Origin of the sequence: Flavobacterium sp. MR2016-29 (assembly GCF_015350695.1) — a bacterium.
Lineage (GTDB): Bacteria > Bacteroidota > Bacteroidia > Flavobacteriales > Flavobacteriaceae > Flavobacterium.
Window position 1 is genome coordinate 230,686 of the sequence record NZ_JADKPU010000006.1, and the last position, 57,671, is coordinate 288,356.

The window sequence follows — 57,671 nt, forward strand, 5'->3', positions numbered from 1 at the left end:
AAATGCGTGTATTGCAATTGATGCGAGCTGTTTTCGACATTTTGAGATCCAACCGACAGCAAATTTTTTCCTTTATTAATTAAATAAGAATACGTTACAGAATGTTTTTGTTTGCCTCGGTTATAGTAAAAACTATTTCTAAAACTCGAATTCAATCCCAAAACATTTTCTTCTGAAGACGCAAACGGATTCAGTTCTAACCTTTCGCCCTCACTTTTTACTTTTCTATCCATAATAAAGGAAGTCTGATTGTAAAAATAAGAAGCGAATTTTTTAAAGCCTTTTTCATTTTGCCATTGCAATGGATTTAGAGCAACAGACTGAGAAAATTTATTTTGATTGGTTTTAATGTAAATCTGATTCGGTAAAAAGATTCGGATATAGCGTGCCTGATCAGAAAATTGCGCGATTTCAAATTCTTGTAATTCTTCAATTCCGTTGCCGTTATAATCGTTCCAAGTATACACTCCTTGTCCAGTCGGAACTTCGATATATGTAAATTCCTGTTGTGCAATAGTTCCTGAACTTGTTTCATAAGCTGTTCCAACTTGCATAAATTGATTAAAGAAACGATCGTTATATAGAATTCTAGAATTTAACGAAGGCTCATTTTTTCTTGATGTATCTGTAAAATCTAAATTTCGGTAACTCATATAAACTGCCAAATCTGTTTTTTTAGTCTGAATCAGTTTCGATCTTAAATAATAAGTTTGGGAATTGTTTACATGCTGTAATAATCCGTTTTGCAAACTGTCATTGCGACGGCGCAGAAAACCAATTTCCGTAAACACTTTTGTGCTGTCTCCTCTTCCAATAAAAGCACCATATTCTGTGAATCTTTGGCTTAAAGCCGAAAATTGATTCGTGGTTTTATCTTTTTCCTGATTGTCTTCGATCTGCAGGCTGGCGCCAATCCAGTTTTTGCCAAAATGATATTTAGTTCGCGCGTGATCCCGAATAAATTTTGAAGCAAAAGCAGTAGCGTCGCTATCCAAAAAACTTCCTTGATTTTCAATCGTCCATTTTTTAATTTTAAAAAAGGCGGTTGTAGTGTGGCGCGATCCCGAATAACTTTCTGTAAAATCTAATTTTTCAAATTGATAGGTTAATAAACCAATATTTGAGGTTTTCTTTTTGGCAAATAAATTAAAGTTTAAACCGGTTACCAATAAACTTTGATTTCCAAAAAGAGTAGTGTTTAAATTCCAATCTCGATTAAATTCAATATTATATAAACGTTCAACCGATTTGAAATTTTCCTGAACAAACTGATAATTTACAAATCCGTCTAAAGTCCAGCTTCTGGTAAAAAGGCGTTTTTTAATATTTGTTTTTAAAGCAATTCCTTCATTGTTGGCATCATCAATACCCGAAAATAAATTTTTGTCATTGTTGCTTACGGCGACTTCAAAATCGACCAGCGTTTTTTCATTCGGATTATATTTTCCCAAAAAAGTTGCGACTTGCAGTTTTATAGGAGGAACCAACTGCACAATCGGCTCGTAATTTCCCTGTGGAATTCCGTTTACAGGAGCAACATATTCATAAATTCTTTCGACAGAATTGTTGTTCTGAACAATGTAATTTCCAAGATTATTGCCCACTAAACTGAACTTTACATTATATAAAACATCGCTCGAATTGTTCGAATATTCATAAACTTCAACTGAGTTTGCAATTGTTTTTTTATACAAAATTTTATTTTCTGCGTATGAATCTTCATAAGCAGATGGCGCTTTCATAAGATCTGTGTTGTCGCCGGCCTGGCTTAAAACCTGAACCTGAGCTGTAGATAGATTTTGCTGCAACGGCTGATTTTTCATATCATTTTCAGAATAAACATAACCGCCAAAACTCCAATTTTTGTTTTCGTGTGTCGCGCCTGCATAAGTAACAAGCCGGTTGTAATTTCGCTCAGAATATTGATATTCTATATTAATACGCATTTCTGAAGTAATCGTAAAAAGCGATGTAAAAACAATCTCACCCGCATTATAGTCGATCACATAATCGTTGTTTTCACCGCGTTTCAGCAAAACACCATTTACATAAACGCGCTCAGAACCAGAAATAACCAAAACATACAATTCGCCGTTTTGTCCTTTTAACTTATACGGACCTTGATTGCCTTCTTGTCCTGTAAAAGTACTTTTAGCATATTGTCCTTTTACAAAAGCAACTGAGGCAAAAACATTGGTTTTGCTTTTATCGGTGTCAAAATTAAAACTCGTCGAAAGTCCCTGAACTTTTTTATTAAAACTCAAAAATTGCGTTTTCCTGTTTTCTAAAAAAACATCGCCTGCGCGGATGTTCCAGTCATCGCTGAAAAGTTCCATGAAAATGTTATCAAACTGATCGAGTTTTTGCGAATAACCGCCATCTTGCAACGGAATATTGCTGTCTTGAAGTGAAGCCCGCAAACTGACTTTATCCGAAATTTTACCAGTAATCTGAAGATCTAGATTAGAGTTTAAAACCGTATTTTGATTGTTTCCAACTGTAACGCCTCGCGTAATGCTTCCAGAAGTATTCAATCCGTCAAACGGAATAACTTTTTTGGCATTGGTATTTTCTATTTTGTATAATTTCTCAGTGCCAACATCATTCGTAACCACTTGATTTGCTTTGTAGAGGCTGTATTCTTTGGTTATAAAATCAGGATATTTAAGATAATTGACAATTAAAGTGTCTGAGGTTGAATTTAGTTTTTCATTAAAAAGCAAAATTCCTTTTTGAAAATCTATTCTGTAAAAAGTTGAATCGAGCGGTTCGTTTTTAGTATTTAATATTTGAAAAAAACTCGAGTTGATACTGAATTCTTCTAAATGAATGGTATCTCGTGTTGCAATTACTTTTTTGGTTTTGTACGATGATTCCGTTTCCTGAGCCTGAAGTCCAGAAAACCAGATAAAAACCGTCAAAAACAGTAATTTTTTCAACATAAATACTTTAACTCTAAAAAGTCAAAAGTAGTATTAAAAACGCAAAATTATAGGGAGTTAACATCTTTATAAAAACAAAAAAGACTTCAAGTAAAGAAGTCTTTTTGTTGAATTGATATAATTAACTCTTTCTCTGAAGAATTATTCGATCTCTTTCGTTACAATCTGCATCGTTTCGCGGCTAACTTGCTTTAGTAAAACCACTTTGTTTTCTTCTACGGTCTGTGCGGCATTTTCTGTAAAATGGCGAATCGTGTATAAAGTCACATTTTCATTATAATCTACTTTGAATTTTTTCGAAAGTATCGCATTCAATTCATTAAAATTCTCAAACTTATCTTCAACACAAACAGAAAAACTAATAGCAGAGTTCTGAATCAAGTTCACTTTTATTTTGAATTGGTGAAACAAAGCAAAAATCTCACTGATATTTTCTTCCATAATAAAAGAGAAATCTATCGAGGAAAGTGAAATCAAAAGCTGGTTTCGTTTTACAATAAAACAAGGATATTGTGGCTCTAAATCAACACCTTTAGAAACACAAGTTCCTTTTAATAATGGATTTATAAATGATTTTACGTATAATGGAATTTCTTTTTTCTGTAACGGCTGTAATGTTTTTGGGTGAATAACCGTTGCGCCGTAAAAAGCCAATTCGATTGCTTCACGATACGAAATTTGGTTTAACAAACTTGCATTTTCAAAATAACGCGGATCTGCATTCATAACTCCTGGAACATCTTTCCAAATTGTTACGCTTTCTGCATTTAAACAGTAAGCAAAAATTCCTGCGGTATAATCAGAACCTTCACGGCCTAAAGTTGTAGTGAAATTATTTTCATCAGCACCTAAAAATCCTTGCGTGATGTTCAATATTTTTCTCGGTACATTTTTGCTGATCAGCTGCTGTGTTGTTTCCCAATCTACTTCTGCATCTCTGTAATTTGCATTGGTTTTAATGAAATTACGAACATCAAGCCATTGCGTCTGAATGCCCATAAAATTCATAAAATAACTTAAAATTGTAGTCGAAATTAATTCTCCAAAACTCACAATCTGATCGTAGACAAAATTGTAATTAGGAGATTTATTATGTGCTAAAAAATATTCTAATTCTGAAAACTGTGCTTTTACAGCTTCAAAAACACTGTGTTTTTCATCTTCGAATAAATCTAATAAAATTTGATTGTGATATTTTTTAATTTCTTGTACAGATGAATTCAACTCTGGTGATTTGTCAAAATAATTTTTGATCACAACCTCAAGAGCATTTGTCGTTTTCCCCATTGCCGAAACGACTAAAATCACATCTTCATAACCCACTTTTTGTAAAACGTCGTATACGTTTTTAATTCCATCGGCATCTTTTACAGATGCTCCACCAAATTTAAATACTCTCATTTTTAATTTTAGATTTTAATTTTTTTCCGCCACGAATTCACGAATTATTTTTTTTTAATCTTTAAGAATAAAAATTCGCGGCAACCTGACACAGATTATAAATCATTTTAATTCTAAAAATCTGTGACAAACTATTTTTTATAATTTTTCTAAGAACGAATTAATTCCTGCTTCATCCATTTGTACTACTTGCCAGTCTTCAAGAATTCTTGCGCCAGAACTTTTATAGAAATTAACTGCTGGAGTATTCCAGTCCAGAACATTCCATTCTATTCTGCGAACGTTATCTCTTTTTCCTTGTTTCATTATTTCAGCATAAAGTGCAGATCCTAAACCAGTACCGCGCATTTTCTCTTTGACAATTAAATCTTCAAGATGTATTGTTTTTCCTTTCCAAGTCGAATATCTGTAGTAGTATAATGCGATTCCAACAATTTCCTCTTCCACTTCTGCAACAAAAACATGAAACAACTGTTTCTCGCCAAAACCATCACGTATTAAATCTTCTTCCGTTATTACTACAGCATCAGGTTCTTTTTCGAATATTGCCAGCTCCTGTATTAATCCTAAAACTGATTTCATGTCTTCAGGATTTCCTTTTCTAATATTCATATAATGTAAAATTTGTTTTTTTAATCTTATATGTTTAGTGCCATTTTATTTTAAAGTTATTTCTTTAAAATTTTTACAGGCAATTCATATATTCTTATTATTGAGCCTTTATTAGCCAAAAATTTATGTATTTACTACATACTTTTTGCCTTTAATTAGCAAATATACAATAGTGGCAAACTAACGAAATAATTTTTAAATCATTCTCACAAAAAAAACGATATTTGTGACTTAAAATTAAAACTACAACGATATAGTAATGGAAGAACGCAATAAAACACTAGGAGAGTTTATTATTGAGAACCAAAAAGCATTTCAGTATTCGTCGGGAGAGCTTTCCCGAATTATCAACTCTATACGTTTAGCGGCAAAGGTCGTAAACTATAAAGTAAACAAAGCCGGATTAGTCGATATTATTGGCGCCGCAGGCGAACAGAATATTCAGGGAGAAGATCAGCAAAAATTAGATGTGTATGCCAACGAAGTATTTATTCAGACGTTAATAAACCGTGAGATTGTCTGTGGAATTGCTTCGGAAGAAAACGACGAATTTATTACTGTCAAGGGGAGCGACAACAGTAATAATAACAAGTACGTAATCTTAATGGATCCGCTTGACGGCTCATCTAATATTGATGTGAATGTTTCATTAGGAACTATTTTTTCTGTTTTCAGAAGAATTACCCCAATCGGAACGCCAGTAACAAGTGAAGATTTTTTACAGCCAGGCGTAAATCAAGTTGCAGCCGGTTATGTAATTTACGGAACTTCGACAATGTTGGTTTATACAACTGGTCATGGCGTAAACGGGTTTACATTAAATCCAGCAATTGGTACATTTTATCTTTCACACCCAAATATGCAATTTCCGAAAGACGGACATATTTATTCTGTTAATGAAGGGAATTATGTTCATTTTCCACAGGGCGTAAAAAACTATATTAAATATTGTCAGCGTGAAGAAGAAGACAGACCTTATACATCAAGATATATAGGAAGTTTAGTTTCTGATTTTCATCGAAATATGATCAAAGGCGGTATTTATTTATATCCAACAAGTTCAAAAGCACCAAAAGGGAAATTGCGATTATTATATGAATGTAATCCAATGGCATTTATTGCAGAACAGGCGGGAGGGAGAGCAACAGACGGTTTCGGCCGAATTATGGAAATCCAGCCAACTGAATTGCACCAAAGAGTTCCTTTTTTCTGCGGAAGCGAAAATATGGTAAAAAAAGCCGAGCAGTTTATGGCGGAAGCGCTTTAGTCTGAGTCAAAGTTTCAGTGCCAGTCACAGTTGAAGTAAAAATAGAAAACCCGACAAGTTTTACTTGTCGGGTTTTTATATATTGTAAGTTTTTGGCCTCAGCCTAAAAACTGAAAACTAAATACTATTTATGCATATGCTGCATTTCGTAAACAAAAGTATCTGCGTCAACTTTCTTATCTACTAATGACAATGCTTTTGCAATAATATAATTTACGTTGCTTGGAGTAAATCCTAAAGCAATTCCTAATTTTCTCAACATTACTTCTTGTTGATCTTCAAGATGATGATCAACATGCACCATTCTTGTTAAATCGTATAAACGCTCTAAACGCTGTACGTGTAAATAAGGTGGGTTGATTGGGTATTTTAATGGATCGTTAAGAATTTCTTCGTATTCAGTCTCTGAAATTTCTAAACGAGAAGCTAATTTATCCAAGAAACTTTTTTCTTCAGGATGTACAACACCGTCTGCTAATGCTACGCGAACAATAGCTGAAAAGTGACCTTTGTTTCTTTGTTTGAATTCGCTATCGAATAAATCTGAAAATGACATAATTATAGAGTTTTTTATCACGCAAATATAAATCTTATTTTAATTTAACAATTTTAAATTTCTCATAAAATTTAACTTATTTTTCTGAGTTGATTTAAGAGGAGACTTTACTTAATTTTCAAAATAAATCGTAAGTTTACAACCCCTAATCATTTAATATTATTGCCCCTATGTCAGAATTTTGGATTTATTTTCAGATAGGATTAAAGCACGTTTTAGATATCCACGCTTACGATCACGTTCTTTTTTTAATCGCATTAACAGTGCCTTACATGTTTAAAGATTGGAAACGCATTTTGCTTTTGGTTTCTGTTTTTACAATAGGCCATACGTTGGCTTTATTGCTTTCAGTTTTCGGAATAATCGCGATTAAAGTAAATATTGTGGAGTTTTTAATTCCGATTACGATTTTAATAACCGCACTTTTTCATCTTTTTACAGCTGGAAAAGCAACTAAAAATGACGGCATAAATCTGATCTTCTTCGTGACATTGTTTTTCGGAATTATACACGGACTTGGATTTTCAAACTATTTTAAAACCATATTAGGAGGTTCGCCAAGTTCAAAATTAATACCTTTAGGCGAATTTGCGTTAGGAATCGAAGCAGCACAGTTAGTAGTTGTGTTTGTGGTTTTGGTATTATCTTATATAGTGCAGACGGTTTTTCGTTTTTCAAAACGCGACTGGGCACTTGTAATGTCGGCTTTTATTATAGGAGTTGTGATTCCGATGATTATTGAAAGCCCAATTTGGAACAGATAAAATAAATGGAAATAAAGAAATTAAATAAATACGATAAAGCTTATTTGAGAATTGCGACAGAGTGGGGTGCACTCTCATACTGCAAACGCAAAAAAGTAGGAGCCATTATTGTAAAAGACCGGATGATTATTTCTGACGGATACAACGGTACGCCATCAGGATTTGAAAACTGCTGTGAAGACGAAGACGGCTTAACCCGTTGGGATGTTCTTCATGCTGAAGCAAATGCGATTTTAAAAGTAGCGCGTTCAACGCAGTCTTGTGAAGGTGCAACTTTATATATTACGCTTTCGCCTTGCAAAGAATGCAGTAAATTAATTCATCAGTCGGGAATAAAAAGAGTCGTATATCATAATGGATATCGTGACGATTCTGGAATTCAATTTTTAATAAAAGCAGGTGTCGAAGTCGAACATATTCCTGTTTTAGAAGAGTAAATGAAATTTAACTCAAAATATTTGCCAATTATAATCGGAGCTACTTTTGCTCTGGGTATAGTCCTCGGAAGCGTAATGAATGCTCCCGTTGATGACCAGCTTTTGGCTAAAAATTACTCCAAAACAAAACTTAATAAACTGATCGATTTTATCAATAACGAATATGTTGACAGCGTTAACACAGATTCTATTGTAAATCTTACAGTTGATAATATCTTATCTAAACTAGACCCGCATTCTGTTTATATTCCGCCAAGCGAACAAGCAGAAGTAGCGGAAAGTATGAAAGGTGATTTTGTTGGAATCGGAATTAATTTTTATATGTATAAAGATTCTGTTGCAATTATAAAGCCAATTGAAAACGGACCTTCGGCAAAAGCCGGAATAAAATCTGGAGACCGAATTTTGTTTGCTGGAAAAACCAAATTATACGGCAGAAAATTGCCTTCAGACAGTTTATTTTCGAAATTGAAAGGATTGCAAGGTTCTGAAATCGAATTGACTGTTTTTAGAAAATCAGAACAAAAGAAACTGAAATTTAAAGTAAAAAGAGATGTCATTCCGATAAAAAGTGTCGATGCCTCTTTATTGCTTGGAAACAATACTGGTTATATCAAGATCAATCGTTTTGCCGAAACGACTTTTAATGAATTTAAAACGGGATTAAGCAGGTTAAAGCAAAGCGGGATTCAATCACTTGTAATTGATCTTCGCGACAATGGCGGTGGTTATATGGAAGAGGCGGTGGCTATTGCTGATGAGTTTTTGAAAGACAAACAATTGATCGTTTTTACGAAAAACAAAAATGGCACAACCGAAAAAACCTATGCGACAAAAGCCGGAAGTTTTGAAACTGGAAAAGTGTATGTTTTAATTAATGAAAACAGCGCATCTGCGAGCGAAATATTAGCTGGAGCACTTCAGGATAATGACCGAGGTGTTATTGTAGGACGCCGTTCTTTCGGAAAAGGTTTAGTACAGCGCGAAATGGATTTTAATGATGGATCTGCAGTTCGATTGACTGTGGCGAGATATTACACGCCAACAGGAAGATCGATTCAAAAACCATATAAAAAAGGAAACGAAGAATATTTTAAAGAATCAGAATCGCGTTTGAAGTCTGGAGAACTTTATGCAAAAGACAGTATTAAAGTAGCCGATTCTTTAAAGTTTAAAACACCAAAAGGTAAAATTGTTTATGGCGGTGGCGGTATCGTTCCGGATGTTTTTGTTCCAATGGAATCAGAACACGGAAATGAAAATGTTGCTTATTTGCTTCAAACCGGAATCGTAGGTCATTTTGTTTTTGAAGAATTAGATAAAGATAGAAAAGCATTTAAAGGGCTTAGTTTTAATCAGTTTTTGGCAGAAATGAAAGACTCAGATGTTTATTTCAAAAAATTTAAGAACTACATTTTTATGACAGGTTTAGATTTGAAATTAGACAAGACAAAAGATTTGGTTAATCGCTATATTACTGCTGAATTCGCACGCCAATTGTATGGGGAATTGTATTATTATGATGTGGTTTTAAAACACGATGCCATGATCAAAGCGGTTTTAAATCCGAAGAAATAATAATAATTTTTTAAAATATAATGTAACAGATCTTTTGTTATATAAATTTACATTTGTGTTTAAAATATACAAATATGAAAAATCTAAAAAGAATAAGTTTTCTTGCATTAGTAATGACCTTTATAATTTCTTGTACAGCTATGAAAGATAGCGATAAGACAGTTTCAGGAAAAGTAGAGTCAATAGAAGCAGGAAAAGACGGTTACACTGCAAAAATTAATACGAATACAAAAGAAGTTTATTTTGCTGTAATCAGTATTGTAAATGTTGGCGGACCTCAAAATTACAAACAATTAAAAATTGGTGATAATGTTTCTTTAAAAGGAGAAATCTGGAAAACAGATGACGAAAAACATATGAAAGTAACTCAGATTGTTTCGGTGAAATAAAGAAACAGAGTATAAAGTTTTAAACCATATAAGTTATATAACTTATATGGTTTGTTTTTTTTTTTGAACTAAAACGAATTGTTTTGAGATTAATAAATACTTTTTTCCTGATTGTTATAGTTGGGACTGTTGCTTTTTTAAGTTTTTTTTGGCTAGGAAGTTATGAGCAAAAAATGGAATTAAACAGACAGCTTCCTTTTTCTTTTATATTTCGCTTTTTCGAATTATCAGGGATTGGTTTAATAGGGATTGGATTTCTTATTCTCTTTAATTATTTCATTAAGAAGTTAATTCTGAAGGAAGTGCGTGTTTCTGGATTAAAGAAATTAGCATTTGATGGTAGTGTTGCAGTTGGAGTCGTTGCTTTAATAGGAACGATAATATTCTTTTTTTAAAACTATCGAATACTATCGTGCACATGTGTCTGAACACCGTTATTCCATAAAGTAAGAATATCGGTTGCGACAGCAGCACCGCTTCCGGCAGCAATTGCAAGTTGGCTTCTCCAGCCGGCTAAAGTTCCAATTACATAAATGCCTTCGGCTACTTTATGATCTTCATTTTTAAGCTGAATGCGTTGTTTTTCTGGAAGTGCTTTTTTATGAGGTTCAATGTATTGCATCAAACCTTGAATGTCAAAGGTATTGGCAGAACCAATTCCTATGACAATAGTTTTTGTTTTGTATGAGTTTTTGTTTGTGATAACAGTAAATTCAGGAAAAAATCCCTCCACTTTAATTACTTTTTCATTAGGAATCTGAGTAATATGTGGGTAAGTGAGTGCTAAATCCTGTGTGCTTTCTGTTAGTAAATCAGCTCCAAGTTTGCCTGGTGTTATTCCATAAGCATTGTAGAAAATTGCTTCCTGTAAAGAAGAACTTTTTTGATGGGTAAAAATTCCGATTTTTTTATCGGCAACGAAAGCTTTGTTTTTAGCTGATCCTAAAACGAGGGCACAGGACATGCCTGAAACACCTCCGCCGACAATTAAAACGTCAAACATATATTATCGTCCGTTTGTTTTTTCTTCAATTCTTTTTGAGATTCTAAAAATCAAAAGAATTAAAACGGCGCAAAATGAAGCGGCGATTCCAATAAGCGCAACACCACTATCCCCTTGAAAAGGACTTGTAAAGTCAAGCTGCGTAATATTAAAAACGATTAAAGCTAATGCTAAAAGCACTAAGATTGAAGTAAAGATTTTCATAAGGCTGTTTTGTTTGTCTAAAATAATAAAGTAAAACTTCCAGATCTGAAAAATATCTTAAAGTTGAATTTTAGAAATTTTATGGGGTAAATTTATAAAAATAATTGTTAGACGAACAAACCTTTAACATTAGCGGCGAATAATTTAACAGCTATAGCTAAAAGTATGACTCCAAATGTCTTGCGAACGACACCAAGTCCGTTTTCTCCTAATAAAGTTTCTATTTTTTTGGAAGATTTTAAAACGATATAAACCAAAATAATGTTCAATAAAATAGCAATAATGATATTGATAGTATGAAATTGAGATCGGAGCGATAGTAAAGTCGTCATTGTTCCTGCTCCGGCAATCAGCGGAAAAGCTAGAGGAACAATAGAAGCCGATCCTGGCTCTTCATCGCGATAAATTCTAATTCCTAAAATCATTTCTAAAGCTAGAAAAAATAAAACAAAAGAACCTGCAACAGCAAATGAATGAACATCGATTCCTATTAGATTGAGCAGGCCTTCTCCGACAAAAAGAAAAACAATCATAATGGTTCCGGCAACAATAGAAGCTTTCTCAGAATCTATGTGTCCCACTTTTGCTCTTAAATTTACTATAATCGGAATTGAACCAACAATATCGATTACTGCAAAGAGTACCATTCCGACAGTGATAATTTCTTTAAAGTCGATTTCTAACATATTGCCTTGGTTTTAAGGGTTTAAAATTTTTGCAAAGGTAGGTAATAAAGGTAGGTGATTTTTTGATAAGATGTATTTTTGTTATAAAAATATGGTTTAATAGTTACAAAAGTGATATTTGTAACAAATATTGTCTTTTACCGCAAAGATTCGCAAAGATTTACGCAAAGTTCCCAAAGGATACAATGTGATAAAGCTTTGCGAACTTTGCGTAAATCTTTGCGTGCTTTGCGGTTAATATTTTAGAGTGTTTTATCTGCTTTCTTTGACTATCTTTGCACCTTATAAATTACAGTATTTTTATCATGTTTCAATTAGGGAAAACCATTATTTCAGAAGATATTCTTGAAAAAGAATTTGTGTGCAATTTATCAGCTTGTAAAGGAGCTTGCTGTGTGGATGGAGATGCTGGTGCTCCTTTAAGCGAAGCGGAGACAAAAATCATGGAAGAAATTTACCCTAAAGTAAAGCCTTTTTTGAGAAAAGAAGGAATTGCTGCTATTGAAGCGCAAGGAACGTGGGTAAAAGGAACCGATGGCGATCTTGAAACGCCGTTAATTGATGAAAAAGATTGTGCTTATGTTATTTTTGATGGTAAAACAGCACTTTGTGGTATTGAACAAGCTTACAATCAAGGAATAGTAGATTGGAAAAAACCGGTTTCTTGTCATTTGTATCCAATTCGAGTAAAAGACTTCACAGAATTCGCCGCAGTTAATTATGATAAATGGGATATTTGCGATGACGCCTGTTCTTTAGGAAAAGAATTAGAAGTTCCGGTTTATAAATTTGTAAAAGAAGCTTTGATTCGCCGCTTTGGTGAAGATTGGTATTTAGAGCTTGAAAAAGTCGCCCAAGAACTTAAAAATTCTTAAAATTCGAGATGCTTTAGTTACGATTTTGAGAGGATCTATTTTAACTCAAAAAATAAAGTTTTAACTCAAAAAAAAACTTTTAAAAACAATTCAAAATTTCTTGCTTTTTATTTTAAAAAGTCTATATTCTACGGGCTTTTAGAAGTAAATAACAATATTAAATGTCTCATTTACAAATATTTAATTATTGTCTGAAAAATATAGCATTTTTTCTCCGTTGTTAAAAACTACGTCGAATTGTGAATAAGTTTGGCTTTCATTTTTGGCTGTAAATGACAATCTTTGTAGTCTATTGAATTAGTAGAAATTCAGTACAAAAATTAAACAAAAATTGTCATGTCACAAGTCGAACCAATATTACAAGAAAATAAAAATCGTTTCGTTATTTTTCCAATCAAACATCATGATATTTGGGAATGGTACAAAAAGATGGAAGCTAGTTTTTGGACTGCTGAGGAAATCGATTTACACCAAGACTTGACAGACTGGAATAATAAGTTAAGTGATGACGAAAGATATTTCATCAAACATATTTTGGCATTCTTCGCTGCTTCTGACGGAATTGTAAACGAAAATCTTGCTGAAAACTTTGTAAACGAAGTTCAATATGCTGAAGCTAAGTTTTTCTATGGTTTCCAGATCATGATGGAAAATATTCATAGTGAAACGTATTCTTTATTAATTGACACTTACGTGAAAGATGAAGCAGAAAAAGCAGAATTGTTTAATGCTTTGGAAGTTTTTCCTGCAATTAAGAAAAAAGCAGACTGGGCTTTAAAATGGATCGAATCTGATTCGTTTGCTGAAAGACTAATTGCTTTTGCAGCAGTTGAAGGAATCTTTTTCTCTGGTGCTTTTTGTTCTATTTATTGGTTGAAAAAACGTGGTTTAATGCCAGGTTTAACTTTTTCTAACGAGTTGATTTCTCGTGACGAAGGCGTACATTGTGATTTTGCAGTTCACTTGCACAATCACCATTTGATTAACAAAGTTCCAAAAGACAGAATCAAAGAAATCATTGTTGATGCTTTAGATATTGAAAGAGAGTTCGTAACAGAATCTCTTCCAGTAAGCTTAATTGGAATGAATGCTGCCTTAATGACGCAATATCTAGAATTTGTTGCTGATAGATTATTAGTAGAATTAGGTTGCGAGCGTGTGTATGGATCAGCGAATCCGTTTGATTTCATGGACATGATCTCTCTTCAAGGAAAAACTAATTTCTTTGAAAAACGTGTTGCCGAGTATCAAAAATCTGGTGTGATGAACACAGACAGTGATGCTCAGAAAATTTCATTTGATGCAGATTTTTAGACAACAACAATATTTTAGTGGTTTACCCCAAATAAGCACTAATTAAGATTAAAATTTTATAACAAAACATTTTTTAGAATCTCTTTTCCCAAATCGAAGATTCTGCAATTTTCAACACATTTTCGATCTGATTTCAGATTGGAAGAGGGTAGCTATTGAGAATGCTATAATTCTCAAAAAATAATTTAAAAACACGCAATGTTTAAGTGCTGGAATTCGTTTTCTAGTGTCTTTCATTTTTTCAATAACAATAAAATAGTAAGCTTATGTATGTAATAAAAAGAGATGGCCATAAAGAGCCCGTAATGTTTGATAAGATTACAGAAAGAATCAAAAAATTGTGTTACGGCTTAAACGAGCTTGTAGATCCGGTTAAGGTAGCGATGAGAGTTATCGAAGGATTGTATGATGGGGTTTCTACTTCTGAACTTGATAATCTTGCAGCAGAAACGGCGGCATCTATGACTATTGCGCATCCAGATTATGCTCAATTGGCAGCGCGTGTGGCGATTTCAAACCTACATTCAAATACTAAAAAATCGTTCTCTGAAACGATGAAAGATATGTATAATTACGTAAATCCAAGAAACGGGCAAGAAGCTCCATTGCTTTCGGATGAAGTATTTAAAGTAATTCAGGAAAACGCTGCTTTCTTAGATTCTCATATCATTTACACAAGAGATTTTAATTACGATTACTTTGGTTTCAAAACTTTAGAGCGTTCTTATCTTCTTAAAATAAACGGAAAAATCGTCGAAAGACCACAACATATGTTAATGCGTGTTTCGGTTGGTATTCACTTAGATGATTTAAAATCAGTAATTGAAACTTACGATTTAATGTCTAAAAAGTTCTTTACGCATGCAACGCCAACGTTGTTCAATGCAGGAACGCCAAAACCACAAATGTCTTCTTGTTTCCTTTTGGCAATGCAGGATGATAGTATTGATGGTATCTATGATACATTAAAACAAACGGCTAAAATCTCGCAATCAGCGGGAGGAATTGGTCTTTCTATTCATAACGTTCGTGCAACAGGATCTTACATCCGTGGTACAAACGGAACTTCAAACGGAATTGTGCCAATGTTGAGAGTTTTCAACGATACGGCTCGTTACGTAGATCAGGGTGGTGGAAAACGTAAAGGAAGTTTTGCGATTTACATCGAAACTTGGCATGCTGATATTTTTGAATTCTTGGATTTAAAGAAAAATACAGGAAAAGAAGAAATGCGTGCGAGAGATTTATTCTTCGCAATGTGGACATCAGATTTGTTCATGAAACGTGTTCAGGAAGATACAACCTGGACTTTGATGTGTCCTAATGAATGTCCAGGATTATACGATGTTTACGGAGATGAATTCGAAGCAATGTATACAGATTATGAATTTAGAGGAAAAGGTAGAAAAACCATTCGTGCACGTGAATTATGGGAGAAAATCCTAGAATCACAAATCGAAACAGGAACGCCTTACATGTTATATAAAGATGCAGCAAACCGTAAATCGAACCACAAGAATTTAGGAACAATTCGTTCTTCGAACTTGTGTACAGAGATTATGGAGTTCACTTCTAAAGATGAAATCGCAGTTTGTAACTTAGCTTCTATTTCGTTGCCAATGTTTATTGAAAACGGAAAATTCGATCACCAGGCACTTTACAATGTTACAAAACGTGTAACTCGTAACCTGAACAAAGTAATCGACAGAAACTACTATCCTGTAAAAGAAGCTGAAAACTCAAACATGCGTCACCGTCCGGTTGGATTAGGTGTGCAAGGTTTGGCAGATGCTTTTATTATGTTACGTTTGCCGTTTACAAGCGATGAAGCGAAAACGTTAAACCAAGAAATTTTCGAAACTTTATACTTCGCAGCTGTAACCGCTTCTATGGAAATGGCGAAAGAAGAAGGACCATATTCTACATTTGAAGGATCTCCAATGTCTAAAGGAGAATTCCAATACAATATGTGGGGAATGAAAGATGAAGAATTATCTGGCCGTTGGGACTGGGCTTCATTAAGAAAAGAAGTAATGGGGCACGGAGTTCGTAACTCATTATTGGTTGCGCCAATGCCAACTGCTTCGACTTCTCAAATTCTTGGAAACAACGAAGCTTTCGAACCGTATACATCAAACATTTACACACGTCGTGTATTGTCTGGAGAATTTATCGTTGTGAACAAACACTTACTAGAAGACTTAGTAAAATTAGGTTTGTGGAACGAAACATTGAAACAAGAAATTATGCGTCATAACGGATCAGTTCAAAACATTGATGTGATTCCGCAAGACTTAAAAGAATTATACAAAACCGTTTGGGAAATGTCTATGAAAGACATTATAGATATGTCTCGTCAAAGAGGATATTTCATTGACCAATCACAATCTTTGAACTTGTTCATGCAAGATGCCAACTATTCTAAACTAACGTCGATGCATTTCTACGCTTGGCAGTCTGGTTTAAAAACAGGAATGTACTACTTGAGAACAAAATCTGCAGTAGATGCGATTAAATTCACATTAAACAACGATAAAAAAGAAGAGGTACCAACTCTAGTTGCAGAAACTGAAGAAATAAGTGTTGAAGATTATAAAGCAATGTTATTAAAAGCACAAGCAGCAGATCCTGAAGATTGCGAAATGTGTGGAAGTTAATCTTATAAGATTCTGAAATAAAAAAGGGAGTTTGTCTTCCTTTTTTTATGAGTTTTATGTAAAAATAAATTTATATTAAACTTGTAATAAAATAAAATTTAATCAATTTGCGCATTTTAAATATAAGTCGTATTTTTGGTGAAATAAAAAAGCTCAACGTTGGCGCGTTGAGCTTTATAAGGTCGTTCTTTGAAATATTTGATGCATTACAAAAAACAGTAAATTTAAAATGTTAAACAAAAGTAATTTTTTTCCGGAATATACACAAGGTGTTAAGTCCGATTTTTTGGAAGATTTTTTAGAAAAATCATATGAAGCCATTAGAAATGGAGCTTCACAAGCTTTAAAGCAAATTGTTAAATTTCCTGACGAATATGATTTCAGGAATGCAAAACCTGTTCGGATAAGTAGTCTAGTCAAGCGAGAGTTTGTTAAAATGCTTAGTCTGGATGAAGGATTACGAAAGAAAATTAGTCGATTTAAAAGTCATGGAGTCGATTATTTTCTAATTGAAGGTAAATTTTTAGTCTGTCTGAAGAAGATAGACAAAAAGGGGAGAGTAAGTAGTTTTTATTCCAAAAGGTTTAAAACTATATTAAATGGAGAGGAAAAAGTTCCTTATTCTAAAGAAATGTTAGAACAATTGGCGGAGCTAGGTATTCATAAGCCTTTGCCCATAGTTTTTATTGGTCCAACATTGGATAATACGGGTTTGGTTTGTGAGGATGTAAAGTGTGTTAATTATAAAGATGGAGTGATTAATTTTTTAATTAGTCTTAAAGATATTTTTACTCCTAATTTGTTTAACCAAGACATAGCATCTTCAGAGGGTAATAAAGTAGACGATTGGAATCCTAAGTTAAAAGGAAACAAGAGTGCTGAAAAATAATAGTATTAATTAGTAATGCATCAAATATTTCAATACGATTTTTAACCAAAAAATCTAATGATATGACTTATAATAATGAAACACTTAAACTTTATAGAGAATATAAAGGTTTAAGTCAGAAAAAATTTGCTGATTTTTTAGGTATTTCTCAAACTGTGATTTCAAAAATAGAAAAAGGTTTGAGGCCTTTAGATGAAGATATTGTCAATAATTTATCCTCATTTGTAAATAAAAAATTCTTTTTACAAAAAATTGAAAATCTAAATCTTAAAATTTACTATAGACAAAGCTCATCTACAGCTAAAAGTACAACTGATTTATTTGAATCTAGATTGACTTTAATCGCAAATCATATTTCGCATTTTTTAGAAGAAATTGAAGCTCCCGAAAATAAAATTCCAAGTATAGACTTAAATGATTTTGGTTTGAATCCTGAAGCGTTAGCTTTAGAAATTAGACAACTTTTTGGGCTAGGGATTTCTCCAATAGACGACATTGTAGAATTGCTAGAATCCAAAGGAGTTTTTGTTCATTTTTTTGATTATCCTTTTGTTACTCCAGAAAATAAAACTTTAGATGGAGTCAGTTTTTATATTAAAGGTAGTCCAGTTATTTTAATAAATAATAAAATACAGAATGCAAGAAAGGTGTTTACATTGGCTCATGAGTTGGGGCATCTAATTATGCATTTAAATTTTATTGTTGAAAGTAATCGTGATGAGGAAGCAGAAGCAAATAAATTTGCTTCGGAATTTATAGCGCCGAAAAGAGCTCTCAATGGTGAATTTAGCAGGTTAACTTTAGAAAAATTATTTATGCTGAAAGCGTATTGGAAAATGTCGGTTGGGGCGTTATTATATAAAGCAAAACAAATTGCGCTAACTCCAGATCAATATAGAAGATGGGTTACACAGCTTTCTGCATATAGAAAAAATGAGCCGCACGACATTGATTTAAGTATTCCAAGAAATTTAAAAAAATGTTTCACTTTCTTTAGAGATACGTTGCATGCAGGTGATAATGAATCTCTTTTTGATGAATTAGGAATAGATAAAAAAATATTTGATGATTTGTATTCTACTTTTACGGAAAAGAGAAAATTAAGAATTATATATTAATAAAGAAGCAACCATGTTAGGTTGCTTTTTTATTTAAAAAAATAAGGTAAAATCTTATATATTTATTGTTTGAATTAAATCATTTTTAAAAGAGCTTCATGAAAAAGAGAAAAGGAATGATAATCACATTAGATGAATTTATAGAAAAACATTACGGAAAAATTGGAACTCCAAAACGAGATAAATTTGAAGCTGGCTACCAAAAGTTTAAGAATAAGGTTTTAAAGAAGTTGTAATTTGCTTTTGATTGTTCGAGTTTCTTGTGAAGATTCCTCGTTGTTCAGAATAACAATATCCCCAAAAAATCCCCGTTCTAATATTACCAAAGCCTTTTAAACTTAACACCTCAGAATCTTAGCGACTTAGCATCTTTTAAAATTAAACCTATAAAAGAAATTTGAGTCTTATTATAATAATTTCTGAATTATGAAAAAAAGCAATCTTTGGTCCTTACGATTAGGTTTTTCAGGAAAACAAGCCTCAACAATTGAAAAACTCGGATTAGAAAAATTTCTAAAACATTCTTACGATTCAAAATTTGATACAGAATTTCCAGTGTTTCTGCAAGATCAGCCTAAAACTGCTTTAGAGCTTAAGCAAATTCGGGAATTATTGAAAACCTCAGATCCTGAAACTAAAAAGGAAATTCAGAAAAAAGAAAATCAAGCAACCGCTGCACTTAAAAAATGGTGGATTGCAAAAATGCGTAACGACGAATTTCCATTACGTGAAAACATGGTTTGTTTTTGGCACAATCATTTCGTTTCCACTTCTCAAAAAGTAAAAATCAATTACTGGATTTACCAGCACAATATGATTTTACGCGAAAATGCCTTTGGAAATTTTAAAGATTTAACCAAGCAGATTCTTAAATCAAACGCAATGGTGCGCTATCTCGACAATGGTGACAACAAAAAAGGCAAAATAAACGAAAACTTAAGCCGTGAATTTCTGGAATTATTCACTATCGGAATTGGAAATTATACCGAAGAGGATATTAAAAACGGAGCTAGAGCTTTAGCGGGTTTGAATATTGGTGATGACGGCGCTGTTTACAGAAAAAATATTGAAGATAATAGTGATAAAACCTATTTCGGAAAAACCGGAAACTGGAAAGCTGATGATCTCGTTGATATCATTTTCGAGCAGAAAAACATTCCGTATTTAATAACCAGAAAAATTCTAGAATGGTTTATATATGATAATCCGCCTGAAAATTTAGTCGTTTATTATGGAGATTACTTCAGAAAAGTAAAGTTTGAAATCGAACCTTTGCTGACTAAAATTTTTACTGAAGAATTTAAAAAAGAGAATTCGGGAAATAAGATTAAAAACCCGCTGGTTTATATTTTACAATTAATGGACGAACTGCATATTACCGATGTTGATGATGCAATGGTCTTGTTTTTTCTGAAACAGCAGGGAATGGATTTGTATAATCAGCTTAATGTGAAAGGGTGGAATGGTGGAAATTCTTGGCTGACTTCGCAGATTTATCTCCAACGCAATAATACTTCGGATTTGCTTTGCAGTGGCAGAAGTATTACGAAAAGAATTTTAAATACAATGTCTAATGCAGACGAAAAACCAAAAGCAGAATTCGAAAAAATCGAAATAAAAATTGATTTTGATTCTGACGGAAATAACAAAACCATCATCGCTGAATTGTCTAATAGATTGTTATTTACAGTAAATGACTCAATGCAGAAAGACATGGAGAATTTGATTAAATACGATTTTGACCCAAAAGATGTGAATGCCAATTTTGCTGTTATTCGATTGTTTAATTACATCACAAAATTGCCCGAATATCAATTGATCTAAAAACTTGCAATTATGAACAGAAGAGATTTTCTAACATTGACAGGAACTTTTACAGGCGGAATGCTTGTGCTTCCTGATTTTTTACACGCTTTTGGTTCGCAAAACAATTTGGTTATCGGCGAGCAATGCATTGTTTTTGTGCAGTTGAATGGCGGAAACGACGGATTGAATACTTTTATTCCGTATCAAGATCCGCTGTATTATGATTTGCGAACTAAAATCGCGTTAAATAAAGATGCAGTAATTGGAAAGAATAACGGAATGGCATTTCATCCTTCTTTAAAAGATTTTGCACAAATGCAGCAAAACGGTGATTTAACCGTGATTCAAAATGTGGGATATCCAGAACCAATTCGTTCACATTTTAGAAGTCAGGAAATCTGGCAGACTGCAACAGATTCAAATAAATATATAAACGAAGGCTGGCTGGGCAGATATTTAGATTTACAGTGCAACGGTCATCAGGCAACAGCGGGAATAAATCTGGATTCAATTGATAATTTGGCATTGAAAGGATTAGAACCAAATTCAATAACAGTTAAAGATCCGAATCGATTCAAAATAAAATCAAATAAAGACGAGAATATAAAACTATCTGATAATCCTCAATTAGATTTTGTACGTAAGATTGCTAATTCGGTTACAGAAGGATCAGATGAAATTCAGAAAGCTTTAGCGAAATCGAAATCTGAAATCAGTTATCCAAAAACAGAATTATCCAAAAACCTAGAATGGATTGGCAGATTAATAAAAGGAAATTTAAATTCGAAAGTTTATTATACTTCACTTGGCGGATTTGATACGCATGATAATCAATTGGCTATTCATGAGAAAAAATTAACCGATTTAAATGATGCTTTATTTAGTTTTTACAGTGATTTAAAACAAGCACAATTACTTCAAAATGTTACTATTGTGGTTTTTTCCGAATTTGGGCGACGAGTAAAAGACAACGGAAACGGAACCGATCATGGAACCGCAGCGCCAATGTTTGTCATCGGAGGAAATAACAAAGGAACTATTTTAGGTAATAATCCAAACTTAGCCGACTTAGATAATGGCGATTTAAAATACGAAATAGATTTTAGAAGTGTTTATGCTTCTTTATTAAAAGAAAAAATGAATTTCGATTATTCTAAAATTGGGATTTCGAATAAACCGGTTTCAGGATTGTTTGCATAATCGCAACCTTGTCATTTCGACTGAAAGGAGAAATCGCACTAGAAATTCCGTACAGTATATCATCAATCTTTGTCGATTTACGTTTGTGATTTCTCCTTTCAGTCGAAATGGGAAAAACACCGAGTAATCTGTGTAATTCAAATTAAATAGCCACAAAGATTTACGGTAATTCGTGAATTCGTGGCGAAAAAAAACTTAGAACCTTTCAAAAAGCAATTATAAATATCTCATTTTAAGCCGATATTTTTATATTATCATACAAAAGCTCCTAAATTTGTTAAGAAAACCTTTTTTGTTTCATAAAATGCATTATTTTTTTTGGTGCGGTGAAAATAATTTATACATTCGCAGAGAATTTATTGAAAAACACAAACAAAATGTCTAATAACCGTTTTTATTTTAGCAACTCTTTTTATTTCTTCTTTAGTAGAAGTAAGGATTGTGCTATGGTTATTTGAGAAATATAAAATACAAATAAAACTAATATACAATCCTGATGCAAATCAGGATTTTTTTTTGAATATATGACAACGAAAATTGCAATACAAGGTATAAAAGGTTCTTTTCATCATCAGGTTGTAAAAGAGTATTTCTCTGAAAATGTGGCTATTGATGAATGTTTATCTTTTGAAGAATTGATTGACAGTCTGCTTTCTGGAAAATCAGACCAAGCAGTTATGGCGATTGAAAATTCGATTGCAGGGCCAATTATCCCGAATTATGCTTTGATTGACAAAAATAATTTACACATTATTGGAGAACATTATCTAAGCATTCACCAAAATTTAATGGCTTTAAAAGGTCAGAAAATTGAAGATATAAAAGAAGTTCATTCGCACCCAATGGCAATTTTGCAATGCATGGATTTCTTAAAGCAATACCCAAATATCAAATTGGTTGAAGATAAAGATACAGCCGAGACAGCAAGAAGAATTCAGGAAAAGCAACTAACCGGAATTGCGGCAATTGCTAGTAAAACGGCTTCTGAAATGTATGATTTAGAAATCATTGCGCCAGAAATTCAAACGATCAAAAACAATATGACTCGTTTTGTGATTATCAAAAAGCAAAATTCATTTTTGCCGGAAAACGAAATCAACAGAGCTTCAATCAAATTTGAACTAGATCATAAAAGAGGAAGCTTAGCCGCCGTTTTAAACGTAATGAGCGACTGCAAATTGAATTTGACAAAAATCCAGTCATTACCAAAAATTGAAACACCTTGGAAATATTCATTTTTCGTAGATGTAACATTCGAGAAATACGAGGATTTCGCAAAAGCCAAATCATTATTGAATATAATGGCAGAGTATTTAAAAGTTCTGGGAGAATACAAGAATACAAAACCTTTTATAGGTTAAATGTTATTAGTTAAAAGTTAGAAGTAAAAAAGAGCCTAAAGCTTACAGCTTAAAGCCTAAAGCAGAAAAAAATGATTACAACAGCAAAAAGATTAGATACAGTTGAAGAATACTACTTCTCATCAAAATTGAGAGAAGTTCGTCAATTGCAATCTGAAGGAAAATCGATCATCAATATGGGAATTGGAAGTCCTGATTTGAGTCCGTCAAAAGCAGTAATTGAAGCAGTGGCTGCAGCAATTCAAGACGAAAACGGGCATGGTTATCAAAGCTATCAGGGATTACCAGAAATGAGGCAGGCGATGGCAGATTTTTATAAAGATCAGTTTGGTGTTGAAGTGAATCCGAATAATGAGATTTTACCTCTGATGGGTTCGAAAGAAGGAATTATGCACATTTCGTTAGCATTTTTAAATGAAGGCGATCACGTTTTGATTCCGAATCCAGGTTATCCAACTTATACTTCGGTAACTAATTTGGTTGGAGCAGTTCCAGTTTATTATGATTTGAAAGAAGAAAATGGATGGGAACCGGATTTTGAAGCTTTAGAAAAATTGGATCTTTCGAAAGTAAAAATTATGTGGCTGGGATATCCCCACATGCCGACAGGAGCGAGAGGAAGTTTATCGTTATTTGAAAAATTGGTTGCTTTTGCTAAAAAACACAATATATTATTGATCAACGACAATCCGTATAGTTTTGTTTTGAATGATAATCCGATGAGTTTGTTGCAGGTTGAAGGCGCAAAAGAGGTGGCTTTAGAATTGAATTCTTTAAGTAAAACCTTCAACATGGCAGGCTGGAGAGTCGGAATGGTTTTAGGGAATCCTGAAATTATTGATGCAGTTCTAAAAGTAAAAAGCAACATGGACAGCGGTATGTTTTACGGAATTCAGAAAGGTGCAATCGCAGCTTTGAATTGTGATAAATCGTGGTTTGAAGACCAAAACAAAATTTACAGACGCCGAAGAGAATTAACAGAGAAATTAGCAGAAAAATTAGGCTGCGAAGTTTATAAAGAAGGAGTCGGTCTTTTTGTTTGGGCAAAACTTCCGGAAGGAATAGCATCATCAGAAAAGTTCATTGACGAAATATTATATGAGAAACATATTTTCATCACGCCGGGAACTATCTTCGGAAGCAATGGTGAAGGGTATATCAGATTCTCGTTGTGTGTAAAAGAAGAAAAAGTACAAGAAGCGATAGACCGATTTTAAGTATTAAGATTTTAGAATCAAGAATCAAGATTTTTGACGCAGTTTGTCATTTCGAGGAACGAGAAATTACACGAGGAACTCGACAAAGATTGAAGAAATAGCAGGTGGAATTTCTAGTGTGATTTCTCGTTTCTCGAAATGACAAAATTAAAGCTCTTGAAAAAACGAGAAGTTCTAGCTCTGATAGAAGTGGAAATCCTTTTGCGCCGGTTCCGAGGCTTCGGGAGGCGGAAAAGATTGAAACGGATAGCAGGAAACAGCTTCAAATAAAAAGAATTATGAAAGTATACGTAATAGGAATAGGATTAATAGGCGGATCGATGGTACTGGACATCAAAGACCAACATCCTGATTCGACAATTTTTGGAATCGACAGCAACGAAAAACATTTGCAGGAAGCCATTGATTTAGGAGTTATCGACGAAGCAGGAAGTTTTGAAGATTTGGCTGAAGCCGATTTTGTAATTGTTTCCGTTCCAGTTGATGTCGCATTGACAGTTTTGCCTAAAGTTCTGGATTCGGTTGGAGATAAAACAATTGTTTTTGAAGTTGGATCGACTAAAAAGCCAATTTGTGAAGCAGTAGCCAATCATCCGAAAAGAAGAAATTTTATCGCTACACATCCAATAGCAGGAACGGAGTTTTCGGGACCTTCGGCAGCGATAAGAGGTTTGTTTAACGGAAAAACAAACATTATATGCGAAGTGGAAAAAACCACTTTTAAATTGCAGGAAAAAGCATTAAAGCTTTTTAGCGAAATCGGAATGAGAATTCGATATATGGATCCGACTTCGCACGACAAACACATTGCTTACGTTTCGCATTTGTCGCACATAAGTTCATTTATGCTCGGAAAAACGGTAATGAACAAAGAAAAAGACGAACAGGATATTTTTGATATGGCAGGAAGTGGATTTGAAAGCACCGTTCGTTTAGCAAAAAGTTCGCCCGCAATGTGGACGCCGATTTTTAAGCAGAACAAAGAACACGTTCTGGAAACATTAGAAGAATACATTTCAAATCTCAGTCGGTTTAGGGATTTGCTGAAAGATGAAAATTATAACGCCATTTTTGAAGAAATGGAAAGCACAAATAAAATAAAAGAAATACTAAACGGATTAACAACAACTAAAAAGTAAATTAGAATTAAGATGGAAAATAAGAAAGAAATGAGAAAGTGGTTAGAAGATTTCAATTTAAATCACCCACTTGTGATAGCTGGACCATGTAGTGCAGAGACTGAAGATCAGGTTTTAAAAATTGCTCACGAATTAAAAGATTCAAAAGTTAGTGTATTCAGAGCTGGAATCTGGAAACCAAGAACTCGTCCGGGAGGATTTGAAGGTGTTGGAGAAATTGGATTAAAATGGTTGCAAAAAGCTAAAGCAGAAACTGGTTTATTAATGGGAACTGAAGTTGCAACTGCAGCTCACTGTAAACTAGCTTTAGAACACGATATCGACGTTTTATGGGTTGGTGCACGTACAACTGCAAACCCTTTTGCAGTTCAAGAAATTGCTGATACTTTGAAAGGGACAGATAAAATCGTTTTAGTAAAAAACCCAGTAAACCCAGATTTAGCTTTATGGTTGGGTGGTGTTGAGCGTTTACACATGGCTGGAATCGAGAAATTAGGAGTTATCCACAGAGGTTTTTCTACTTACGAAAAAACAAAATACAGAAATATTCCAGAATGGCAGATTGCTATCGAATTGCAAAATAAATTCCCTGATTTACCATTAATTATCGATCCATCCCACATTACTGGAGATCGTAAAATGATTTTCGAAGTAACGCAAGAGGCTTTAGATTTGAACTACGACGGTATGATTATCGAAACGCACTACGATCCAGACAACGCTTGGTCTGATGCTGCGCAACAAGTTACTCCAGACGCTTTGAAACAAATCATTAAAGATTTGACTATCAGAAAAACGGACGATACTACAGATGAGTACAGTTCTAAAATGACAAAATTAAGAGCTAACATCGATGTTTTGGATGCTAACTTATTAGAGTTATTAGGAAAACGTATGAAAGTTGCTGACGAAATTGGTCAGGTGAAAAAAGATGCAAACGTAGCGATTCTTCAAAACAACCGTTGGAACGAAATTTTAGGAAAAATGATTTTGGAAGGTGAGAAAAAAGGTCTTACTGAAGAGTTTGTTTTGAGAATGTTCAAAGCGATCCACCAGGAAAGTATTGGTCATCAAGAGAAAATTTTCAACGCATAATTTTTGTTGAACCATATAAGTGATATAAGATAGTTTTAGTTTTCTAAAGTTTGTTATTTGATTTTCTTATATCATAATTTTAAAAATAGATTGTTTTTTTAAAATCTCCATCGCTTTTAAAGAAGTGCTGGAGATTTTTTTATGATTTTAAATACCGAAATCAATGGGTTTCAATTGTAAAACAGTAATTTTGTGCTTTAATATTTTTTAGTTTTCAGAGTAATCTAAAAATCTAAAAATCTAAAATCTAAAATTTGAATGACAGGACTCGTATATAAATCTACAGGAAGTTGGTACACCGTAAAATCAGAACAAGGTGATTTTATAGAATGCCGTATGAAAGGAAAGTTTAGGATGAAAGGTATCAAAAGTACTAATCCTATTGCTGTAGGTGATATTGTCGATTATGAATTAGAAGAAACTTCAGATGCGGTAACCGGAACGATTTTTAATATCCACGAAAGAAAGAATTATATCGTTCGTAAATCGGTTAATCTTTCGCATCAAATGCATATTATTGCGTCGAATATTGATCGTGTATTTTTATTGATCACCATTAATAATCCGCCAACAACCTTCAATTTTATAGACCGTTTTTTGGTTACGGCCGAGGCTTATAATATCGAAACTATTTTGGTTTTCAATAAAATAGATACTTTTGATGAGCCAACGCTCGAAGATCAATTGTATATGCAATATGTCTATCAGCAGATTGGTTATAAATGCCTTCGTGTTTCTTCAACAGAAATGAAAGGTATTGATGAATTGAAAGAAATGATGATTGGTAAAGTGAGCATGTTTTCCGGACATTCAGGTGTAGGAAAATCAACTTTGGTAAATGCCATGGAACCTTCTTTGCATCTTAAAACCAAAACTATTTCTGAAGCCAGTAAACAAGGTCAGCATACTACTACTTTTGCTGAAATGTATGATTTGTCTTTTAATGCAAAAATTATCGACACCCCGGGAATTAAAGGTTTCGGAATTGTCGATATGGAAAAAGAAGAAATCAGCGGTTACTTTCCTGAATTTTTCAAATTGAAAGATCAATGTAAGTTTAACAACTGTTTACACAAAGAAGAACCGCATTGTGCCATAAAAGCAGCACTGGAAAGAGACGAAATCGCCTGGTCGCGTTACAATAGTTACTTAAAAATTTTAGAAGGCGACGAAGAAAATTATCGCACAGACACTTATGATGAGGATCGTAAAATTAGTGATGAAACTAGAAACCAGAAATAATTGTGAATTGTAAATGGTTAATTGTGAATTATGTCTGACAATGTGATAAAAACTAAGTCATTTAATTTTGCTTTAAGAATTATTAAATTATTTCGTTTTTTAAAGGAAGAAAAAAAGGAGTTTATTTTAAGTAAACAATTGCTTAGGAGCGGTACATCTATTGGAGCATTAGTACGTGAGTCTGAACAAGCTGAAAGCAAAAAAGATTTTATTCATAAACTTGCAGTAGCACAAAAGGAAGCAAATGAAACAGATTACTGGCTAGAATTATTATTTCAGTCGGGCTATTTAAATGAGACTCAATTCAAATCTATAAAATCAGATATTTTAGAAATAAATAAAATTTTAGCTTCCATCATAATTACAACCAAACAAAAATTATCCGCAATTTAATTCACAATTAACCATTTACAATTCATAATTTCTATGAAAGTTGTTCTTCAAAGAGTTTCCCAGGCATCAGTTACTGTCGATAATCAAGTAGTTGCCAACATTCAAAAGGGATTATTAGTTTTGGTTGGAATTGAAGATTCCGATAATCAGGAAGATATTGATTGGCTGGTCGGGAAAATCATTAAAATGAGAATTTTTGGAGATGAAAGTGACATTATGAACTGCTCGGTTCAAGATATTGATGGTGAAATACTTGTTGTAAGCCAATTTACACTTCATGCTTCTACAAAAAAGGGAAATCGTCCTTCGTACATAAAAGCTTCAAAACCAGAATTCGCGATTCCGATGTATGAAAATTTTGTAAAAACTTTAGAAAAAGAATTAAATAAGAAAGTTCAAACTGGAATTTTTGGTGCTGATATGAAAGTCAGTCTGTTAAATGACGGACCGGTTACGATCATAATGGACAGCAAAAACAAGGAATAAAAAATAATTAAACGTTTGTTAAGAATTTCTAAAAATAATATATATTTGGAGAAATTCCTTACTAATGAAAAAACCTTTTTTTGCGTTATTTTTTTTCTTTTTTACCCTTATTTCTTTTGCTCAAAAGAGCGAATATTCAATCCTTACTATTGCCGATAGTCTTAAAGAAAATGCCAATGCAGTTGTTCGTTTAGACCAAACTGATATTGCTATTTTGTCGCAGCGAAGCATGAATGTCAAAAATCATCGCGTTGTGACTGTCTTTAATGAAAAAGGTTTTAACGCTACAGATGCTTACGAATTTTACGATAAATCGACTACAGTTAGAAGTATAGAAGCTACCATATATGATGCATTTGGGAAGGAAATCAAAAAAATCAGAAGAAAAGATTTTAGAGACCAAAGTGTTGTGGGCGGAAGTACACTTTTTTCAGAAAGCAGATACGTTTATTTAGATTATACTCCAGTTTCATATCCGTTTACAGTTGAATTCAATAGCGAAGTTCAAAGTTCTTCAACTGCATTTATTCCAAGATGGATGCCATTAAGAGGATTTAATTTCAGCATCGAAAAATCAATCTTAAATGTTGTTTATCCTACTGATTTAGGATTCAAAAAGAAAGAATTTCAATTCTCGAATTTCAACGTCAAGAAAAATACAGATACCAATACACAGCTTTCTTACACTGCGGCTAATATTTTAGCGCAAAAACAAGAAGATCACAGTCCGTCTTATAAAGAACTTTTCCCACAAGTAATGATGGGCTTAGAACATTTTCATCTTGAAGGCGTTGACGGGACAGCTACAAACTGGACAGACTTTGGAAAATGGTATTCTGAAAAAATACTTTCTGGCACAACCGATTTGCCCGCAGAAACAAAAGCGAAAATTAAGGCAATCGTAGGAGATGAAAAAGATCCGATAAAAAAAGCAAAACTGGTTTATGATTTTGTACAGAAAAAGTCAAGATATGTAAGTATTCAGGTCGGAATTGGCGGTTGGAAACCCATGTTGGCCACAGATGTTGATCGGTTAGGTTATGGAGACTGCAAAGCATTAACAAATTATACAAAAGCGCTTTTAGAAGCAGTCGATGTTCCTTCTTACAACACCGTTTTATATGGAGACACTTATAAAACAAACATCGAATCTGATTTTGTTTCTATGCAGGGAAATCATATGATTCTATCTATTCCAAACGGAAATCATTATACGTGGTTGGAATGCACAAGCCAAGATGATCCTTTTGGTTATCAAGGAACTTTTACAGACGACAGAGATGTTTTAGTAATCAAGCCAGAAGGCGGTGAAATTGTTCGAACTAAAGTTTACGAAGACAATGGTAATACTCAAAAAGACAAAGGGATATATTCAATAGATGAAAATGGAAATTTTTCCGGTTCGATTTCAATAGTTTCTGAAGGCTCTCAATACAGTTCAAAAGCCAGAATCGAAAATTTACAGCCTACAGAAAAAGAAGCACATTATAAAGAATATTGGGATAATATCAATAATTTGAAATTAGGGAAAATAACTTTTTCAAATGATAAAGAAAACATTCGTTTTACCGAAGATGTGCAGCTGAGCGCTATAAATTATGCTTCAATTTCGGCTAATAAAATGATTTTTGCTATTGATGCTTTCAACCAGAATACGGGAAATATCAAGAGAATCAGAAATAGAAAAAATCCGTTTCAAATTCAGCGCGGTTATTTAGATTCTGATGAAATTGAAATTAATCTGCCAGCTGGTTTTGCAATCGAATTTCTTCCTTCAAACTTCGAATTGAAAGGAAAGTTTGGTGAATATAAAACGGAAATCATCAAAAAAGAAAATAACAAACTGACTTACAAACGATCTATGTTTTTGAATAAAGGAAAATATTCAAACAAAGAATACGATGAGTATCGTCTTTTTATGGAGCAAATTTCAAGAAACGACAACGCCAAAATTATATTAACCAAGAACTAACCAAATGAAATCTATTAAATTTTTTAGTCTATTTATTGTACTGCTATTTGTTTCAAAAACAACAGCGCAAGAATTTAAATTAGGAAAAGTATCTATCGCCGAATTAGAACAAAAAGTGCATCCAAAAGATTCATCGGCCGTGGCAGCTGTCTTGTATACGAAAGGAAAAGCCAGAATCGAATACGATCCAAGCGATGGATTTGTTACTTTGACTGATGTTGAAGCTAGAATTAAAATTTACAAAAAAGAAGGTTATGATTGGGCCAATCAAAACGTTTGGTATTATAATATTACAAATCTGAGTGAAAAAGTGTCGTTTAGTGACGCGTATACTTATAATCTGATTGATGGTAAAATTGAAAAAACAAAGCTGAAAAGCGAGGGAATTTTTGATGAAACTGTAAATAAGTTTAGAGCAAGGAAAAAAATTACAATGCCGAATGTTAAAGAAGGTTCAGTAATTGAATATCGATATACGATCAAAAGCCCAAGCGACAGATTAATCAGAGAATGGGATTTTCAAAAAAGTATTCCGGTTAATTATTCAGAGTTTATGACTTACGTGCCTGAATATTATGTTTTTAATTCGAGACAAAAAGGTTATGTTTTTCCTAAAATGACAGTTGATAAAAGGCCTAGATCTATCACTTTTAATAATAAAGACAGAGTTTCAGACGGGCATGTTGTAAAAACAGAATATTCGACTGAAAAAGTAGATTATATTGAAACGCAAACAACCTACATAGCGCAAGATTTTCCTGCGATGAAAGATGAGGCTTATGTAAATAATATGGATAATTATGTTTCGAGTATTCAGCATGAATTGTCTATGACAAAATTTCCAAATTCACCAATGAAAATGTATTCAGCAGATTGGAATTCTGTTGCAAAAACCATTTATGAATACGACAGCTTTGGCCCAGAATTAAATAAATCAGGATATTATGAAGATGATTTAAAAATTGTGCTTGCAGGAAAAAATACACCTGAAGAAAAAATATGGGCAATTTTAAACCATGTAAAGTCAAATGTAAAATGGAATGGCTATCGCGGTTATGATTGTGATAATGGTGTAAAAAAAGCCTATAAAGAAAAATCAGGAAATATTGGTGATATCAATTTAATGCTTACTTCGATGTTGCGTTATGCTGGTTTAACGGCAAATCCGGTTTTGGTCAGTACACGTGAAAACGGAATTGCATTGTTCCCAAATCGAACTGCTTTTGATTATGTAATCGCAGCTGTCGAAACGCCAACCGGAAATGTATTACTGGATGCATCTGATAAATTTTCGACGCCAAACATTTTGCCTTTCAGAACACTGAATTGGTCCGGACGATTAATTAGAAAAGATGGAAGTTCTGAAGAGGTGGATTTAATGCCTAAAAAAACGTCAAGCGATATTGTTTTTCTAAGTTATAGTATAGAACCTGATGGAAAAGTAACAGGCAAAACCAGAAGGCAATGTACAGATTATAATGCCTTGATGACTAGAGATCGAATTAATGGTTTGAAAGAAGAAGAGTATCTAGAAAAGTTAGAGAATAAAAGCGGTAAAATCGAAATAAGCGATTATGTTCGTACAAACGAAAAAGAAATTCTGCTTCCCACTATAGAAACGTATTCATTTACCGGGAATAACTTTTGTGAACTTATTGGAGGAAAAATTTATGTTAGCCCAATGTTGTTTTTTGCAAATGAGAAAAATCCGTTTAAACAAGAAATAAGAGAATATCCTGTAGACTTTGGTTTTCCATTTTTAGATAAATATAATATTACGATTAAAATTCCAGAAGGATTTGCTGTTGAGACATTGCCAACTGGTACAATAATCAATATGCAGGATAACATTGGCAGTTTTAAATTTAATGTTGCAGCTGACGGAAATACATTGCAGTTAAGTATTGCGCATCAAATCAATGAAGCAATTGTAACAACAGAACAATATGAAATGCTTAAAGAATATTATAAAGGAATGATTGCAAAAGAAACGGAGAAAATTGTTTTAAAAAGAATCTAACATGAAATTCCGACACTTAGCAATAGTTGTTTTTTTATTTATTGGATTTCTAAAAATCAATGCTCAAAATTTTGAGATGGGAAAAGTAACTATTGCTGAGCTTGAGGAAAAAAAACATCCAATTGATTCTGCAGCTTCAGCAGCTATTTTATTTAGCAAAGGAACTGTGGATATAAAAAATACAGGCTCATCTGAAACTAGCGTTCAGATGCGGATAAAAATTTACAAGAAAGAAGGCTATAATTTGTCTAATGTTCAATTTGCTTTCCCTTCGGGAAAATTAAGTGCTATAAGCATAACTGACGTTTATACTTATAATTTGGTCGATGGAAAAATTGTAAAATCTAAATTAAAGCCAGAAGGTGAATTTCTCGAAAAGAGCAATAAAAATTATTGGATTAAAAAGATCACGTTTCCAGATGTGAGAGAAGGGTCTATAATAGAATATCAATTTAAAAATTACGGCGGTGCTTTGAATATTCGCGATTGGGATTTTCAAAAAAGCATTCCAGTTAATTATTCAGAGTTTAAAACGATAATTCCAGATTCATTTGTATTTAAAAGAAATACAACTGGTTTTTTTTCGCCAAAAATAAAAACTCAAGTTGCCAATACATATGGCTATTTAGCGATCGAAAATATTTATTCGCTTCAAAATCTGCCAGCCATGAAAGAAGAAGAATATGTCAATAACATCAATAATTATCGCGCTTCTATTTCTCATGAACTCGAAACTATAGCAATTCCAGGTCAGATATTTAAATCATTTTCTTCAAATTGGTCGGCAGTAGCAAAAACAATTTACGAATATGAAAATTTTGGTCTTGAATTAAATAAAACAGGTTATTTTGAAGAAGACTTAAAATTATTGTTGCAAGCAAAATTAAAATCTGAAGATAAAATGACAGCGATTTTAAATTATGTAAAATCGAACATAAAATGGAATAATCATTTCGGATATGGCTGTGATCAAGGCGTTCGAAAAGCATATAAAGAAAAGACAGGAAATTGTGCTGATATTAATTTAATGTTGACAGCAATGTTGCGTTATTCTGGTTTAGAAGCGCATCCGGTTTTGATAAGTACGCGTTCTAATGGCATTACTTTTTTTCCTAATATAGATGCTTTTAATTATGTTATTGCCGCAGTGGAAACTCCAAACGGAAATGTTTTATTAGATGCAACTGATGAATTTTCAACTTTAAATATTTTGCCATTAAGAGATTTAAATTGGGTGGGAAGATTGATTCGTAAAGACGGAACTTCTGACATTATAGATTTGATGCCAAAGAAAACCTCTAATGATCTTGTTACAATGAGTTTTGAAATTACAGAACAAGGAAAAGTAGAAGGAAAGGCTAGAAGACAATATTCTGATTACAATGCTTTGAGTTTTAGACAAAAAACAGCATCTGAAAAAGAAGAAGCTTACATTGAAGAAATTGAAAACAAAAACAGCAATATCGAGATAAGCGAATACAAAAGAGTAAATCAAAACGAATTTTTATTGCCAGTTTCAGAATCTTTTTCTTTTACAGGTTCAAATTTAGCAGAAGTAATAGGTGGAAAAATTTACTTAAATCCGATGTTGTTTTTCTTAAGTGAAAAAAATCCGTTTAAGCAGGAAAAAAGAGAGTATCCAGTCGATTTTGGTTTTCCTTTTTGCAATAAATATACCATAACAATTAAGCTTCCGGAGAATTTTACAGTCGAAAATCTACCCGAATCTACTGCCGTGGTTATGGAAGATAATCTAGGTGCTTTTAAGTTTGATATCGCATTTACAGACAACCTAATCCAGATTTCGATGATACATCAAATCAACGAGGCTATATTTCCAATCGAAAAATATGAAATGCTTAAGGAATATTATAAAACAATGCTTGCAAAACAATCAGAGAAAATAGTTTTAAAAAGAATTTAAATATGAAGTTTCAAAATCTTGCAGTTGTTTTTTTACTTTTCTGCTTTTCGAAAATAAATGCTCAAAACTATGAGTTAGGTAAAGTTACAATTACTGAATTACAAGAAAAAACAAATCCAAAAGATACAGCAGCGCCTGCCACAATTTTATTTAAAAAAGGGAGAACATTTTTTACATACAATAAAGATGTTGGGTTTTCGGCCAATCATGTTTACGAGTTTAAAATTAAAATCTATAAAAAAGAAGGACTTGACTGGGCGAATCAAAAAGTACGATTTTATATAGGTTATGAAAACCTAAACGAAGACCGATTAGAGTTTACAAATGCCATTACATATAATCTCGAAAATGGTGCAATTGTAAAAACTAAATTAGATAATCAGGGAACTTTTAAGAAGAAAGTAAATAAATTTTGGAATGAAAAAATGATAACATTGCCAAACGTAAAAGTAGGTTCTATTATCGAATACAAATACATACTAAAATCAGAGAATATAGTTAGACTGCCTGATTTTGAAATTCAATATGACATTCCTGTAAATTATTTTGAATATAAAACGGAGATTCCCGAGTTTTATATTTACAAACCTATTTTGATTGGAAAACTACCAATAGAATCAGAGGCTAAACTTGTTGATAAGAATCAAAGTTTTGATAATGATTACAATCGAACCAGTTTGCTTTCTTTTAGACAAATCAATTCTTCTTATAAAGGAAAAGATATTCCAGCTTTAGCACAAGAGCCTTATGTAAATAATATTGAGAATTACAAAGGATGTATTCAGTACGAATTAGAGAGAATTCGTTATCCAGATAAGCCAGATAAAGATTATACTATAACTTGGGAAGGTGTTGCTTCTACTATTTTTAAAGATGAAAGTTTCGGAAAAGAATTAAATGAAAAGAACTTTTTAATAGAAGATGTTAAACGATTATTGAATGGTGTAGAATCGTTGAATGAAAGAATGAATATTGTTTTTAAGTTCGTTCAGAATAAAATGAATTGGAATGAAGAAAAGAGTTATTATACGGATAAAGGAATTGTAAAAGCATACGCAGATCAAACAGGAAATGTCGCGGAAATTAATTTCATCTTAATCAATATGCTGAAATTAGGAGGGGTTGATGCTAACCCCGTTTTAGTAAGTACTATTGAAAATGGCGTACCAGTTTACCCGACAAGAACGGGTTTTAATTATGTTATTGCTGCTGCGCAAATTGATGGAAAGCAAATTTTGCTCGACGCTTCGCATAAATTTACTTCACCAAATATTTTGCCATTAGATGTTTTAAACTGGAAAGGTAGATTGATCAAAAAAGATGGAACTTCTCTAGAAATAAATTTGGATACAGATAATTTATCTAAAGAATTTTCAAGTGTAATAGCCAAAATGGATGCTTTTGGAAAAGTTGAAGGAAAGATCAGAATTCAGAGAACAGATTATGATGCTTATAATTTTAGGATTAAAAATGCCAATAGAAGCCAAGAAGATTATCTTGACAAATATGGAGGACAACTGGGAGATTTAAAAATCTCAAATTATGTTGTTGAAAATAAAAACACAAATTTGTCAAATCCTATAATTGAAACTTTTGAGTTTTCATCAGATAACCAAATTGAAATTATTGGAGGAAAAATATTCGTTAACCCGTTACTTTTTTTTACCAGATCGAAAAATCCTTTTAGTCAGGAAAAAAGACAAATGGGGATTTATTTCGGATACCCAACCCAAGAACGATTTAATGTGACTTTGGATATTCCTGAAGGATATCAAATAGAAGCAATGCCGACTCCAATTAGAATTGCATCTGAAAATAAAGAAATAATATATACCTTAAATGTTTTAAATCAAGGAAACAAAATTCAAATTAGCAGTGTAAAAGAAATTAACAATAGTATTTTTGCAGCTGAAGATTATAATGGATTAAAAGATCTTTTTCAGAAAATGATTGCCAGTCAAAACGAAAAAATTATTCTTAAAAAAATATAACTATGGATTTGAAAAATGCACAGCTTGATGTAGATACCTGGATAAAAGAACACGGTGTTCGCTATTTTAACGAATTAACCAATATGGCACAACTTACGGAAGAAGTAGGTGAAGTTGCCCGTATCATTGCACGTCGCTACGGAGAACAATCTGAAAAAGAAAGCGATAAAAATAAAGATTTAGGAGAAGAATTAGCCGATGTTGTTTTCGTGGTTTTATGTCTTGCCAATCAAACCGGAATCGACTTGCAAGCTGCATTTGATAAAAAAATGGATTTAAAATCGGTTCGAGATAAAGACCGTCACAAAAACAACGATAAATTAAAATAATTGTGAAATATCACTCATAAGTTTTGAATTATGAGTTTTGAATTTTGAATTATGAGCAGGGAGTGGTAAATTGCGGAGCTGAATTACGTTTTCTAATCATTCATAATTCAATTTACAACTTACAATTAAAAAAATGAATTTACTACTCCAGACAACTCAACATAATTTACAAGGACAAATTGCAGTAACGGGATCAAAAAGCGAAACCAATCGATTATTATTATTAAAAGCTTTGTTTCCAAATATTACTTTAGCCAATACATCTAATTCTGATGACAGCGAAGTAATGCAAAAAGCATTAATTGGTAACGAAGAAATCGTAGACATACACCACGCAGGAACAGCAATGCGTTTTTTAACTGCTTATTTTGCAGTAAATGAAGGAAGAGAAGTTGTCATGACAGGTTCAAGCAGAATGCAGGAACGTCCGATAAAAATTTTAGTTGAAGCTTTAGGACAATTGGGAGTGGAGATTTCTTATGAAAAAGAAGAAGGATATCCGCCAATTCGAATCAAAGGAAAAAAAGTTACGGCTTCAAAAGTAACATTGGCAGCAAATGTAAGCAGTCAATACATTTCGGCACTTTTATTAGTGGCTTCAAAATTACAAAATGGTTTAGAACTGAATTTAGAAGGAGAAATTACTTCAATTCCGTATATCAAAATGACTTTGGCTTTGTTAAAGGATCTGGATATTCAAACCAGTTTTGAAGGAAATGTAATTAAAGTGCATCCAAAAGCAGAAGTAGCATCAAAAGAAATGGTAGTAGAATCAGATTGGAGTTCTGCCTCTTACTTTTTCAGTTTAGTGGCTTTGGCCGATACTGCATCAATCACTTTAAGCAGTTACAAAGAAAATAGTTTACAAGGTGATTCTGAATTGATTTCATTGTATCAAAAATTAGGAGTTCAGACTACTTTTGAAGGAAATAAAATGACTTTGGTAAAGCAAGCTGATTTTAAATTTGAAGATGTAAATTTCGAATTGAACAATACGCCTGATATTGCGCAAACAATTGTCGTAACTTGTTTAGGTTTAGGGATTGGCTGTCATTTAACAGGGCTTCATACTTTAAAAATCAAAGAAACTGACCGTTTGGAAGCACTTCGAATTGAACTTACAAAATTAGGAGCCAATATCTCGGTAACCAATGATAGTCTGACTTTAGTAGCCTCAGAAAACATTAATCATAATGTAAAAATTGCAACATATAACGATCACCGTATGGCAATGGCATTTGCACCATTGGCATTAAAAGTGCCAATTATTATAGAAAATGCTGAAGTAGTTTCTAAGTCATATCCTGATTTCTGGAATGATTTAAAAGAATTAAATTTCGAAGTTTCCGAATTGTAAAAAATGTTGAACCATATAAGTGATATAAGTTCATTTAAATAAATGAGCATAATTAGAATAGCCCCTGGTTTTAACTAGGGGTTTTTTATGTTTAGATTTTTCGGCTTTAGCCAAATAAAAACACCATCAATTTTTTAAAGCATCCAAATTAGATGCACTTATATCACTTATATGATGAAAAACAGTTTTTTGATGTTGTCGAAACGCCACTAAATCAGCTACTTTTGAAAATAAACAGCAAAACACTTGACAACGCCTATCTCACAATCGTATATTTGCACACGATTTATAATTTTAGATATAAAATCTAAGATCTACACTTTAAAATCAACAATTCAAATATGAAATTATCACATTTTCAATTTAATTTACCAAAAGAACTTTTAGCGGAATTTCCAGCAGAAAACAGAGATGAGTCTCGTTTAATGGTAATTGACCGTGCAAAGCAAACTATAGAACATAAAATGTTTAAAGATGTTATCAATTATTTTGATGACGGAGACGTTTTAATTCTTAACAATACAAAAGTTTTTCCGGCGCGTTTGTACGGAAACAAAGAAAAAACAGGAGCAAGGATTGAAGTTTTCTTATTAAGAGAATTAAATTCAGAGCAACGTCTTTGGGACGTTTTAGTTGATCCGGCTAGAAAAATCCGTATCGGAAATAAACTTTATTTCGGAGATGACGATTCGTTAGTTGCTGAGGTAATCGACAACACAACTTCTCGTGGTAGAACTTTACGTTTTTTATATGACGGTTCTTACGAAGAATTCAGAAATAAATTGACAGAACTTGGAGAAACTCCAATTCCTAAATACATCAACAGAGAAGTAACTGCTGAAGATGCTGAAAGATACCAGACGATTTATGCAAAAGAAGAAGGAGCTGTTGCGGCGCCAACTGCTGGTTTACACTTTTCAAAACACCTTTTGAAAAAATTAGAAATCAAAGGAGTAAATTTTGCTGAGGTTACGCTTCACGTTGGTTTAGGAACTTTTAATCCGGTTGAGGTTGAAGATTTGTCTAAACACAAAATGGATTCTGAGGAATTGATCATCAAACAAGAAGCTTGCGATATCGTTAACGAAGCAAAAGCAAAGAAAAAACGTATATGTGCAGTAGGAACAACTTCTATGCGTGCTATTGAAAGTTCAGTTTCTTCTCAAAATACTTTAAATCCTTATGAAGGATGGACAAATAAATTCATTTTTCCTCCTCACGATTTTAGTATCGCAAACTGTATGATTACAAATTTCCACACGCCAAAATCTACATTGTTAATGATGATTTCTGCTTTCTGTGGTCATGATTTAATGAAAAGAGCTTACGATGAAGCTATCAAAGAAGAATATAAATTCTATTCTTACGGAGATGCTATGTTAATCATCTAATTCGAATTTTATATTATAAAGAAACCCGACAGTATTTTTAGAAGCTGTCGGGTTTTCTGTTTTTATAGTTTTGTTTCAAGTTTCAGGTTTCAAGTTCTTTCTGCAGATTAACCGCAAAGCGCGCAAAGATTTTTGCTCAGTTTGTGTTTGCCAAGTGCTAAAGAACGCAAAGCTTTGCGAACTTAGCGTTTGTAAACGTCAACCTTGATAAAAATCTTTGCGCGCTTTGCGGTTAAACACACAAAGCATATCAACTTGAAACCTGAAACCTGAAACAAAACAAACAAAATTTGTTATTTTAGCAGTCAAAACAAAAACACAATGACTTTTCAAAATACACGCGAATTCGCGAAACAACTCGATTCACAAGATTCGTTAAATCATTATCAAGATCAATTTATTTTCCCTAAAGTGAATGACAAACGCGTTATTTATTTTACAGGAAATTCACTTGGATTACAGCCAAAACGTACTAAAGCTTATATCGATGAAGTAATGAATGACTGGGCAGAACTTGCTGTCGAAGGTCATTTTTATGCTCAAAAACCTTGGTGGGATTATCAGGAAAGATTTGCTGAACCGTTGAGTAAAATTGTTGGAGCATTGCCATCGGAAGTTACCGTAATGAATACTTTGACTGTAAATCTTCATTTATTGATGGTTTCTTTTTATCAGCCTAAAGGCAAACGTTACAAAATTATCTGCGAAGAAAAAGCTTTTCCATCAGATCAATATATGTTTCAGAGTCAGGTTCATTTTCATGGATATAAACCCGAAGATGCAATTGTCGAAATTAAAAGACGAGAAGGCGAACATAATATTCGCTTAGAAGATGTTTTAGCAAAAATTGAAGAAGTTGGAGACGAACTGGCTTTGGTTTTAATTGGCGGCGTAAACTATTATACCGGACAAGTTTTCGATATTAAAACTATTACTCAAGCCGGACAAAAAGCCGGTGCAAAAGTAGGCTGGGATTTGGCGCACGCGGCTGGAAACATAAAATTAAATCTTCACGAGTGGAATGTAGATTTCGCTGCTTGGTGCAGTTATAAATACATGAATTCAGGACCAGGAAATGCTTCTGGAGTTTTCGTTCATGAAAGACATCACAACGATTATGATTTGCCTCGCTTTGCTGGATGGTGGGGACATAATAAAGAACGCCGTTTTAAAATGGAACCAAATTTTGATCCGGTTCACGGAGCAGGTGGATGGCAAATTAGTAATTTACCGGTACTTTCTTTAGCGCCATATTTAGCGTCGGTAGAAATGTTTGCTGAAGTTGGAATGGATGCTTTAATTGAAAAAAGAGATCATATTACTTCTTACTTAGAATTTATCCTGCATGAAATTGATAAAGAAGTTAAAGGCAATTTCGAAATCATAACTCCTTCTAATCCTGAAGAAAGAGCGTCGCAGTTATCCGTATTTTTACACGGAGAAGGCAGAAGTCTATTTGATTATTTAATGAAAAACGGAGTAATTACAGATTGGCGAGAACCTAATGTAATTCGTCTTGCACCAGTTCCGTTATATTGTTCATATGAAGATATGTATGACTTTGGACAAATTCTTAAAAAAGGAATTTTAGGAAAGTAACAAAAAAATAAATAAAATATCTTCAAATTCTATAACCTTTAATCTAAATCTTGTAACTCAAATAGAATATAACGGTTTTACTTTGTAGTGTACAATTTTTAAAACTACAATCATGAAAGCCTTATATATTTTATTCGCGGCCTTAACAATCGTTTCTTGTCAAAATCAAGGAAAAGAAGATCTTAACAGAGCAAAACAAGCCAGTATTGACTCAATGAAAGTTGAAATTGACAAACAGCGTGTTATTGATTCAATGAAGACTGAAATGGCGAATGTACAAGCAGAAAAAGAAAAAGTTGAAGCTCAAAAAGTTGTAGTAGTTCATCAACAAGCTGACGGAACGGCAACTTCGACTACCACTACAACAAAAAAGAAAGGTTGGAGTTCAACTGCTAAAGGTGCTGTAATTGGTGCTGGAGTAGGAGCTGCAACTGGTGCGATCATTAGCAAGAAAAAAGGTGAAGGTGCCATTATTGGTGGTTTAGCCGGAGCTGGAGTTGGAGCAGGAACAGGTGCTATTATTGACGGAAGCAAAAAGAAACAGTAACAACTACTCTAAATATAAAATCCCCGATTCAGTTTCTGAGTCGGGGATTTGTTTTTTTATACTAATTCCAAAGTTGGTATTTTTATGGTTTCTAATTCTGATTTATAAAAATTGAATGCTTTTTTAATTTTTTCTTCATCATTTTTAAAATAGAAAATGGATGAAAATAAAGTTTGATAATATTCAATTCCACTTAAAAGATTTGTTTTAAAAGTATTCCATTTTTTAATTTGATTCGGAGTCGCTTCGTCAGAAAGCGTTTCAATTTCATTTCTAAAATAATCAACATACATTTTTAATTCTTTTACGAATAAGTTTGGACGATCGTTTTCTTTTAAGATAGAAATGTTGCCGTAAATATGCTGTAACATCTCTTTTAAAGAAACTTCTTGGTTAAAATAAGCCATATTAGGTCCGGGACAAATTACAACGCCTTGAGCCTGTCCTTTTGTTTTAATGTTGTTTTCTAAATAAGAAGCATTTGCTAAACCAACGCACAAACATGATTTTTCAGTAATTTGTGTCTTCGTCTTTTCATAACATGATTCTGAAAGTAAATCTTTTTTGGTTTCTAATTCTTCTAATTTTAGATCTTGATATTTTTTTGAAGCGGTACAAATGCCTTGAGAGTCGTATTCTTTGCTTAAAGCAAGGAATCTTTTTGGACAAGAACTTCCTGCTTTGTTTTCTTGAATTCTTTTTTGTTTTAAAATTTCGTTTGAAGTGCCTTTTACGGTATTAAACGGAACTCCCAAAGGTGAAATATGACTTAAATACAGATCTTCTTCTTTAGCATTCATCAGTAAATTTCTAGTTTCCTGATCGACAGATGTAGCTTCAGGAACTAATAAAAAAGGTGAACCCCAGCCAACGGAATCGACGTTATAATTTTCTAGTAAAAAATCATGTTCTTCTGCAGTTCCAACACCTCCTTGAACGGTGATTCTTAAATCTAAAGGGTTTTCTGGAAAAGCATGCTTTTTTTGCTGTAAAACTTTTACCATCAATTCGTGCGCAGATTGTACCAACTCTTGTTTTTTCTGCTTAAATTCTTCTAAAATTGTTCCCAATAAAAGTCCCTCAGTTGCAAAAGCGTGTCCGCCACAGTTTAATCCTGATTCGATTCGGTATTCTGAAACCCAAAGCCCTTTTTTGGCTAAAAAATTTCCCTGAATCATAGCCGATCGAAAGTCGCTTACCTTTAGAATGATTTTCTTTTTTAGTTGATTTTTTTCATTCGGATAAAAATCATTAAAATTTTCAAAATAACTGTAAAGCCTCGGATTCATTCCTGCCGAAAGAACTACAGATGATTCTAAATTACTGTTTGCAAAACCTCTTAATGCAGCATGAGCATCATTAAATTGAATTGGCAATTGTTCGTTTTTAATGAAATTATCTTTATCTAATTTCGTCATGATATTTACATCAATTGCGCCGGGAGAAAAGTGAGATTCGACATAGTTTTGAATGTTTTCTTTAAAAGAAATCCCATCTTCTAATAAATTTTGAAAACCTTTTTTTATGTCTGAAGAATTAGGAAGGATTGCCATGAAATTTTCTAAAGCAGTTTTGCTTTCTGCAAGTTCTGTTTTAAAGCTTTCGAATTTCTGTTTTACGATTTTATCAACTAAATTTAGGTAAGATGTAATTCGTTCAGCTCGATAATCGTGAAATTTCTGAGTTATTTCTTCGTATGGAAAATTGAATTTGGTGCTGTAAAAATTGCGCATCTTCTCAATTAAATCATCATCAGCAATAGAAATAACAGATGAAATTCCGTATTGTGCTACTCGAATTGGGCTGTCAATGGTATATGCGAGCCCCATTACAGGAATATGAAAAGTGTGTAGAGATGGTTTTGTCATTTGTTTTCATTTTAAAATAAAAACAAATATTGAAAAAAGGATTTTCGTAAAAGCTGATAATTGTCAGGTTTGTAAATTGTTAGAAAGAATGTTATATCAGAATCTTCTTCAAAGATTCGGCAATGCTTCGCCATAAAAAGTTGTAAAATGATTTTTCCTGAATTCTTTCCAGTTCAACATCGGCAGTTTTTGCTTTGTCTTTCGAGTCATTTTTGACAAGTAAATTAACGATTGCTGATTTAAGTTTAGCCTCTTTTTCAGGATGTTTCTTTTTGTATAATTTGACTTTAAGATCGTCGTAATCGAGAGAAGCATTTCCTTTTGAGATATTATCGTTTCCGTAAAAATTAAATCGATATTTATTAAAGACTCCAGTAAACGAAGCGTTCATATAAGGCTTGCTGAATTGCCCCATTGCTCTAACGTCAAAATTCGAAATAACGCCCTGAATATGAAAACTGTCTTTTTTGTCCAGAACATTAAAACTCCAATCAACATTTAAAGGCGAAGTTTTCATGAAAATGCAATTCACTTTAATCTTAACATCATTGGTTTTTTTCAAACCAAAACCGCTTCGAAGATTAATGGCTCTCAAATTGAATTTATCGAAGTTCAAAACTCCTGGTCCTTTAGAAAAATCTATTTCTTCTTCGTAAACCAATTTTGATTTCAAAACTTGCAAAGTGTCAATTTGAAGCGGAAATTTAATATTTCGCAATAAATGATTGTACAAATATTTTTTGCTCAAATCGTCTTTAGGCATTTTTCCGCGGTAAATATTGGCGTTGAAATGATTTATAATAAGAGCATTTGCCTTAAAGTAAAAACGATCGCTCTTGAATCCCCAATCCATTTTTTTTACTTGTGCTGAGTCAAATTTCAGTGTATAAATATCTTTTTCCTTATCCAGTTTTTTAATAAAATCGCGTCTATTAAATTGAGGGATATGAGAGAAATTGTTGATTTTTAAAAAGTTTTTTTCAGTTGCTATTTTACCAATATTAATATGATAAAACGCACTTGGTCTGTAAAATAAACTATCAATAACTAAAGCGTAAGTTTTGTATTGAATCGGAATTTTTTCTTTCAGAGTCGCATCTGTTATTAAAATGCCTTCTAATTTTAAAATGATTTTTTTAACGCTGAAAATTGGTTTTTCGGTATCTAAAGAAACAACATCGACAGTTCCGTCATTTAAGTAAATGTTTGAAACTGCAACAATTTTGCGGAAAGGCTCGATGATTTCGCTTTTAATACTTTTGCTGTTGTTTAAAAGTTTTTCGCCTTTTTTATATAAAATGACGCGAGGTTTATTAATGATAATGCTTTCTGCCTGAATAACATCTCGAAAAGCTAAATCCCAAATATTAAAATGTTTTATGGTAATTGATTCAATTTTAGAAAAGAGTCCGTTTTTACTGTCTTTCGGCTGATTTTTTGGACTTACCAATAATGTCGTTGCGTAGATGTTTCGAGAAAGAAGCGAAACTTCAATTTTTTCATAATTGATGTTGTAAGCTGTTTTGTTTTTCTCATGAATAATAATAGGAAGCTGTTTTTTAATCCAATAATTCAAGCCAATATTAGCCAAAATCACAATTAGAAAAAGAGAAATTACGCCGATTATTATTTTTTTATAGACTGACATTTATTGTATTGATTTTAAATACATAAATTTAGACTTTAAAAAACTAAGTCACTTACAGGATTTAAGTTATAAATTACATTATTACAAATTTGATATTGTTATACTTTTTTTGAATATGAGAAAAATTAAAAAAATACTGCTGGTTTTATTGGTCTTGATTGTAGTTTTAGGAATTGGTTTATGTGCTTATATTTTTCATTTAAAACCCAAATATGAAGGAGAACTGAAATTAAAAAACCTTGTAAATGAAACCACCGTTTATTTTGATGATTTTGGTGTTCCTCATATTTATGCCCATTCAGAAAAAGATGCCATGACCACCTTAGGTTATGTACATGCGCAGGAAAGATTATGGCAAATGGAATTGCTCCGCAGAATTGCGCCCGGAAGATTATCAGAAATCTTCGGATCTGTTGCGCTTAAAAATGATAAGTTTTTCTCCGGAATTGGTATTGAAGAAGCTTCGGCGAAAGCCATAGCCAAATTAGATAAAAATAGTCCGAGTTATCAATTGACTTTGGCGTATTTAGATGGAATAAATCAATATTTAGAAGAAGGTCCTACACCAATTGAATTTACGTTGGTTGGCGTAAAAAAAGAAAAATTCACAATAAAGGATGTTTATAATATTTTTGGATATATGTCTTTCAGTTTTGCAATGGCTCAAAAAACAGATCCGTTATTGACAGAAATTAAAAATAAATACGGAGCTGAGTATCTGAAAGATTTAGGAATTGATGGCGAATTTAATACAACCAAAATTAAAAGCTCAAAAGACAATATCGACGAATATAGTGCGATCGCAAAATCGGTTGCAAGTTTGCTGGACACATCTCCGATTCCTCCATTTGTTGGCAGCAACAGCTGGGTTGCCGGACCAACGAAGACAAAGAGCGGGAAAGTAATTTTTGCGAATGATCCGCATATTGGGTTTTCGCAGCCGGCAACTTGGTATGAAGCACATTTAGTCGCACCAAATTTTGAATTGTACGGCTGTTATTTGGCCGGAACTCCATTTCCGTTATTGGCTCATAACCGCAATTATGCATATGGTTTGACCATGTTCGAAAACGATGATATCGATTTTTATCAGGAAAAAAATAAAGCTGGAGATGTAAATCAATATCAAACACCAGCGGGTTTTGCAAATTATAAAATCAGAAAAAAAACAATAAAAGTTAAGGATACTTCTGATGTTGTTTTGACTGTAAAATCAAGCCGACACGGACCCATTATGAATGATTTAATTGAACGCTTGGATAAAAAAAATCCGATAGCAATGTCTTGGATTTACACGCAGCAGCCTATTCAGATTCTTGATGCAGTTTACGGACTTTCGCATGCAAAAAGCAAAGACGAATTTAGAAAAGCCGTGCAGTTAGTTGCTGCGCCGGGGCTGAATGTTATGTATGGCGACGCCAAAGGAAATGTCGCTTGGTGGGCAACCGGAAAATTGTACAAACACAATAAAGGTGTGAATTCGTTTTTGATTTTAGATGGCACGAGCGGAAAAGATGATATTACGGAGTATTTAGATTTTTCTAAAAATCCGTCAGCCGAAAATCCGAAATGGGGTTATGTATATTCTGCTAACAATCAGCCGGAAGCTGTTGACGGTTATTTGTATCCGGGCTATTATTTGCCTGAAGATCGTGCGAAGAGAATCTCAAGTTTAATGGATTCAAAATCAGATTGGGATAAAGAAGCCATAAGTAAAATGATTTTTGATAATACATCGCCAGTCGCGCCGCAAGTAGTTCAAAGTTTGGTTTCGAATGTAAACACTGCGTTGCTTTCAAGTGAAGAAAAAAAGGTGCTGTCGACTTTAAAATCCTGGAAAGGAACAACCAATCTACAAGATGTTGGGCCAACAATTTACAATAAATGGATTTATTTGTATCTAAAAAATACTTTTCAAGACGAAATGGGCGAGGAAAACTTTACTTTATTTCTAGGAACGCACATTGGGAAACAAATTATTGCGAGACAAATTGAAAAAGAAAATTCAGTTTGGTGGGATAATATTAAAACTAAAAATATAAAAGAAACCAGAAACGATATTGTTAATAAATCGTTTCATGAAGCTGTAAAAGCGCTTCAGGAACAAATAGGAAATGATATTTCTCAATGGAATTGGGAAAAAGTACACACAGTTGAACACGAACATCCGTTAGGTAAAATTGCAGCTTTGCGCAAATTATTCAACGTTGGTCCTTTCGCAGCGCCCGGCTCAAATGAAGTAATCAATAATCAGTTTTTCGGATTTAACGAAGAAGGAAAGTATTATGTAAAAGGCGGACCATCAACCAGAAGAATTGTCGATTTCTCTGATATCGAAAACAGCTGGAGCATTATTCCGACGGGACAATCTGGAAATCCATTCAGCAAACATTATGACGATCAAGCAGAAATGTTTAATGCTGGAAAATTCAGAAAAATGAAATTGAATAAGGACGAAATCATAAAAACTTCTACTAAATTGATTTTTAAACCAAAAGGATAGAAAAGTTTCAAGTTTGTTTTATTTCAGGTTTCAGGTTTGAGTTTGATAAAAATAAAAAGTTCAAAGGTTTTAATCTAAAACCTTTGAACCTCTATGTCTCTGTTCCTCTGTGCCTTTGAACCTTGCTGACTTTTATTTAGAAATATACTTTCCCTTCACAATATCATTTGCAAAAATATTCAGATTATTTGCAAGTGCTTTATTGGCAATCATAACATTTGTACTTTGGTAAGCAGTATCTTTTTCATACGCTTTTAATAAAGTTTCCAGTTCAACTTCATCATAAAATGCGAACATATTATAAATGGCATCTCTAAAGTTTTTGTAGTTGATGCTTTCTGTTATTTCCATTGCTTTTTGATCGTTCCAGCCTTCTTTTGCAGAAGCTTCATTTATTTTAGACAAGCAAAAATCAATAACATAATTTTTGTAATGTGCCGCTTCGATAATTTTGTCGACAATAATTTTATTTTGTTGCGTAGGCATTGCTACAGGCGTAGAATTTGTTTGAGAATTAGATATTGAAGGAATAATCAAACATAGCATTAAAGCCAAAAAGGCGTGCTTTTTTAAATTTTTCATAGGTTAATCAGTTGTTTTTGGGTACGGCTAAAATAGTGTTTTTTCATTTTAAAAGTAAAAGGATAAAAAAATATTTATGTATTTTTTTAATACATAGTCTATTCATTTATTAGATAAAATAAGTGCTGTTTTTGACCTGATTTTAAATGTGTTTTAATAGTATTAATTTTAAAAATTACTCAATAAAATTGCTATTTTTGAAAAAAACCAAAAACCTATTTATGTATAAGAAAATTACACTTTTTGCATTATTGCTTTCTACTATTGGTCTCATACTCGGATTTTACAGAGATTATGATTCGCTATTATTCTCCATTTTGGATTACATTAGTTATAATATATCTACAGGTCGCGAATTTTTGTGGTTCGAAGGAAACTGGCTAAGATTGTTTTTTAGTTTCTTCCTTTTTGTGGGCGGTATTGCTTATTATGTTTCCAAAGAAAAAGAAACCCGACTTTTGCGTTTTATATTTTCGGTTTTGTTTGTAGAACATTGTTTTTTTTTGCTGATACGTCTTTATCATGTTTTTAATTATATTAAAAACGCTGCTGTAAAAGATATTTTAATTTCTTTAGGCTCATTGGCTGTAACATTATTTATGCTTTATTTTTTATACAAAAGCATGCAATATTTGAATAAACTAAAAGAATTGGATTATGAAACTTTTGTTTATACGGAGTCAACTGAAATTTCATATTTTGAAACAAATAAATGGCAACGTTTACTGCATCTTATAATCGATTCGGCCGTTTTTGGATTAATGGGATTTCAATTTTTAGATCTTTTAATGCGAGTGCCTTTTTTTCATCAAATTTTAGAAAATTTCGGAACGCAGTTTAGTCAGCAGGTAACCTTTGCCATTATTGTCTTTGTCTTTAGGACTTTATTTTATTTTGTTTTTGAAGCTCTTTATAACGCAACACCAGCAAAATTTTTGACCGAAAGCAGAGTTGCAGATTATGAAGGTTTGAAACCAACAGCTTCGGGTATTTTTAAAAGAACCTTATCCAGAAGTATTCCGTTAGATTCGCTCTCGTTTTTATTTAAGGCAGATTGGCATGATTCTATTTCAGAAACGCAGGTTTACAAAGAGAAAAAGACAGGAATTAAGGGCGGATATTATTTTATGCTGTTTCCATTAGCAGTATTTTTAATCTACACAGCAACTTTGTGGGAAGAAAAACAAGAAAAAGATAGATATCACGAAGCTGCACAGAGGACATTTGAAGAAAATAAAGCAATTATTCTGGACGCACTAAAAGTTATAGATTCTAACACCGTTTTACAGCTTAAAAGCGGAAGATATGACGGACGAACTAAATTTTTAAAAGCAGATAAGATCTCAAATGCATCTATTGAATTTTCAATTTTAAATTTGAATGAAAATGAAAGTTTTAATCCTTCGTTACTTGAAAATAAATTTACAGTTGCAAAAGATAGTTTAGATAAAGTTACCCTTACCAAAACAGATTTGCTCAAAATGATTTTAAGCAAATATGAAGAATCCCCAAATTACTATGAAGATGATAAGGAAACTTTTGATGGATTAATTAGAGTGCCTCAATTAGAAGGCAGATTTATTGAAGATATTATAAGGTTAAAATCGCCTAATTTAGTTGTTTCAGACAGTAATTTTGACACAACAGGCTTTTATGTCGAACTAAAAAACAACGGAATTCCGGCTGAAATAATTGCAATATCCTCAGATGATAAAAAGGTGAATTGGAGTTCGAATATTTTTCCTATGCGATTTTTTGATTATGGAGGCCTAATCATTCGTGGTACAGGAAAAAATCTTACTGGTTTTAAATTTAGAATTACACTAAATGACAAGCTGAACCAAAAAAGTATTTACGAAATTTCTAGTAGTGAAAATCCAACAACAACACAATTAAGAATTATAAAATTGTAGCTTTTATTTTTTTCTTAGCGATTTAAATCAACAAAAAACCTTTGCCAAAATTTAAATTTTGGCAAAGGTTTTATTTTAAACAAAATGAATTGGTTGAAAATGCTTTTATTATTTCGAAATTTCTGCTAACACTTTCTTTCCGTTTTCATTTGTAGGATCAAGTGCAATAGATTTCGTATAGTTTTCAATTGCTAGTTTTTTATTTCCGTCGGCTAAATAAGCTTCGGCCAAACTATCGTAAACATTTCCAGATTTCGGAAAATTTTCAACATTAATTTTAAAAGCTTCAATGGCTTCTTTCTTTTTTCCGTTTTGCAATAATTCGTATCCAACGCGGTTCATATCGCCTTCTTTAAGTCCAAAAGTCGGATCGCTTTTTAATTTTTTATAAGCATCTGCACCGGCCACAGCTCCTTTTTCTGTAAACACATCCAGCAATTCAAAAGCCAATGATTTTTTTGGCTGATTTAACGGCTGATTGTATAAAATAGCTCTTATGCCTTCATTCATTTCATCCAGAATTGTACCGCCAGTATTGTTAAGCAAAACCACTAAATTTTTATCTGCAGGAATACGTGAAATAACAGTGTTGAAACCATTAATTCCTCCACCGTGTTCGATAATTTTTAGTTTTGGTTTGTCGCCATTCTGAGCTTCTTGCAAAAACCATCCATAGCCATAAGAACCATCTCCAGCTTTAATATAAGGTTTAAACAACGATTCCATAGATTTTGCAGAAAGCAATTTTGTGGTATACAGCGCCTGATCCCAAAGATATAAATCTTCAACTGTCGAATATAAAGATCCCGCAGCATACGGAATGCTCATATCAAGAAAAAAAGAATTAGTATATATTTTTCCTTTTTTTTCATAGCCCGAAGCTCTGTTTTTTATAATGATTTCGCTATGGTCATAACCTGTATTTGCCATTTTTAGCGGTGTCAAAATAGTTTCCTTTAAATATTGTTCATACGTTTTACCAGAAATTTTCTCAATAATATAACCCAATAAAAAATACCCAGAATTGCTGTATTTAAATTTTTCGCCAGGCGTAAATTCAAGCGGCAAACTTGAAAATGTTTTTACAAATTCTTCTGGAGTGTAAGAGTTTCTGCTTTTATCTCTAAAGAAATTTGGAGCAGAAGTATAATTCTGAATTCCAGATGTATGCGTAAGCAAATGATGAATGGTTATTTTGTCGCCAGTTGTTTTTGGATAATCTGGCAAATAAGTCGTAATCGGAACGTCAAGTTTTAGTTTTCCTTCTTCGGCAAGTTTCACAATTAAAAATGCTGTAAATTGTTTGCTGATAGAACCTAATCTAAATTTTGTATTCGGCTGGTTTGGAATATCCCATTCCATATTAGCAAAGCCAAAACCTTTTTTAAAAATTACTTTTCCGTTTTCAGCAACCAAAGCAGATCCGTTAAATTGACCGTATTCTGTGTATTTACTTAAAAGTTGTTCGATTTGTTTTGCCTTGTCTTGTGCCGTTATATTTAATGTAAAAAGCACAAGAATAAAGGAGAGTGCAATTAGTTTGATTGATTTTTTCATAATGATTGATGATTATGGGTTTAAGGATTAATGTAATGATTCGTTTTTGATTGATGATTGAAACTTTTTTAATCATTTGTTTATTAATTTGTTAGACTAATTTACAAATTAAAATGGTGATTATTTCGGTGCCTTGATTTTTATTAGACGACTGAAGTTTTATTATGTTTCAAGATCAATCAATTATTTTCATTTTTCCTTAAATTAAAATTTAGAGTGCATATCAAAAACTACTCTTTTATAGGTCTATGCTCGTAGCTCACAATTCGTTTCAATTTCCAATCATTATCTTTTCTTTCCCAAATATGAATAAATTTCCCAGTTCCTTCTGGAATTCCATCAACATAAAAAGTATGTTCGCCTATTTGTACGGCGCCAAAATCTCCCAGTTTGTCAATCGTGCAGGAATTTAGTTTTCTGGTTAGTTTATCAGATCTATCACATTTTCCAATTAAGGATTTTATTTCATTTGCTTTGGAAATATTTAATCCAAAGCGGTCATCGTAAAACTCAACATCGTCAGAAATTATTTTTTTAAAAAGCCCCGCATCGCATTGATTGAAAGCAACATCAAAAAGCAGACTGTCCATCTTTGTGATTTCGATTTTCAGAAAATCCAGTTTTTGAGTCTCTTTTTGCGCTTCTGCACTTGTTTGCGCCTTTACTTCTTTGCTTAAAAATAACATGAAGAGTACAATTATATTTATCATAGGTATCATGGCTGTGTTTGATTCACTTTCATTATTTCGTTTCAATTTCAATTAATCGATTTCCGTTTTCCCCTAAATAATGCGAAATGATTTTTTCATACACTTTATAACCGTCGTCACCATTTGTAAAAACAATAAGTCCCTGCTTTGTTTTTGGCAATAAAAAAACAAGTGTCTGAACACCCTGATCTGCACCGCCATGCGAAAGTGCATAATTATCATTTCCTAAATCGTAAATTTCAAAACCCAAACCAAAATATTTGTTAGTTTTTGCTTGTTTTACCTGATGCGAATTCATATCATCAAATACTTTTTTGCTTAAGCCTTCGCTGTTTATTACGCTGCATAAAAAGGTTCCGTAATCTTCAATTGTGGTCAATAAGTCGTCGGCAGCGTTTGCGGTTTTGTTCTTAATGGGTTCATAGGCATTTCCCTTATTGTCATAATTTGAGGCGTATCTCGAAACATCAGTTATGTCGTTCCAAATAAATTTGGTATCGTCCATTTTTAGCGGTTTAAAAATTAATTCATCGGCTAATTGATCTAAGGTTTTATGGAATTTCTTTTCTAAAGCCTTTCTTAAATATTCAAATCCTTCTCCGGAATATTGGTATTTGGTACCTGGTTTAAATTTAAAATCTAACTTTTTAGATTCGTTCATGTATCTCCAATTCGGAAAACCAGTTTGGTGACTTAAAACAATTCTCGTTGTCAGCAGTTTTGTATTTGGGTCGTTTGCAATATCTGGATCTGTCCAATACTTGGATAAGGGTTCGTCTAAATCCCATTTTCCTGAACTTACTAGTTTTAAGGCAACAATTGCAGTTACTGGTTTAGTAAGAGAGGCGACATTCCATATGGTGTTATATGGTGCTGTAATTCCTTTTTTAAGCTCGCCGTACACTTTTATCTGTTGGAGTTTTCCATCGTTAATTACGCCAATTCCTAAAGTCGGAATATTATTTTGTTTCAGCCATTTTTGAATTTCTTGATCGTTGTCGAAAATAGAGGATTTTGTGCCTGCTGTACTTGTGTTTTGATGATCGTAACTTAAAGATCTTTTGAGTTTCCAAACGCCGTTTTCTAATAGCCAAACGTGGGTAAATCTTGCTGTGCTTCCAAAATTTTCTTTCGCGTTGGCAAGAGATTCATTTTTTTGCGCCGATTTTTCATAAAATTGATGAATCCCGATTTGTACTGCACCATACAAAACGCCTTTTTTATAAAGCGGATAAATTTCAGTGCTTCCTTCAACTAATGCTCTTCGCGATTGGTACGTTGCAGGAGAGCCACACAATCCTTTTTTTAGAGTTGCTAAAAATTTTGTTTTATCTGAAATGCTGTCTTTGTCGTGATAAAATTCAAAATTGTCGCTCAGCAAATTTTCGAATTGTGAAATGTCGCAAGTATTAAAACCGACATTAAAAAGAAGACTGTCTTTTGAAAGAATGGTTTTGTAGAGTTGGGAATTTTTTTCTTCTTGAGAAAATCCAATTTGAACGTGGAAGATTAAAATTCCGATTAAAAACCATTTTAAGTAGAAAGATTGGTATTTGATTTTCATTTTGTGATTGATTGATGATTAATGATTTTGCAATAGTAATTCAATCAAAACTCTCAAAATTGTATAAATGCGAAATCTTATCTTTTTTTGGAAAGAAAATACAAATCTGAATTGAACATTTTCGGAGTTGTTTTGGTCACATCTTTGAATTTTTTGATAAAATGCGACTGGTCAAAATATTGGTTGTAAAGCGCAACATCGGTCAAACTCATTTTTTCTACATTAGAATTTACCATTTGATCGACCGATTTTCTGAATTTCAGAATCTGAATGTATTTTTTAATTGTAAGTCCGGTTGCAATTTTAAACTTAATCTGCAACATTCGCTGTGAAGTATTTAAGCTTTTGCTAATTTCTGAAACATTAATTTCTTCGTTGTGAAGCTTGACTATTTCGCAGATTTTTTCAATTGTATTTTTAGTCGGATTTGAAGTGTTTAATTCTTCGAAGTAAGTGTTTATTATATTGGTCAATGCTGAAATATCAGTTTCAATTTGAACTTCAAAAGGCAGTTCAGCCGAATCAATTTTAATAATAGAATCCAAAAAATTACTCAAATCATATTCAGGAAACATCGAAAGTGTCCAAGTGTGTAACTGAATGATGGTAACTTTAGTTTTCGGTTGTATGTTAACCAAAACTTTATTGGTCATTTGCGAACAAAAGTAAAAACCTTTGTTCATTTGGTATTTCTTTTTGCTTGTATGAACTTCTATCTCATTGCCACTCACAATGGCGACATTAAAACAGCCATTTGGCAATACGAGTTTGTTTTCGATCAGGCTTTCGCCGATGCTGTTATCGAGACACCAAATTTTATTGACAAACCGCTCGGAAGTTTTACTTACATAATGTTCTGAATAGAGGTTCATCAATATAATATGTTAGCTAAATTTTCTTCTTTTAGTCTGAGATTCTAGGCTAAAATACTACTTTTTAAAACATTATAAATCAATTTTTTCAAATAAACTCCCCAAAATAATCTCGTTTAGTATTCTCCCATTCTTCCAAAATTATACTATAATAAACATCATCTTTGCTTTTTCCATCAGAATCGACATAATTATTTCTGAAGAGGCCTTCTTTTAAAGCGCCTAGGTTTTCAATTGCTCTTTGCGATCTTGTATTTTCCAGATCGGCACTGAATTGTATTCTTTTAAACTGAATGTTTTCGAAACCAAATTTCAATAATTCGTATTTGCAGGCTTTGTTTAAACCGGTTCCCTGAAATTGTTTTCCGTACCACGTCCAGCCAATTTCGCATTTTTGGCTTGCGTGATTTAAGTAACCGTAACGCGTGCTTCCGGCAACTTTGTTTGTCGCTTTGTCAATAATTAAAAACGGATAACAAATTCCTTCAGTCTTTTGTTTTAACGTGTTGTGGATGTAATTTTCGAAATCAGTTTCAGTTCGAACGTACATTCCCATAAATTTCCAGATTTCGTCTTCAAAGATAATTTCTTTGAGTTCGGTGTTTCTTTCGTTTTCAAAAGGGAGTAATAATACTTTTTCGTTTTCTAGAATAATGTCAGATTTTAATAGTTCGCTTTTCATTAATTAAGGGTTTAAATATTAGGACATATTTCTCAATGTTGTCATTTCGAGGAACGAGAAATCACACACGTAATTCGAGAAAGATTGGCGATTTTGTTGAGGAGTTTCAATTGTGATTTCTAGTTCCTCGAAACAACAAAAAACGTCGCTCTTTGTGAGATTGTCTTCAGCGAAAATAAACTTTCCAGCATTTCTAATAAATCGATAAAAACGTAAATTTGTTATGAAAACGGATACCCGACCAGTTCCCGTGACTTCGGGATCGCGGGTCATGCCTATATAATTATTAAGGACAAGTTTAAATATTTAGTTAATTTTAAATCTTCTGTAGATTTATTACTTATTTTTACGATCTTATATTTAGACATTTCTTGATGCAAATACCATTAAAAATTGCTGTTGTAGGTTCTGGATTAGTCGGATCGCTATTGGCAATTTATCTCAAAAAAGCAGGTCATACCGTTCATGTTTATGATCGCAGTCCTGATATTCGCAAAATAAATTTCTCGGGACGTTCTATTAATTTGGCAATGTCTAATCGAGGCTGGAAAGCACTTGATGGCGTTGGCGTTGGCGATTCGGTTCGTGAAATTGCGATTCCGATGGACAAACGTGCGATTCATTTGGTCGACAAACTAAATTTTCAGAATTACGGACAAGAAGGTGAATCGATTTATTCGATTTCAAGAGGAACTTTAAATCGGAAAATGATTGACCTTGCCGAACAAGCCGGAGCCGAATTTTATTTTGAACAAAAAATTTGGGATGTGACGCTGAGTGATGCAACTTTGCATATTGGCGAAACTGAAAGAGGCGAGTGGGAAGAGATAAAGTACGATATGGTTTTTGGTGCCGATGGCGCTTTTTCGAGAATTCGTCACAGAATGCAGCGTCAAAGCATGTTTAATTATTCGCAGGAATTTTTGAACATGGGTTATAAAGAACTGAATATTCCGGCAAACGCCGATGCAACTCATAAATTAGATAAAAACTCATTTCATATTTGGCCGCGCGGTGAATACATGTTAATCGCATTACCCAATTTAGACGGAAGTTTTACTTGTACTTTATTCATGCCTTTTGAAGGAGAAAATTCATTTGCTTCTTTAACAGATCGTAAAATGGTCGAAGATTTCTTTGAGAAAAATTTCCCAGATTCGATTGAAGTGATTCCGAAACTGGCAGAAGATTTCTTTAAAAACCCAACGAGTACTTTGGTGACAATGAAATGTTTTCCGTGGACATATGAAAATAAAATTGCTTTAATTGGAGATGCTTGTCACGCTATTGTACCTTTTTACGGACAAGGAATGAATGCCGGTTTTGAAGATATTAGCGTTTTGCAGGAAATGATCGAAAAATATGGAGACGACTGGAAAAAGATTTTCTCTGAATATCAAATCTCACGCAAGCCAAATGCCGATGCGATTGCCGAACTTTCGTACCGAAATTTCATGGAAATGAGTACAAAAACTGCCGATGAGAAATTTTTGTTGCAAAAGAAAATCGAAAAAGCTTTTTCAGACAAACATCCAGATAAATGGATTCCGCTTTACAGCCGAGTAACTTTTAGCGATCGCCCATATGCGGAAGCCTTAGCAATTGGAGATTTCCAAAACGGAATTATGGAAGAGGTTTTGAAAACAGATAATATTGAAAATATTTGGAATACTCCTGAAATCGAAAATAAGATTTTAGAATTGTTGGAAAACGCATAATTTTTTTTAAACCATATAAGTTATATAAGTTCATTTAATATCGATGCGCAAAGCATTATATTGAATTATATAACTTATATGGTTTAATTGTTTTACTTCTTAAAGATTTTAGATAAAACTCCGAAAACACCTCGTATAAAAGTAGCGCTGGTAACTACTTTCAAAACTGATTTTGTAACAACGCTGGCTGTAGTTGGTTCAGATTTTGATGTTTTTGCTGGAGCTTGTTCTTCTTGTTCAGCAGCTGCTTGATTCGCAGTTTCGATTTTCTGATTTAGAATTTCATAGGCACT

At 32.9% G+C, this 57,671-nt stretch carries 50 protein-coding genes (2 of these 50 only partly in view); 34 read left to right on the forward strand and 16 right to left on the reverse strand.

Translation table 11 applies throughout. The annotated features are described in order from the left end of the window. From IR010_RS14710 to IR010_RS14720, 3 genes are all read right to left on the reverse strand, one after another. Positions 1-2,942, reverse strand: the 5' portion of a protein-coding gene (locus IR010_RS14710; protein ID WP_194604876.1) for a hypothetical protein. Its footprint begins 490 nt before the window's first position; the window shows 2,942 of its 3,432 coding nt (coding positions 1-2,942); its start codon is at positions 2,940-2,942; the stop codon falls past the left edge of the window. Positions 2,943-3,083: 141 nt separating this feature from the next. Continuing rightward, positions 3,084-4,343: an aspartate kinase gene (locus IR010_RS14715; protein ID WP_194570405.1), complete on the reverse strand. Its 1,260-nt coding sequence runs from the start codon at positions 4,341-4,343 to the stop codon at positions 3,084-3,086. Between the two features lie 138 nt (positions 4,344-4,481). Further along, on the reverse strand, positions 4,482-4,955 hold the full coding sequence (locus IR010_RS14720) for a GNAT family N-acetyltransferase (protein ID WP_194604879.1): 474 nt from the start codon (positions 4,953-4,955) through the stop codon (positions 4,482-4,484). Positions 4,956-5,214: 259 nt separating this feature from the next. On the opposite strand from IR010_RS14720, the gene fbp reads away from it, so the two are divergent. Beyond that, on the forward strand, positions 5,215-6,222 hold the full coding sequence (gene fbp, locus IR010_RS14725) for a class 1 fructose-bisphosphatase (protein ID WP_194604882.1): 1,008 nt from the start codon (positions 5,215-5,217) through the stop codon (positions 6,220-6,222). A 124-nt stretch (positions 6,223-6,346) separates the two neighbouring features. Here fbp and IR010_RS14730 read toward each other — a convergent pair whose 3' ends face one another. After that, positions 6,347-6,778 carry a TerB family tellurite resistance protein gene (locus IR010_RS14730; protein ID WP_029270629.1) on the reverse strand — a complete coding sequence of 144 codons (432 nt, stop codon included), beginning with the start codon at positions 6,776-6,778 and terminating at the stop codon, positions 6,347-6,349. 170 nt (positions 6,779-6,948) lie between these two features. Here IR010_RS14730 and IR010_RS14735 point away from each other — a divergent pair, with 170 nt between their 5' ends. The 5 genes from IR010_RS14735 to IR010_RS14755 all read left to right on the forward strand — a co-directional run bounded on the left by IR010_RS14735 (position 6,949) and on the right by IR010_RS14755 (position 10,341). After that, positions 6,949-7,542, forward strand: a complete 594-nt coding sequence (locus IR010_RS14735; protein ID WP_029270627.1) for a HupE/UreJ family protein — start codon at positions 6,949-6,951, stop codon at positions 7,540-7,542. Between the two features lie 5 nt (positions 7,543-7,547). After that, entirely contained in the window at positions 7,548-7,979 is a 432-nt protein-coding gene (locus tag IR010_RS14740; protein WP_029270625.1) for a deoxycytidylate deaminase, read from the forward strand. Then, a complete protein-coding gene (locus tag IR010_RS14745; RefSeq protein ID WP_194604885.1) occupies positions 7,980-9,557 on the forward strand; it encodes a S41 family peptidase in 1,578 nt (525 codons plus the stop codon). Positions 9,558-9,631: 74 nt separating this feature from the next. Further along, on the forward strand, positions 9,632-9,946 hold the full coding sequence (locus IR010_RS14750) for a hypothetical protein (RefSeq protein ID WP_029270621.1): 315 nt from the start codon (positions 9,632-9,634) through the stop codon (positions 9,944-9,946). 83 nt (positions 9,947-10,029) lie between these two features. Continuing rightward, positions 10,030-10,341 (forward strand): hypothetical protein, encoded by a 312-nt coding sequence (locus IR010_RS14755; protein ID WP_194570407.1) that lies wholly within the window; start codon positions 10,030-10,032, stop codon positions 10,339-10,341. 2 nt (positions 10,342-10,343) lie between these two features. Here IR010_RS14755 and IR010_RS14760 read toward each other — a convergent pair whose 3' ends face one another. The 3 genes from IR010_RS14760 to IR010_RS14770 form a co-directional block, all read right to left on the reverse strand. Next, complete coding sequence (locus tag IR010_RS14760) at positions 10,344-10,949, reverse strand: FAD-dependent oxidoreductase (RefSeq protein WP_194570408.1); 606 nt, start codon at positions 10,947-10,949, stop codon at positions 10,344-10,346. A gap of 3 nt (positions 10,950-10,952) precedes the next feature. Next, positions 10,953-11,153, reverse strand: coding sequence for a hypothetical protein (locus tag IR010_RS14765; RefSeq protein ID WP_029270617.1), 201 nt, complete (start codon positions 11,151-11,153; stop codon positions 10,953-10,955). 107 nt (positions 11,154-11,260) lie between these two features. Continuing rightward, the gene (locus IR010_RS14770) at positions 11,261-11,839 is read right to left on the reverse strand and encodes a MarC family protein (RefSeq protein WP_029270615.1); all 579 of its coding nucleotides are present in this window, start codon (positions 11,837-11,839) and stop codon (positions 11,261-11,263) included. Positions 11,840-12,144: 305 nt separating this feature from the next. On the opposite strand from IR010_RS14770, the gene IR010_RS14775 reads away from it, so the two are divergent. From IR010_RS14775 to IR010_RS14895, 25 genes are all read left to right on the forward strand, one after another. Next, the gene (locus IR010_RS14775) at positions 12,145-12,714 is read left to right on the forward strand and encodes a DUF3109 family protein (protein WP_194570409.1); all 570 of its coding nucleotides are present in this window, start codon (positions 12,145-12,147) and stop codon (positions 12,712-12,714) included. 336 nt (positions 12,715-13,050) lie between these two features. Then, positions 13,051-14,028, forward strand: coding sequence for a ribonucleotide-diphosphate reductase subunit beta (locus IR010_RS14780; RefSeq protein WP_029270611.1), 978 nt, complete (start codon positions 13,051-13,053; stop codon positions 14,026-14,028). Positions 14,029-14,294: 266 nt separating this feature from the next. Continuing rightward, the gene (locus tag IR010_RS14785) at positions 14,295-16,685 is read left to right on the forward strand and encodes a ribonucleoside-diphosphate reductase subunit alpha (RefSeq protein WP_194604888.1); all 2,391 of its coding nucleotides are present in this window, start codon (positions 14,295-14,297) and stop codon (positions 16,683-16,685) included. Positions 16,686-16,914: 229 nt separating this feature from the next. Then, positions 16,915-17,574: a hypothetical protein gene (locus IR010_RS14790; RefSeq protein ID WP_194604891.1), complete on the forward strand. Its 660-nt coding sequence runs from the start codon at positions 16,915-16,917 to the stop codon at positions 17,572-17,574. A gap of 62 nt (positions 17,575-17,636) precedes the next feature. After that, positions 17,637-18,692 carry a helix-turn-helix domain-containing protein gene (locus IR010_RS14795; RefSeq protein ID WP_194604894.1) on the forward strand — a complete coding sequence of 352 codons (1,056 nt, stop codon included), beginning with the start codon at positions 17,637-17,639 and terminating at the stop codon, positions 18,690-18,692. Between the two features lie 98 nt (positions 18,693-18,790). Beyond that, positions 18,791-18,928: a hypothetical protein gene (locus tag IR010_RS14800; protein ID WP_194604897.1), complete on the forward strand. Its 138-nt coding sequence runs from the start codon at positions 18,791-18,793 to the stop codon at positions 18,926-18,928. 190 nt (positions 18,929-19,118) lie between these two features. After that, positions 19,119-20,516 carry a DUF1800 domain-containing protein gene (locus IR010_RS14805; RefSeq protein ID WP_194604901.1) on the forward strand — a complete coding sequence of 466 codons (1,398 nt, stop codon included), beginning with the start codon at positions 19,119-19,121 and terminating at the stop codon, positions 20,514-20,516. A 12-nt stretch (positions 20,517-20,528) separates the two neighbouring features. Beyond that, a complete protein-coding gene (locus IR010_RS14810; protein ID WP_194570414.1) occupies positions 20,529-21,698 on the forward strand; it encodes a DUF1501 domain-containing protein in 1,170 nt (389 codons plus the stop codon). A 524-nt stretch (positions 21,699-22,222) separates the two neighbouring features. Then, positions 22,223-23,059, forward strand: a complete 837-nt coding sequence (locus IR010_RS14815; RefSeq protein WP_029270599.1) for a prephenate dehydratase — start codon at positions 22,223-22,225, stop codon at positions 23,057-23,059. A gap of 71 nt (positions 23,060-23,130) precedes the next feature. Next, a complete protein-coding gene (locus IR010_RS14820; protein ID WP_194604904.1) occupies positions 23,131-24,276 on the forward strand; it encodes a pyridoxal phosphate-dependent aminotransferase in 1,146 nt (381 codons plus the stop codon). A gap of 278 nt (positions 24,277-24,554) precedes the next feature. Next, positions 24,555-25,415, forward strand: coding sequence for a prephenate dehydrogenase (locus IR010_RS14825; RefSeq protein ID WP_194604907.1), 861 nt, complete (start codon positions 24,555-24,557; stop codon positions 25,413-25,415). 12 nt (positions 25,416-25,427) lie between these two features. Further along, positions 25,428-26,510 carry a bifunctional 3-deoxy-7-phosphoheptulonate synthase/chorismate mutase type II gene (locus IR010_RS14830; protein WP_029270594.1) on the forward strand — a complete coding sequence of 361 codons (1,083 nt, stop codon included), beginning with the start codon at positions 25,428-25,430 and terminating at the stop codon, positions 26,508-26,510. 258 nt (positions 26,511-26,768) lie between these two features. Beyond that, positions 26,769-27,752 (forward strand): ribosome small subunit-dependent GTPase A, encoded by a 984-nt coding sequence (gene rsgA / locus IR010_RS14835; protein WP_194604910.1) that lies wholly within the window; start codon positions 26,769-26,771, stop codon positions 27,750-27,752. A gap of 30 nt (positions 27,753-27,782) precedes the next feature. Beyond that, a complete protein-coding gene (locus IR010_RS14840; protein ID WP_194570417.1) occupies positions 27,783-28,145 on the forward strand; it encodes a four helix bundle protein in 363 nt (120 codons plus the stop codon). A 33-nt stretch (positions 28,146-28,178) separates the two neighbouring features. After that, positions 28,179-28,631 carry a D-aminoacyl-tRNA deacylase gene (gene dtd / locus IR010_RS14845; RefSeq protein ID WP_194604913.1) on the forward strand — a complete coding sequence of 151 codons (453 nt, stop codon included), beginning with the start codon at positions 28,179-28,181 and terminating at the stop codon, positions 28,629-28,631. A 64-nt stretch (positions 28,632-28,695) separates the two neighbouring features. Further along, on the forward strand, positions 28,696-30,603 hold the full coding sequence (locus IR010_RS14850) for a DUF3857 domain-containing protein (RefSeq protein ID WP_194604916.1): 1,908 nt from the start codon (positions 28,696-28,698) through the stop codon (positions 30,601-30,603). Between the two features lie 4 nt (positions 30,604-30,607). Then, on the forward strand, positions 30,608-32,623 hold the full coding sequence (locus IR010_RS14855; RefSeq protein ID WP_194604919.1) for a DUF3857 domain-containing protein: 2,016 nt from the start codon (positions 30,608-30,610) through the stop codon (positions 32,621-32,623). 1 nt (position 32,624) lies between these two features. Further along, a complete protein-coding gene (locus IR010_RS14860; RefSeq protein WP_194604922.1) occupies positions 32,625-34,547 on the forward strand; it encodes a DUF3857 domain-containing protein in 1,923 nt (640 codons plus the stop codon). A gap of 2 nt (positions 34,548-34,549) precedes the next feature. After that, a complete protein-coding gene (locus tag IR010_RS14865) occupies positions 34,550-36,538 on the forward strand; it encodes a DUF3857 domain-containing protein (protein ID WP_194604926.1) in 1,989 nt (662 codons plus the stop codon). A 2-nt stretch (positions 36,539-36,540) separates the two neighbouring features. Further along, positions 36,541-36,867 (forward strand): nucleotide pyrophosphohydrolase, encoded by a 327-nt coding sequence (locus IR010_RS14870; RefSeq protein ID WP_012022600.1) that lies wholly within the window; start codon positions 36,541-36,543, stop codon positions 36,865-36,867. A 133-nt stretch (positions 36,868-37,000) separates the two neighbouring features. Next, positions 37,001-38,224 (forward strand): 3-phosphoshikimate 1-carboxyvinyltransferase, encoded by a 1,224-nt coding sequence (gene aroA / locus IR010_RS14875; RefSeq protein ID WP_194604928.1) that lies wholly within the window; start codon positions 37,001-37,003, stop codon positions 38,222-38,224. Positions 38,225-38,376: 152 nt separating this feature from the next. Next, positions 38,377-38,535: a hypothetical protein gene (locus IR010_RS14880; RefSeq protein ID WP_194604931.1), complete on the forward strand. Its 159-nt coding sequence runs from the start codon at positions 38,377-38,379 to the stop codon at positions 38,533-38,535. Positions 38,536-38,565: 30 nt separating this feature from the next. After that, positions 38,566-39,615, forward strand: a complete 1,050-nt coding sequence (gene queA / locus IR010_RS14885; RefSeq protein ID WP_194604934.1) for a tRNA preQ1(34) S-adenosylmethionine ribosyltransferase-isomerase QueA — start codon at positions 38,566-38,568, stop codon at positions 39,613-39,615. A gap of 321 nt (positions 39,616-39,936) precedes the next feature. Next, positions 39,937-41,214, forward strand: coding sequence for a kynureninase (gene kynU / locus IR010_RS14890; RefSeq protein ID WP_194570425.1), 1,278 nt, complete (start codon positions 39,937-39,939; stop codon positions 41,212-41,214). 112 nt (positions 41,215-41,326) lie between these two features. Next, the gene (locus IR010_RS14895; protein WP_194570426.1) at positions 41,327-41,761 is read left to right on the forward strand and encodes a YMGG-like glycine zipper-containing protein; all 435 of its coding nucleotides are present in this window, start codon (positions 41,327-41,329) and stop codon (positions 41,759-41,761) included. Positions 41,762-41,817: 56 nt separating this feature from the next. Here the strand turns inward: IR010_RS14895 and IR010_RS14900 are convergent, their stop codons facing one another. Both IR010_RS14900 and IR010_RS14905 read right to left on the reverse strand, forming a co-directional pair. Further along, a complete protein-coding gene (locus IR010_RS14900; RefSeq protein ID WP_194604938.1) occupies positions 41,818-43,629 on the reverse strand; it encodes a hypothetical protein in 1,812 nt (603 codons plus the stop codon). Between the two features lie 91 nt (positions 43,630-43,720). Further along, entirely contained in the window at positions 43,721-45,277 is a 1,557-nt protein-coding gene (locus tag IR010_RS14905) for a hypothetical protein (protein WP_194604941.1), read from the reverse strand. Between the two features lie 115 nt (positions 45,278-45,392). Here IR010_RS14905 and IR010_RS14910 point away from each other — a divergent pair, with 115 nt between their 5' ends. After that, positions 45,393-47,780 (forward strand): penicillin acylase family protein, encoded by a 2,388-nt coding sequence (locus IR010_RS14910; protein WP_194604944.1) that lies wholly within the window; start codon positions 45,393-45,395, stop codon positions 47,778-47,780. Positions 47,781-47,912: 132 nt separating this feature from the next. Here the strand turns inward: IR010_RS14910 and IR010_RS14915 are convergent, their stop codons facing one another. Next, positions 47,913-48,362 (reverse strand): hypothetical protein, encoded by a 450-nt coding sequence (locus IR010_RS14915; RefSeq protein ID WP_194570430.1) that lies wholly within the window; start codon positions 48,360-48,362, stop codon positions 47,913-47,915. Positions 48,363-48,583: 221 nt separating this feature from the next. Between IR010_RS14915 and IR010_RS14920 the strand changes: the two genes are divergently transcribed. After that, positions 48,584-50,275, forward strand: a complete 1,692-nt coding sequence (locus IR010_RS14920) for an RDD family protein (RefSeq protein WP_194604947.1) — start codon at positions 48,584-48,586, stop codon at positions 50,273-50,275. Between the two features lie 108 nt (positions 50,276-50,383). Here IR010_RS14920 and IR010_RS14925 read toward each other — a convergent pair whose 3' ends face one another. The 5 genes from IR010_RS14925 to IR010_RS14945 all read right to left on the reverse strand — a co-directional run bounded on the left by IR010_RS14925 (position 50,384) and on the right by IR010_RS14945 (position 55,660). Further along, positions 50,384-51,832, reverse strand: coding sequence for a serine hydrolase (locus IR010_RS14925; protein ID WP_194604950.1), 1,449 nt, complete (start codon positions 51,830-51,832; stop codon positions 50,384-50,386). 230 nt (positions 51,833-52,062) lie between these two features. Continuing rightward, complete coding sequence (locus tag IR010_RS14930) at positions 52,063-52,542, reverse strand: nuclear transport factor 2 family protein (RefSeq protein WP_228515171.1); 480 nt, start codon at positions 52,540-52,542, stop codon at positions 52,063-52,065. Between the two features lie 31 nt (positions 52,543-52,573). Beyond that, positions 52,574-54,106 (reverse strand): serine hydrolase, encoded by a 1,533-nt coding sequence (locus IR010_RS14935; protein ID WP_194604953.1) that lies wholly within the window; start codon positions 54,104-54,106, stop codon positions 52,574-52,576. Between the two features lie 77 nt (positions 54,107-54,183). After that, positions 54,184-54,978: a helix-turn-helix domain-containing protein gene (locus tag IR010_RS14940; RefSeq protein WP_194604956.1), complete on the reverse strand. Its 795-nt coding sequence runs from the start codon at positions 54,976-54,978 to the stop codon at positions 54,184-54,186. Between the two features lie 88 nt (positions 54,979-55,066). Continuing rightward, positions 55,067-55,660 carry a GNAT family N-acetyltransferase gene (locus IR010_RS14945; protein WP_194604959.1) on the reverse strand — a complete coding sequence of 198 codons (594 nt, stop codon included), beginning with the start codon at positions 55,658-55,660 and terminating at the stop codon, positions 55,067-55,069. A 374-nt stretch (positions 55,661-56,034) separates the two neighbouring features. Here IR010_RS14945 and IR010_RS14950 point away from each other — a divergent pair, with 374 nt between their 5' ends. Continuing rightward, on the forward strand, positions 56,035-57,378 hold the full coding sequence (locus IR010_RS14950; protein ID WP_029270548.1) for an FAD-dependent oxidoreductase: 1,344 nt from the start codon (positions 56,035-56,037) through the stop codon (positions 57,376-57,378). Between the two features lie 92 nt (positions 57,379-57,470). Here the strand turns inward: IR010_RS14950 and IR010_RS14955 are convergent, their stop codons facing one another. Continuing rightward, positions 57,471-57,671, reverse strand: the 3' portion of a protein-coding gene (locus IR010_RS14955) for a helicase HerA-like domain-containing protein (RefSeq protein WP_194604962.1). 1,317 nt of this gene lie beyond the right edge of the window; the window shows 201 of its 1,518 coding nt (coding positions 1,318-1,518); the start codon falls outside the window, past its right edge; the stop codon is at positions 57,471-57,473.

Bases quoted from the DNA above. Each gene is read 5' to 3' on its own strand.
- IR010_RS14715 (WP_194570405.1), bottom strand. From the start codon at position 4,343: ATGAGAGTATTTAAATTTGGTGGAGCATCTGTAAAAGATGCCGATGGA.
- IR010_RS14720 (WP_194604879.1), bottom strand. From the start codon at position 4,955: ATGAATATTAGAAAAGGAAATCCTGAAGACATGAAATCAGTTTTAGGA.
- fbp (WP_194604882.1), top strand. From the start codon at position 5,215: ATGGAAGAACGCAATAAAACACTAGGAGAGTTTATTATTGAGAACCAA.
- IR010_RS14730 (WP_029270629.1), bottom strand. From the start codon at position 6,778: ATGTCATTTTCAGATTTATTCGATAGCGAATTCAAACAAAGAAACAAA.
- IR010_RS14735 (WP_029270627.1), top strand. From the start codon at position 6,949: ATGTCAGAATTTTGGATTTATTTTCAGATAGGATTAAAGCACGTTTTA.
- IR010_RS14740 (WP_029270625.1), top strand. From the start codon at position 7,548: ATGGAAATAAAGAAATTAAATAAATACGATAAAGCTTATTTGAGAATT.
- IR010_RS14745 (WP_194604885.1), top strand. From the start codon at position 7,980: ATGAAATTTAACTCAAAATATTTGCCAATTATAATCGGAGCTACTTTT.
- IR010_RS14750 (WP_029270621.1), top strand. From the start codon at position 9,632: ATGAAAAATCTAAAAAGAATAAGTTTTCTTGCATTAGTAATGACCTTT.
- IR010_RS14760 (WP_194570408.1), bottom strand. From the start codon at position 10,949: ATGTTTGACGTTTTAATTGTCGGCGGAGGTGTTTCAGGCATGTCCTGT.
- IR010_RS14765 (WP_029270617.1), bottom strand. From the start codon at position 11,153: ATGAAAATCTTTACTTCAATCTTAGTGCTTTTAGCATTAGCTTTAATC.
- IR010_RS14770 (WP_029270615.1), bottom strand. From the start codon at position 11,839: ATGTTAGAAATCGACTTTAAAGAAATTATCACTGTCGGAATGGTACTC.
- IR010_RS14775 (WP_194570409.1), top strand. From the start codon at position 12,145: ATGTTTCAATTAGGGAAAACCATTATTTCAGAAGATATTCTTGAAAAA.
- IR010_RS14780 (WP_029270611.1), top strand. From the start codon at position 13,051: ATGTCACAAGTCGAACCAATATTACAAGAAAATAAAAATCGTTTCGTT.
- IR010_RS14785 (WP_194604888.1), top strand. From the start codon at position 14,295: ATGTATGTAATAAAAAGAGATGGCCATAAAGAGCCCGTAATGTTTGAT.
- IR010_RS14790 (WP_194604891.1), top strand. From the start codon at position 16,915: ATGTTAAACAAAAGTAATTTTTTTCCGGAATATACACAAGGTGTTAAG.
- IR010_RS14795 (WP_194604894.1), top strand. From the start codon at position 17,637: ATGACTTATAATAATGAAACACTTAAACTTTATAGAGAATATAAAGGT.
- IR010_RS14800 (WP_194604897.1), top strand. From the start codon at position 18,791: ATGAAAAAGAGAAAAGGAATGATAATCACATTAGATGAATTTATAGAA.
- IR010_RS14805 (WP_194604901.1), top strand. From the start codon at position 19,119: ATGAAAAAAAGCAATCTTTGGTCCTTACGATTAGGTTTTTCAGGAAAA.
- IR010_RS14810 (WP_194570414.1), top strand. From the start codon at position 20,529: ATGAACAGAAGAGATTTTCTAACATTGACAGGAACTTTTACAGGCGGA.
- IR010_RS14815 (WP_029270599.1), top strand. From the start codon at position 22,223: ATGACAACGAAAATTGCAATACAAGGTATAAAAGGTTCTTTTCATCAT.
- IR010_RS14820 (WP_194604904.1), top strand. From the start codon at position 23,131: ATGATTACAACAGCAAAAAGATTAGATACAGTTGAAGAATACTACTTC.
- IR010_RS14825 (WP_194604907.1), top strand. From the start codon at position 24,555: ATGAAAGTATACGTAATAGGAATAGGATTAATAGGCGGATCGATGGTA.
- IR010_RS14830 (WP_029270594.1), top strand. From the start codon at position 25,428: ATGGAAAATAAGAAAGAAATGAGAAAGTGGTTAGAAGATTTCAATTTA.
- rsgA (WP_194604910.1), top strand. From the start codon at position 26,769: ATGACAGGACTCGTATATAAATCTACAGGAAGTTGGTACACCGTAAAA.
- IR010_RS14840 (WP_194570417.1), top strand. From the start codon at position 27,783: ATGTCTGACAATGTGATAAAAACTAAGTCATTTAATTTTGCTTTAAGA.
- dtd (WP_194604913.1), top strand. From the start codon at position 28,179: ATGAAAGTTGTTCTTCAAAGAGTTTCCCAGGCATCAGTTACTGTCGAT.
- IR010_RS14850 (WP_194604916.1), top strand. From the start codon at position 28,696: ATGAAAAAACCTTTTTTTGCGTTATTTTTTTTCTTTTTTACCCTTATT.
- IR010_RS14855 (WP_194604919.1), top strand. From the start codon at position 30,608: ATGAAATCTATTAAATTTTTTAGTCTATTTATTGTACTGCTATTTGTT.
- IR010_RS14860 (WP_194604922.1), top strand. From the start codon at position 32,625: ATGAAATTCCGACACTTAGCAATAGTTGTTTTTTTATTTATTGGATTT.
- IR010_RS14865 (WP_194604926.1), top strand. From the start codon at position 34,550: ATGAAGTTTCAAAATCTTGCAGTTGTTTTTTTACTTTTCTGCTTTTCG.
- IR010_RS14870 (WP_012022600.1), top strand. From the start codon at position 36,541: ATGGATTTGAAAAATGCACAGCTTGATGTAGATACCTGGATAAAAGAA.
- aroA (WP_194604928.1), top strand. From the start codon at position 37,001: ATGAATTTACTACTCCAGACAACTCAACATAATTTACAAGGACAAATT.
- IR010_RS14880 (WP_194604931.1), top strand. From the start codon at position 38,377: ATGCACTTATATCACTTATATGATGAAAAACAGTTTTTTGATGTTGTC.
- queA (WP_194604934.1), top strand. From the start codon at position 38,566: ATGAAATTATCACATTTTCAATTTAATTTACCAAAAGAACTTTTAGCG.
- kynU (WP_194570425.1), top strand. From the start codon at position 39,937: ATGACTTTTCAAAATACACGCGAATTCGCGAAACAACTCGATTCACAA.
- IR010_RS14895 (WP_194570426.1), top strand. From the start codon at position 41,327: ATGAAAGCCTTATATATTTTATTCGCGGCCTTAACAATCGTTTCTTGT.
- IR010_RS14900 (WP_194604938.1), bottom strand. From the start codon at position 43,629: ATGACAAAACCATCTCTACACACTTTTCATATTCCTGTAATGGGGCTC.
- IR010_RS14905 (WP_194604941.1), bottom strand. From the start codon at position 45,277: ATGTCAGTCTATAAAAAAATAATAATCGGCGTAATTTCTCTTTTTCTA.
- IR010_RS14910 (WP_194604944.1), top strand. From the start codon at position 45,393: ATGAGAAAAATTAAAAAAATACTGCTGGTTTTATTGGTCTTGATTGTA.
- IR010_RS14915 (WP_194570430.1), bottom strand. From the start codon at position 48,362: ATGAAAAATTTAAAAAAGCACGCCTTTTTGGCTTTAATGCTATGTTTG.
- IR010_RS14920 (WP_194604947.1), top strand. From the start codon at position 48,584: ATGTATAAGAAAATTACACTTTTTGCATTATTGCTTTCTACTATTGGT.
- IR010_RS14925 (WP_194604950.1), bottom strand. From the start codon at position 51,832: ATGAAAAAATCAATCAAACTAATTGCACTCTCCTTTATTCTTGTGCTT.
- IR010_RS14930 (WP_228515171.1), bottom strand. From the start codon at position 52,542: ATGATAAATATAATTGTACTCTTCATGTTATTTTTAAGCAAAGAAGTA.
- IR010_RS14935 (WP_194604953.1), bottom strand. From the start codon at position 54,106: ATGAAAATCAAATACCAATCTTTCTACTTAAAATGGTTTTTAATCGGA.
- IR010_RS14940 (WP_194604956.1), bottom strand. From the start codon at position 54,978: ATGAACCTCTATTCAGAACATTATGTAAGTAAAACTTCCGAGCGGTTT.
- IR010_RS14945 (WP_194604959.1), bottom strand. From the start codon at position 55,660: ATGAAAAGCGAACTATTAAAATCTGACATTATTCTAGAAAACGAAAAA.
- IR010_RS14950 (WP_029270548.1), top strand. From the start codon at position 56,035: ATGCAAATACCATTAAAAATTGCTGTTGTAGGTTCTGGATTAGTCGGA.